Below are 57,083 nucleotides of genomic sequence, written 5' to 3' on the forward strand. Positions count from 1 at the left end.
CGACTTCGGCCATATAGCGCATAATGCGGTCATCCCGGCGTAAACGCAGAAAGAACAGCCAGTCGGATTCCTGAAACGGGGTAAGCGTAAAGCGGGGGGTCTGCAACGTCATTAAATCGCCCTTCCGGTGACAAAGCGCTTAAGCTTAGCACCGGAAGAGCACGAGGGATGCCACGAAAATTAGGGGGTCACCACATCCCCCAGCGCTTCTTCCAGATCGTACCAGCGGAAGGCAAAGCCTGCGGCTTCGAGGCGTTTGGGCAGAGCGCGCTGCCCGCCAAGTACCAGCACGGAGGATTCACCCATCATCAGGCGCACCGCAAACGCGGGGGCGCGCATGATCGCCGGGCGTTGCAATACATGACCGAGCGTATGAGCAAACTGCTCGTTGCGCACCGGGTAGGGGGAAACCATATTGAACGGTCCGCGCAGATCGTTATCCAGCAACCAGAGAATGCCGTTCAGCATATCGTCAATGTGGATCCACGCCATATATTGACGACCATTGCCGATAGGACCGCCCAGACCGAGGCGAAACAGCGGTAACAGTTTCCCAAGGATGCCGCCTTTTGGCGCTAACACCACCCCGGTACGCAGCAGGCACACGCGGGTGCGGTCGCTCTGTGCGCTACTGGCGATGTGCTCCCAGCGCGCGCACAACTTATGGGTGAATTCGTTATGCGGCGGTTCTTCTTCAGTGACCACCACTTCACCGAGATCGCCGTAGTAGCCAGCAGCTGACCCGGAAATCAGTACCTGCGGCGGGTTATCACTGGCGTGAATCAGGTCGACCAGTTGCTGGGTGATCTCCCAGCGGCTGTTGCATAGCCGCTGTTTCTGCTGTTCATTCCAGCGCTTGTCGGCAATGGGTTCACCTGCCAGATTGATCACCGCGTCGATGTCATTAAGGTGTGTCTGTTCGCTCAACCCCTTCCACAAACTGACGCGTGCATCCAGTAGCTGTTGTGCTTTGGCGGGATTGCGGGTGACCACCGTGACGCTGTGCCCCAACTCGAGCAGGCGAGGGATCAAATGACGACCAATCAGGCCCGTACCGCCGGTAATCAGTATCTTCATGTTCCCCTCCCGGGTGTATCCTTCGTCCTGTTCAGCATAAGTGACTCGGTGATATTCGCATGCGATGCTGAGCACATCCTGAATGATTTTTTTCAGTCATGAGAACAGGTTACTTCACACCGACTGCGCTTTCTGCATCGCCCGCTCGGTGGCCGGACGCGTGCGTATCCGCTCAAACCAGTTGAACACCGCCGGGAAATTCTCCAGATCGATGCGCTGGCGTTGATGCGATCTGACCCACGGCCATGCGGCGACATCGGCAATGCTGTAATCATCGCCCGCCAGCCACGGGACGCGTTCCAGTCGCTTATTCAACACCTGGTACAACCGCTGAGTTTCCACCTGGTAGCGCTCAATGGCATAGGGCACAGGCTGCGGCGCAAAGTGATTAAAGTGGTGGTTCTGTCCAAGCATGGGGCCAAACCCGCCAACCTGCCAGAACAGCCACTGTATCGCAAGGGTACGTTCGCGCAGATGGCGACTGAGCAGTTGCCCTGTTTTTTCCGCCAGATAGAGCAAAATGGCGCCCGACTCGAACACGCTAACGGGCGAGCCGCCATCAGCAGGGTGATGATCGACAATCGCCGGGATTTTATTGTTCGGGGAGATAATCAGAAAGTCGGGGCGAAACTGTTCGCCTTTGCTGATATCCACGCGGATCAGTCGGTATTCAACGCCTGCCTCTTCAAGAAACAGTGTGATTTTATGACCATTCGGCGTGGGAGCAAAATAGAGGTCTATCATCAAGACTCCTGTTATGGGAATGTGCATCACCTCCTGAGTATAGGTGTTACCTCTGGTGGGCGAGTTTTCATTAAGTGACAGCTCACACAGGACGTTATATTTTGATGGAAAATTTCACCGTTAAACGAGGACGTTATGAGCGAACCGGCAATGACCCTGTGGTCTGATGCAAATTTCTTCTCCCCGTATGTGATGTCAGCCTGGGTTGCACTGCATGAAAAAGGGTTGCCCTTCACCGTCAAAGCCATTGATATCAATACTGGTGTACAACATACGCCGGACTGGCCGGGTTACCCGTTGACTCAGCGGGTGCCATTACTGGAGATAGAGGGATTTACGCTCAGCGAATCCTCCGCGATTGCGGAATATCTGGAAGAGCGTTTTGCGCCGCCCGAATGGGAGCGTATTTACCCTCACGATCTGCAAAACCGCGCTCGCGCGCGACAAATCCAGGCCTGGATCCGCAGCGATCTGCTGCCGGTACGTGAAGAGCGTCCGACCACCATTATGTTCGCCGGGGAGAAAAAGGGGCCGTTAAGCGCAGCCGGGCAGCGGAGTGCGGCAAAACTGTATGCCATTGCCGGGGAGCTGCTGGCGCACGGTAAACCGAATCTGTTTGGTGAATGGTGTATTGCCGATGCCGACCTGTCGGCGATGCTCAACCGACTGGTGATGAACGGCGATGATGTTCCCCCGTTACTGGCGGAATATGCTGCGTTTCAGTGGCAGCGCTCGTCCATCCAGCGCTATGTTGCACTTTCCGCTAAGCGAGCGGGCTGATATACGACGCCGCTTCCGCTATCATAAAGCGGTTTTTTTCAGAGAGGTGCAGTGATGAAGCTGATGTTTGCATCGGATATTCACGGGTCGTTGCCCGCGACGGAACGCATACTGGCGTTGTTTGCACAAAGTGAGGCCCGCTGGCTGGTTATCCTCGGTGATGTGCTCAATCACGGACCGCGCAATGTGCTGCCGGAAGGCTACGCCCCTGCGCAGGTAGCGGAGCGGCTCAACGAGCAGGCCAGCCGGATTATCGCCGTGCGCGGCAACTGCGACAGTGAAGTGGATCAGATGCTGTTGCACTTCCCGATAACGGCCCCCTGGCAGCAACTGCTGTTGCCGGAGCGGCGCGTATTTCTGACCCACGGTCATCTGTTTGGCCCGGATGATGTACCGCCGCTGGAAGCGGGTGATGTGCTGGCGTACGGTCACACGCACATTCCGGTGGCGGAAAAACGCGGGGCGATCGTCCATTTCAACCCCGGTTCGGTGAGTATCCCGAAGGGGGGATTTGCCCCCAGCTACGGCATGCTGGATGAGAATGTGCTAAGCGTTATCGCACTTAATGATCAGCGGGTTATTGCACAGGTGTCGATTAATCCGTAAGTTACCTTTCAACCGAAACGCGCCAACAGAGCGCCACAAAGAGAAGATTTCCCGATGGTGGAACAGAGTCATTTTGCAGGCATGGAGTGGGTGGATATTGTCAACGAAGACAATGAGGTGATTGCGCAAGCCAGTCGGCAGCAAATGCGTGCACAGTGTCTGCGTCACCGCGCAACCTACATTGTGGTGCATGATGGGATGGGCAAAGTTCTGGTGCAGCGCCGTACCGAAATCAAAGATTTTATGCCCGGTATGCTGGATGCCACCGCCGGAGGCGTGGTGCAGGCGGGGGAAAACCTGCTGGACTCCGCGCGCCGTGAAGCGGAAGAAGAGTTAGGCATTGCCGGTGTGCCGTTTGCCGAACACGGTCAGTTCTATTTTGAAGATCAACATTGCCGGGTGTGGGGCGGGCTGTTCAGTTGCGTTTCCCACGGGCCGTTTGCCCTGCAGGAAGAAGAGGTGAGTGAAGTCTGGTGGATGACACCGGAAGAGATCACCGCCCGCTGCGATGAGTTCACCGATGACTCGCTAAAAGCCCTGGCGCTGTGGATGAGCCGCAATGCCAGCAACGACGTGGAAAACGTGCAGGAAGCGGAGTAGCTAGCAGCTATCCCGCAGGCAAAACGTCGGTGCGATGGGCGTTTTGTTCTCCCACTTTTCGTCATTCAGGCGCGCCAGCAGTGCGCGCCCGGCTTCGATACCAATTTTGCGGTGCGGCACCGAGATGGTGGTCAGCGGCGGCTGACATACCCGGCTGACATCGCTGTCGCCAAAACCGACAATCGCTAAATCATCCGGCACCTTAATCCGCCTGCGCTGACATTCGTATAACGCGCCGCAGGCCAGTTCATCCGACACGCAGACCAGCGCATCCAGCTCCGGCCAGGCCAGTAAAAATTCCGGTAATTGCGCGGCACCGGTAGAAAATACCGGCGCGGCGGCGGCGTTAATGACCCGGTTCGGCGACATATGGTGACGCAGCATTGCTTTGTACCAGCCCTGTAAATGCTGCTGGAAGATCCACTGCTCCTGATTGGCGCACAGCAGGCCGATATTCTGGTAGCCGCGCTGGATCAGCATCTGTGTTAGCTCATACATGGCCGCCACGTTATCGATGCCGATATTCATATCAATCGGGTCGGCGCGCACTGCGCCAATTTCCATCACCGGAATCGAGGCGTTTTTCAGCCAGTGGCGCACCATATCGCTGTGCTCGACGCTAAGCAGGATCGCTGCCGCAAGGTTGGAGGCCAGCAGTGTTTCCAGCAGTTTCTCTTCCTGCTCCAGCCGATGCTGCGACTCTGCCAGCATGATTTGGTAGCCTGCGGGTTGTAATACCTGCTGTAGTCCGGCGAACATTTCCGAGCAGCCGGATTCCGCGAGGCTTGGCACCACCATGGCGATGGTCCAGGACGACGCCGACGCCAGTGCACTGGCCGCCAGATTGGGCATATAACCCAGCTCCTGCACGGCGGCTTCTATCTTCTCGCGAAGCTTATCTGATACCTGTTCGGGGGTGCGTATTGCCCGCGAGACGGTCATGGTACCGACGCCGGCAAGTTGCGCGACATCGGCGAGGGTCACTTTTCCGGTACTCCGCCGTTTTCGGGTAATTGACATGCTATTTCCTGCTGATCCCAACCTATTCAGGCACTTTTTTATCGTTCGTCTGTAACGCAGTATACGCCGGAAATCCTGAGTTTTGCTGAGAAATAGCCAGCGTTTTCAGATCTGATAGCGCTATCACATTTTTCGCAACTGCGCCTTGGTAGCGCTATCTTTGCGACTATCATCACAGCTAAGGGGCGATGACTTGCATAAAGTTTGCTCATCTTTTCTCTGAGAAGGAGCGTGACGTGTTAAACCAATGGCTGAACGAGAAGACGGTTCAACTGCTCGACAGTGTGGAAAACTGGCCGCAGGCGCTGGAGATCTGCGCCAGACCGTTACTGACTGCGGGCATTATCACGCCAGACTACGTGACCGCCATTGTGGCGCAGCATCATAAACTCGGGCCGTACTATGTGCTGGCTCCAGGGCTGGCGATGCCCCATGCGCGGCCGGAAGAGGGGGCGGAGGGGTTAGGTTTATCGTTATTAAAACTGCGTCAGGGGGTGGCATTTGGCGCAGAGGATTTTGATCCGGTGGATACCATTATCATGCTGGCGGCGCCGGATAAACACAGCCATATCGAAATGATCGCCGCGCTGGCGGAGTTATTTTCCAGCGATGACGATATGGAGCAATTACATCGCGCAACCTGTCTTGAGGAGATTAAAAATATAATTCAACGCTACTGATTTTTTTCTTACCAGGATTTTACTCATTACCCGGCAACGGGTGATGCGGTCGTACTCTACCCAAAAAACAGGTAACCACAATGAAAATAATGGCAATTTGCGGATCCGGACTTGGCAGTAGTTTCATGGTCGAAATGAACATTAAAAAAGTCCTTAAAAAGCTGAATATTGAGGCCGAAGTTGAACATTCCGATTTGTCGTCCGCCACACCCGGCGCTGCCGATGTGTTCGTGATGGCGAAAGATATCGCCGCCAGCGCCAGTGTACCGGAAAATCAACTTATCGTTATCAATAACATCATTGATATCAACGAACTGGAAGCGAAAGTGAGTGCTTTCTTCGCCAACCGTTAACATCAACTGTACACAGTGCGGATGCGGTGTGTATTAAGCGAGGTGGATATGTTTATCCTTGAAACGCTGAATTTTGTTGTTGATATATTAAAAGTACCCTCGGTACTGGTCGGGTTAATTGCCTTGATCGGTCTGGTGGCGCAGAAAAAGTCATTCTCTGATGTTGTTAAAGGTACGGTAAAAACCATTCTGGGCTTTATTGTACTGGGCGGTGGTGCAACGGTATTAGTCGGTTCCCTTAATCCACTGGGTGGCATGTTTGAACATGCGTTTAATATTCAGGGCATTATTCCTAATAACGAGGCCATCGTCTCTATTGCACTGGAGAAATACGGTGCTTCAACTGCATTAATTATGGCGTTTGGTATGGTGGCGAATATTGTCGTCGCCCGCTTTACACGCCTGAAATACATTTTCCTCACCGGGCACCATACCTTTTACATGGCCTGTATGATTGGCGTCATCCTGACCGTGGCCGGGTTCGAGGGTATCGGTCTGGTGTTTACCGGTTCGCTGATCCTCGGGCTGGTGATGGCCTTTTTCCCGGCCATTGCCCAGCGCTATATGAAGCGCATCACCGGCAATGACGATATCGCTTTTGGTCACTTTGGCACATTGGGCTATGTGCTTTCTGGCTGGATCGGCAGTAAATGCGGCAAAGGCTCGCGCTCAACCGAAGAGATGAACCTGCCGAAAAACCTCAGCTTCCTGCGCGACAGCTCCATCTCAATCTCGCTGACGATGATCATTATCTACATGATCCTCGCAGTCTGCGCGGGCCGCGAGTATGTCGAAAGCCAACTGAGCGCCGGGCAGAACTTCCTGGTCTACGCCATTATCCAGGCCATCACTTTTGCCGCAGGTGTGTTCATTATCCTGCAAGGTGTGCGCTTGATCCTTGCTGAAATTGTCCCGGCATTTACTGGCTTTTCCGAAAAACTGGTGCCGAACGCCCGTCCGGCGCTGGATTGCCCGGTTGTTTACCCGTATGCGCCAAACGCCGTGCTGGTGGGTTTCCTGTTCAGTTTCCTTGGCGGGCTGGTTGGGTTGTTCCTGCTCGGGCAGATGAAGCTGGTGTTGATCCTGCCTGGTGTGGTGCCGCACTTCTTTACGGGGGCGACCGCAGGCGTGTTTGGTAACGCTACCGGAGGCCGTCGCGGGGCGATGCTCGGCGCGTTTGCCAACGGTTTATTGATCACCTTCCTGCCAGTGCTGTTGCTACCCGTTCTTGGCGCACTGGGCTTTGCCAATACCACCTTCTCTGATGCGGACTTCGGTTTTGTTGGCATTGTGCTGGGCAACCTGGCGCGTTATCTGTCGCCAATGGCGATTACCGGCGTCGTGGTGGCGCTGTTTGTCGCGCTGGTCATCTGGAACGTCATGTCGAAGGGCAAAGCGCGCGGCAATGGCGCAGAAGAAAACTCCGGAGCGAAATCATGAGCACGTTTAACGAAGTGAAGCAGTTTGCACGGGATATCCGCGTGGCAACCCTGAAATCGCTGACGCATTTAGGTTTTGGTCACTACGGCGGCAGTATGTCAGTGGTGGAGACGCTGGCGGTGCTGTATGGCGAGGTGATGCGTATTGATCCTGCCGATCCGGACTGGCCGCAGCGCGACTACTTTGTGTTGTCGAAAGGGCATGCCGGCCCGGCGCTGTACAGCACGCTGGCGCTGAAAGGCTACTTTCCGCAGGAAGAGTTACTGACGCTGAATATCAACGGGACGCGTTTGCCAAGCCATCCGGATCGCCTGAAGACGCGCGGCGTGGACGCTACGACCGGTTCGCTGGGGCAGGGGATTTCCATCGCGGGGGGGATGGCGCTGGGGCATAAACTGGCGGGCAGGCCGAACCGGGTGTTTTGTATCGTTGGCGACGGGGAACTGAACGAGGGGCAGTGCTGGGAGGCGTTTCAGTTTATTGCCCATCATAAGCTCAATAACCTGACGGTCTTTGTCGACTGGAACAAGCAGCAACTGGATGGTGAGCTGGATGAGATCATCTGCGCTTTCGATCTGGAGGGGAAATTCCGCGCCTTTGGTTTTGATGTCTGCACCGTCAAAGGGGATGACATTGCCGGGTTGCTGGAGGTGGTGAAACCGGTGCCGCCAGCCGATGCCCGTCCGCGTCTGGTCATTCTGGACAGTGTTAAAGGGCAGGGCGTGCCGTACCTCGAAAACCTTAGCAACTCACACCATTTGCGTCTGACCGATGAGATGAAACAGGCGCTGAATGAAACCATTGAACAACTGGAGGCCGCGCATGATTAAGGTTGCCCCTGTAGGCGGAAAAGACAGCATTGAAATGCGCAAGGTCTATGCCGGCTTTATCAGCGAACAGATTGAGTCAGGCAGTGATGTGATCGCGCTGGAAGCGGATTTGATGAGCTCGATGGCAATGGATGGCGTGCACAAAAAATACCCACAGCAGGTGATTAACTGCGGGATCATGGAAGCGAACGTCATTGGTACGGCGGCAGGACTGGCGTTGACCGGGCGTAAACCGTTTGTGCATACCTTTACCGCGTTCGCCAGTCGTCGCTGTTTTGATCAGCTCTTTATGTCCCTTGATTACCAGCGTAATAACGTGAAAGTGATTGCTTCTGATGCCGGGGTCACTGCCTGCCATAACGGCGGTACGCACATGTCATTTGAAGATATGGGGATTGTGCGCGGACTGGCGCATTCGGTGGTGCTGGAAGTGACCGATGCGGTGATGTTTGCGGACATTCTCCGCCAGCTTGCGGATCTTGACGGTTTTTACTGGGTGCGTACCATCCGCAAACAGGCGCCGACGGTGTATCAGCCCGGTTCGCAGTTTACCATCGGTAAAGGGAACGTACTGCGTGAAGGTCAGGACATTACGCTGATTGCCAACGGCATCATGGTGGCGGAAGCGCTGGCAGCGGCGCAGCAACTTGAACAGGAAGGTGTGAGCGCGGCGGTGATCGACATGTTTACCCTGAAACCCATCGATCGCATGTTAGTGAAGAATTACGCTGAGAAAACCGGGCGCATCGTTACCTGTGAAAACCACAGCATCCATAACGGGCTGGGATCGGCAGTGGCGGAAGTGCTGGTGGAAACCTGCCCGGTGCCGATGCGACGTGTCGGCGTGAAGGAGCGCTACGGCCAGGTGGGAACGCAGGATTTCCTGCAAAAAGAGTATGGCTTAACGGCGCACGACATTGTGTCGGCCGCGCGGGAGCTGTTGTAAATAAAAAAGGCGACCCGCGGGTCGCCTTTTTGTCGCAGAGCAGAAAGATTACTGCTGCGATGCCTGAATCGCGGTCAGTGCGATGGTGTAGACGATATCGTCAACCAGCGCGCCACGGGACAGGTCGTTAACCGGTTTGCGCATACCCTGCAGCATCGGCCCGATGGAGATCAGGTCGGCAGAACGCTGTACCGCTTTATAGGTGGTGTTACCGGTGTTCAGATCCGGGAAGATGAACACGGTAGCGCGACCGGCAACCGGAGAGTTCGGCGCTTTGGATTTTGCCACGTCAGCCATGACGGCGGCGTCGTACTGCAGCGGACCGTCGATAACCAGGTCAGGACGTTTTTCCTGCGCCAGGCGAGTCGCTTCACGCACTTTCTCTACATCGCTACCTGCGCCGGAGTTACCGGTGGAGTAGGAGAGCATGGCCACGCGTGGTTCGATGCCAAACGCGATAGCGGAATCCGCAGACTGAATGGCGATTTCCGCCAGCTGTTCAGCGGTCGGATCCGGGTTGATTGCGCAGTCACCGTAAACATAAACCTGTTCCGGCAGCAGCATAAAGAACACGGAGGAAACCAGTGAACTGCCCGGTGCGGTTTTGATCAACTGCAACGGCGGACGAATGGTGTTCGCGGTGGTGTGAACCGCACCGGAAACCAGACCGTCAACTTCATCCTGCTCCAGCATCAGCGTACCGAGCACCACGTTGTCTTCCAGCTGTTCGCGGGCAACGGCTTCGGTCATGCCCTTGCTCTTACGCAGCTCAACCAGACGGGCAACATAGCTTTCACGCACCACATCCGGATCGACGATTTCGATGCCCGTACCCAGTTCAACGCCTTGCGCGGCGGCAACGCGGTTAATTTCGTCCGGGTTACCCAGCAGGATACAGGTCGCGATACCGCGTTCCGCACAGATAGCAGCGGCTTTAACGGTACGCGGCTCGTCGCCTTCAGGCAGCACAACGCGTTTGCCTGCTTTGCGTGCCAGCTCGGTGAGCTGGTAACGGAAGGCTGGCGGAGAGAGACGACGGCTGCGCTCGGAAGTGGCGGTCAGGGAGTCGATCCACTGTGCGTTGATGTAGCTGGCCACGTATTCCTGAACGTTTTCGATACGCTCGTTGTCATCAACCGGGACTTCCAGGTTGAAGCTCTGCAGGCTCAGGGAGGTCTGCCAGGTGTTGGTGTTCACCATAAAGACCGGCAGGCCGGTGGCGAAAGCACGTTCACACAGTTTGCGGACGCTGGCGTCCATTTCGTAGCCGCCGGTCAGCAGCAGGGCGCCGATTTCCACGCCGTTCATTGCCGCCAGGCAGGCAGCAACCAGCACGTCCGGACGATCAGCGGAGGTTACCAGCAGGGAACCCGGACGGAAATGTTCCAGCATGTGCGGAATGCTGCGCGCACAGAAGGTAACGGATTTCACGCGGCGGGTTTTGATGTCGCCTTCGTTAACGATGGTGGCGTTCAGGTGGCGTGCCATGTCGATCGCACGGGTGGCGATCAGATCGAAGCTCCACGGTACCGCGCCCAGTACTGGCAGCGGGCTGGATTCCTGCAGTTTAGCCGGATCGATGCGCACCACTTTCGCTTTGGACGAGTCGTCGAAAATTTCAGACAGGTCCGGGCGGGTACGACCCTGTTCATCAACCGGGGCGTTCAGTTTGTTAACGATAACGCCGGTGATGTTGGTGTTTTTCGCGCCGCCGAAGCTGTTGCGAGTCAGTTCGATACGCTCCTTCAGCTGTTCCTGTGTGTCGGTGCCCTGAGACATGACGAACACGATTTCGGCGTTCAGCGTTTTCGCGATTTCAAAGTTCAGCGACTGAGCGAACTGGTGTTTACGGGTCGGCACCAGGCCTTCAACCAGCACCACTTCCGCATCTTTGCTGCTTTCGTGGTAGCGCGCGATGATCTCTTCCATCAGCACGTCTTTCTGGTTGCTGGAGAGCAGCGATTCAACGTGGCTCATTTTCAGTGGTTCAGCCGCTGGCAGGCCAGAGTTTGCACGCACGATAGTGGTGGTCTGGTCCGGAGCGTCGCCGCCAGCGCGCGGCTGTGCGATCGGTTTAAAGACGCTCAGACGAACGCCTTTGCGTTCCATAGCACGGATCACGCCAAGGCTGACGCTGGTCAGACCGACGCTGGTTCCGGTAGGGATCAGCATAATAATACGGGACACGGTTAATCCTCTTTCGTTACCGTCATGGTTGACGGGTTACAAAACAGCACCGCCAGCGTTGGCTGGCGGTGTGTGTAATCAGGCAGTCAGGCGGCTCGCGTCTTGCGCGATGACCAGCTCTTCGTTTGTCGGGATAACGACAGCCGGGCGGGTGCCTTCTTTGTTGATAAAGCCAGACTTACCGAAACGGGCAGCCAGGTTGCGCTCGTGGTCAACGTCGAAGCCCAGAACGCCCAGTTTGCCGAGGGACAGTTCGCGCACCATTGCTGCGTTTTCACCGATGCCGCCGGTGAAGACAACCGCGTCCAGACGACCTTCCATCAGCGCAGTGTAAGAGCCGATGTATTTCGCCAGACGGTGGCAGTACACGTCCATGGCGCGTTTCGCGTCTTCTTTATCTTTGTAGTTGTCTTCTACATAACGGCAGTCGCTGGTGACTTCAGTCAGGCCCAGCAGTCCGGACTCTTTGGTCAGCATTTTGTTGATAGCTTCAACGCTCATGCCCAGGGTGTCATGCAGGTGGAAAATGATAGCCGGGTCGATGTCGCCAGAACGGGTACCCATCACCAGACCTTCCAGCGGGGTCAGACCCATGGAGGTATCCACGCATTTGCCGTTGCGGATAGCAGAAACAGAACCACCGTTGCCCAGATGGCAGGTGATGATGTTCAGCTCTTCTACCGGTTTGTTCAGGACTTTTGCCGCTTCCTGAGTCACATAGAAGTGGCTGGTGCCGTGTGCGCCGTAACGACGAACGCCGTGCTCTTTGTACAGTTTGTACGGCAGGGCATAGAGGTAAGACTCTTCCGGCATGGTGGTGTGGAACGCGGTGTCAAACACGGCAACGTTTTTGTCTTTCAGATTCGGGAAAGATTTCAGCGCTTCAGCGATACCGATCAAATGTGCCGGGTTGTGCAGCGGTGCAAAAGAGGCTGCATCTTTGATACCCTGGATAACAGATTCATCGATAACGACGGAGCTGGTGTATTTTTCGCCACCGTGCACGATGCGGTGACCAATTGCGGTCAGCTGTGCAGACAGTTCTGGTTTTTGTGCCAGAATAGTGTTAACGATAAAGTTCAGCGCTTCGCTGTGAGCGGCACCTGCACCTAAAGCCGCTTCTTGTTTACCGCCGTCAATTTTCCATTTGATGCGTGCTTCAGGAAGATGGAAACATTCGGCTAAACCAGAAAGGTACTCGTCACCATTTGCTGCATCGATGATTGCGAATTTCAGTGAGGAGCTACCGCAGTTCAGAACCAGTACTAACTTACTCGACATGGAAGTACCTATTTATGATACGTGGCTAAAAAACGTCAGTGAGTCGCACAGCGTAGCGCAGGTTGACGCTGACATTTATGATTAACATCATGCCGCGAATACTTTCTGGCATGATGGAAGAATACATAAAATTTTAAGCTATTTTGCGCAAATTTCAGGCAGTGGCATAATGAGCTTAAATTTGACGAATTTTAGTTATTCGTCTAATGACCCTGGTAAGGCAGGCACAGGATACCTGATACCTGATGCGATTGACAAAAAATTTTAACGTTGTCATTTGTAGTTGTTGTTTTGCACAAATTTTTTAATTTTTATATGTGAAGTTGAGGTAACGCCATGTCCACTTCAGAGAATCGCCCCGCCAGTTTTTTTAGTTTGTTCCGTCGGGGCCAGCATTATGCGAAGACCTGGCCAATGGAAAAGCGCCTCGCTCCGGTATTTGTTGAGAATCGCGTCATTCGTGCGACGCGTTACGCCATCCGTTTTATGCCGCCGCTGGCGGTGTTTACCCTCTGCTGGCAACTTGCGTTGGGCGGTCAGCTTGGCCCGGCTGTCGCTACTGCGGTATTTGCGCTGAGCCTGCCGATGCAGGGACTGTGGTGGCTGGGTAAACGCTCTGTCACGCCGCTGCCGCCCTCCATACTGCACTGGTTTTATGAAGTGCGCGGAAAACTTCAGGAAGCAGGGCAGGCGCTGGCGCCTGTAGAAGGCAAACCCGATTATCAGGCGTTAGCTGACACGCTTAAGCGCGCGTTTAAACAACTGGATAAAACCTTTCTGGATGATTTGTAATTTCGTCGCCAGCCAATATATAAAAGAAGGCATTATCGGTATGTCTTCTTTTTTTATTTTTCATTTTGTTCCATGCAACACCCCCGGCAAATCAAGAAAGCCATCGTTTTCAGCATGTAAACTCAATACATCTTTTTTAATACGCCGATGTGCCACAGGAGTCGAAAGATGGAAATGACCAATGCCCAACGTCTGATCTTATCCAATCAGTATAAAATGATGACCATGATGGATCCGGCCAATGCGGAACGTTATCGTCGTTTGCAAACCATCATTGAGCGCGGATATGGCCTGCAAATGCGTGAGCTGGATCGTGAATTCGGCGAGCTGAAAGAAGAAACCTGTCGCATTGTTATCGATATTATGGAGATGTACCACGCGCTGCATGTCTCCTGGGCCAACCTCAAAGACACCGCCGCCATTGATGAGCGCCGCGTCACTTTCCTCGGTTTTGACGCCGCTACGGAAGCGCGTTACCTCGGTTATGTACGCTTTATGGTCAATATTGAAGGCCGTTATACCCATTTCGACGCCGGCACTCACGGCTTCAACGCGCAAACCCCGATGTGGGATAAATATCAACGCATGCTGAGCGTCTGGCACTCATGCCCGCGCCAGTACCATCTGAGCAGCAACGAAATTAATCAGATCATTAACGCCTGAGGAGGTGTGTGTGCAGTGCAAAGGATTTCTGTTTGATTTGGACGGCACGCTGGTGAACTCTTTGCCCGCCGTGGAGCGGGCATGGTGCAGCTGGGCTGACAGATTTGGCATCGCACACGATGATGTGCTGAATTTCATCCACGGCAAACAGGCCATTACCTCGCTGCGGCACTTTATGGCAGGCAGATCGGAAGCGGAGATCGCGGCCGAGTTTACTCGCCTGGAGGAGATTGAAGCGGCGGACACCGACGGTATTACCCCTTTGCCTGGCGCAATTGAACTGTTAAACCATCTCGATGCCGCCGGTATTCCGTGGGCCATTGTGACGTCTGGCTCTGTACCGGTTGCCCATGCGCGCCACGGCGCCACCGGGCTGCCCACGCCGAAAGTGTTCGTCACTGCCGAACAGGTGAAGCGCGGTAAACCCGAGCCGGACGCCTATCTGCTGGGGGCGAAGCTGTTAGGGTTGCCTGCGGAAGAGTGCGTCGTGGTTGAGGATGCAGCGGCAGGCGTGCTTTCCGGCCTTGCGGCAGGTTGCCACGTCATTGCGGTGAATGTGCCGCAGGATGCGCCCCGGCTCGATGAAGTGGACTTCGCACTGACACGCCTTGATGCGCTGGTGGTGGCAAAACAGCCCGATGGAACGGTGAATGTAACGCTGAAGGCCTGATCTCATGATTTAACCCCACATTTGTGGGGTTTTTTTATGGCACTATTTTCTCACTATCAACTGACAAGGATACGTTGTGAACGGTGAACTGATCTGGGTTTTGTGTCTGTTGGGTATCGCCGTTGTGCTTTTCGCAACGGGCAAAGTACGCATGGACGCGGTAGCACTGTTTGTGATTGTTGCTTTTATTCTGAGCGGCACGCTGACGCTATCGGAAGCCTTTTCCGGTTTTAGCGATCCTAACGTCATTCTGATCGCCGCACTGTTTATTATCGGCGATGGCCTGGTTCGCACCGGCGTGGCAACCAATATGGGCACCTGGCTGGTGAAAATGGCCGGCAGCAGTGAAAGTAAAATGCTGGTGCTGCTGATGCTGACCGCGGCCGGTCTTGGTGCCTTTATGAGCTCCACCGGTGTGGTGGCGATTTTTATCCCCGTTGTGCTCAGCGTGTCGATGCGCATGCAAACCTCGCCTTCGCGTTTGATGATGCCGCTCAGTTTTGCCGGGTTAATCAGCGGCATGATGACGCTGGTTGCCACACCACCAAACCTGGTTGTTAACAGTGAGTTACTGCGGGAAGGGTTGCAGGGATTCGGTTTTTTCAGCGTCACGCCGTTAGGTCTGGTGATCCTGCTGCTCGGCATCATTTATATGCTGCTGATGCGTTTTATGCTGAAAGGCGAAGAGGAAGGTGTACTGCGCGAGGGCTGGAGACACCGTACTTTCCGCGATCTGATCAAAGAGTATCACCTCACCGGCCGGGCGCGTCGCCTGGCTATCCGTCCTGGTTCGCCGATGATTGGCCAGCGTCTTGATGATTTGCGGCTACGTGAGCGCTATGGTGCAAACATTATTGGTGTTGAACGCTGGCGGCGTTTTCGGCGGGTGATCGTCAATGTGAATGGGGTTTCTGAATTCCGCGCCCGCGATGTGCTGTTGATCGATATGTCTGCCGCAGAGGTCGATCTGCGCGAGTTCTGTGCTGAGCAACTTTTAGAGCCGATGATCCTGCGCGGTGAATATTTCTCCGATCAGGCGCTGGATGTTGGCATGGCGGAAGTGACGCTTATTCCGGATTCGGAATTAACCGGTAAAACGGTGCGCGAAATCGGCTTTCGTACTCGCTATGGCCTGAATGTTGTGGGCCTGAAGCGCGATGGCGAAGCCCGGGAAGGGGCCGTTACGGATGAACCCTTGCAGTTGGGCGATGTCATTCTGGTGGTGGGCAACTGGAAACTCATTAGCCAACTGGGTTCGCACGGTCGCGATTTTGTGGTGCTGAATCTGCCTGTCGAAGAGAGCGCAGCGTCTCCGGCGCATAGCCAGGCGCCGCATGCGATCTTCTGCCTGATGCTGATGGTGGCGCTGATGCTGACAGACGAAATTCCCAATCCGGTTGCGGCGATTGTTGCCTGTTTGCTGATGGGTAAATTCCGCTGTATTGATGCTGAAAGCGCGTATAAAGCGATCCACTGGCCAAGCATTATTTTGATTGTCGGGATGATGCCGTTTGCACTGGCGCTGCAAAAAACCGGCGGTGTGGATTTGGTGGTAAAAGGGCTGATGGATGTGGGAGGCGGTTACGGGCCGCACCTGATGCTGATCTGTCTGTTTATGATGTGTGCGTTGATCGGCCTGTTTATTTCTAACACCGCGACGGCGGTACTGATGGCGCCTATTGCGCTGGCGGCGGCAAAATCAATGGGGGTTTCACCCTATCCGTTTGCCATGATGGTGGCGATGGCCGCGTCGGCTGCGTTTATGACGCCGGTCTCCTCACCGGTGAATACGCTGGTGTTGGGGCCTGGCAACTATCAGTTCAGCGATTTTGTTAAAATCGGCGTGCCGTTCACCCTGTTGGTAATGGTGGTTTGCGCGCTGCTGATCCCGGTGCTGTTTCCATTTTGAACAGTCAGCCGGGATCGCCCGGCTGACGGCTTATTACAGTGGCGAGTCCTCGCTGATTTCATCCAGCGAGAGATGAAAACTTGGCACGAACACCTGCATGAAGTAATCCATTTCCGGGCTACGGCGGGCGTCCAGCGTCTTCTCCAGACGCGTTTTTGCCAGCCCGAATTCATTATTGCCAGCGGAAAGTTCCTCCAGACATTTCAGATACGCACACAGGGCATCTGCCTGTTTCACCAGCGCTTTTTCTTCTTCGCTGTAGTGACGTTCATCGATCAGCGGGGTAAATACATCCCGCAGCTCTTCCGGAATCATTTCAACCAGTTTTTGCTGGGCAATTTTCTCAATGGCTTTGTATTCCTGCGCAATCTGCGAGTTGAAATACTTCACGGGCGTGGGGAGATCCCCGGTCAGTACTTCCGAGGCATCGTGATACATCGCCAACAGTGCAATACGCTCGGCATTCACCTGTCCGTTGAATTTGCGGTTTTTGATCACCGCCAGCGCATGGGCGACCATCGCCACCTGCAGGCTATGCTCTGACACATTTTCCGTGCGCACGTTGCGCATCAGCGGCCAGCGATTGATGAGTTTAAGGCGGGAAAGATGCGCGAAGAAATGACTCTGACTCATAGTTAACCTTGTCTGTGACTGCGACCTGAGTCATTGTGCGCAGAGAGTGGGGGAAGATGCAAATCCGCCCCCCACAGTCCTTACTGATGGTAACCGGAAAGGAAACGACCAAAACGGGTAATGGCCATTTCCAGATCGTCTTCACGCGGCAGGGTTACAATACGCACATGATCCGGCCACGGCCAGTTAAATGCCGACCCTTGTACCAGCAGCACTTTTTCTTGCAGCAGGAAGTCGAGCACCATTTTCTGATCGTCATGAATATTAAAACGTTTTGCGTCGATTTTCGGGAACATATACAACGCACCGTTTGGCTTCACGCAGGAAACGCCAGGAATGTCGTTGATCAACTCCCAGGCGCGGTTGCGCTGTTCGTACAGACGACCGCCCGGCACAATAAACTCGCTAATACTCTGGTAACCGCCAAGCGCTGTCTGAATGGCGTGCTGTGCCGGTACGTTGGCGCACAGGCGCATTGAGGCCAGCATCTCCAGCCCTTCAATATAGCCTTTGGCGTGCTTTTTCGGCCCGCTCAATACCATCCAGCCCTGGCGGAATCCGGCCACGCGGTAAGTTTTGGACAGACCATTAAACGTGATGGTAAACAGGTCCGGCGCCATCGCCGCGATTGAGTGGTGTTCAGCGTCGTCGTAGAGGATTTTGTCGTAGATTTCGTCAGCAAAAATGATCAGGTTATGCTGACGCGCAATCTCAACAATCTCCATCAGCAGCGCTTTTGAGTAAACCGCGCCGGTAGGGTTATTCGGGTTGATGATCACAATGCCGCGGGTGCGAGGGGTGATTTTCGCGCGAATGTCATCGAGGTCAGGGAACCAGTCCGACGACTCATCACATAAGTAGTGCACGGCTTTCCCGCTGGAGAGTGATACTGCAGCGGTCCACAGGGGGTAGTCCGGAGCGGGAACCAGCATTTCGTCGCCGCTGTTCAGCAGCGCCTGCATCGACTGCACAATCAGTTCAGAAACACCATTGCCTATATAAATGTCTTCGACAGTGACTTCGCGCATCCCGCGCGCCTGATAGTGCTGCATGATTGCTTTGCGGGCCGAGTACAGCCCTTTGGAATCGCAGTAACCTTGCGCGCCAGGCAGATTACGAATCACATCGACCAGTATTTCATCCGGCGCCTCGAAGCCAAAGGGGGCAGGGTTACCGATGTTAAGTTTAAGAACCTTATTGCCTTCTTCTTCCAGTCGCTTTGCTTCTTTCAGAACCGGACCACGGATGTCGTAACAGACGTTATCTAATTTGCTGGATTTTTCGATGGAGGACATGAACCTTTGACCTTTTAGCTAGAGTTTGTCACTGCCTGCCGTGGAAGTGAGCACGGAACAATGTACTCCCACGTCCGTCGGTTTTGAAGGGTCAGCAGGAGAAGATTTTGTCTTAACTCTTTTTGAGTTAACGACTTTTTAACTGTTGTGTTGGCTATTTGTCTGTTGATTAGACTGTTTTTTCACTTACGACTGGTTGTTGGTATTGATATCATGTCTTTGTCTATTATTTTGTGTTGTTAAAATCCATTTGTTCAGTATGTGTTTGGCATGATGATGCTCTGGCCAGGGCGTTTTCTACGAAAAATCTGAATGATGGCGTGGGGGAATCATCATTTCTGGTAGGGGGAAAGAGGGGGAGGTGTGAGCGCAATGTTAAGCATTATTAATAGTTGGACTGATCCTCAAATAATAGCTATTTAATATTGAGAATGGGAACTATGACTATCATTAATATTAATATAACTAAGTTGGGTATCATGTCATTTTTTTGGCTTAAGATTATCCGCAATAATGCTTATAAATATAAGGGTTTTAGGTTAAACTTAGAGGTGCTGGAAATGGTTCATAAGCAAAAGGCCTTGCCTTTTCTGTGGGATATTTCTTAATTTTAGTTATTTGTTATTAATGGTTTTTACTCCCAATCAGTCATATGAACTGGTTGTATATGACGCCTGTGCTATGTATGGCCGCGAATGTTGCGTAAAAATGTTTTTCCTTAAAAGGATTAACACGTTTTGGCATGGTTTATATATCTAAAAGGAATGGGAGTATGCAAAATAAAGTCATTGAGTTCAGCCTGCCTCAGACAGCGAACTATAAACACAGAACTTAAAGTCAGGGTGATACTGGTCTTGACTTTGCAGGATGCACTTTTTAAATGGAATTACTTAATCTTACGAGCACAGCATAAACCCGGGTAACTCCGCGCGAGCAACCCGTAAGTGAAAAATTATGATAAATGCAAATCGTCCGATACTGAATCTCGACCTCGATCTGCTGAGAACATTCGTTGCGGTCGCTGATCTTAACACCTTTGCTGCGGCGGCTGCCGCAGTCTGTCGCACCCAGTCTGCTGTAAGTCAGCAAATGCAGCGACTGGAGCAGTTAGTGGGAAAAGAACTTTTCGCCCGTCATGGTCGTAATAAACTCTTGACCGAGCATGGTATTCAGTTACTGGGCTATGCAAGAAAGATTTTACGTTTCAATGATGAAGCCTGTACATCGTTGATGTTCAGCAATCTTCAGGGGGTACTTACTATTGGCGCTTCTGATGAATCCGCCGATACTATTCTGCCGTTTCTGCTTAATCGTATAAGCTCGGTATATCCGAAACTGGCGCTTGATGTTCGCGTCAAACGCAATCCTCTCTCCGGCGATCGTCTGCAGGATCACGACGTTGATCTTGTGGTGACAACCCATCGCTCCGGGCAATTTGATGCAATGACGCTACGCACCTCGCCAACCCACTGGTACTGTTCTGCAGAATATGTGCTGCAAAAAGGCGAAGCGGTGCCGCTGGTATTGCTGGATGAGCCCAGCGCGTTTCGCGATATGGTGATCAACGCACTGAATGATGCCGACATCCCCTGGCGGATGGCCTACGTTGCCTCCACGCTTTCTGCCGTTAAAGCGGCGGTAAAAGCGGGGCTGGGCGTGACCGCGCGGCCGGTGGAAATGATGAGCCCGGAATTGCGCGTGTTGGGGCGGGCTGATGGTTTGCCGATGCTGCCCGATACGGAATACCTTCTTTGCTATAACCCGCATAGTCAGAATGAACTGGCGCAGGTTATTTTCCAGGCGATGGAGCATTATCAGAATCCCTGGCATTACGGAAGCAGTACCACCGAAGGGGGAGGTGACTCCCTCATTATTGAAGGGGACTTTGGATAACATTCGCTCCAAAATCTCGTAACAAAATGTAAGTGCAAAAATGAACCACTGACAGGAAAATTAATGCCATTGGTTCATTTTTTGAACAAATAATGATCAAGTGAATTATTGATCAAATAAATGATTATTTTTTTCAATACGTTAATCCCCTTCACAGCAAAATATCCCTTTATCAACTATAGTTTTTCATACCTTCTGTTCATGTTAAAAATCACACCGGATTGTTGCCGTTTTTAGTGATGAATTAACAAAAGCGTGTCACAGATCAAGAAAATACTCCCGCAGAGGGGGAGGAATCCGGACAAAATCCTGTCAAAATGGGAGGGTAATATTGATGAAAACTCACAACGGACACGATTCAACACCGGTTTTTTTTTCGGTAAAGCTCGAGGCTGAACACGAAAACGGCATTAAATGTTAATGGATTGCTGCCGATGTAAACTAATGTGAGTAAACTTTTGTTAAAGTTGACAAAAGGTTATAGAAAGGAGTAAAAACCCACATCGTTTAGCTGTACTTGCTATTTACACAGTAAATGTGTGGTTTTTTATTCCTCCCCGTGAATCGATGTGGCGTCATCTGCCAGCAAGAGCAGAGGTTTTAACGCTACCTTTTGAGTTAAGCAATGCGTATGTCAACATCCACTGAAATCATCGCTCATCATTGGGCATTCGCTATCTTTCTTATTGTCGCCATCGGCCTGTGCTGTTTCATGCTGATTGGCGGTCGGTTTTTAGGCGGTCGCGCGCGCGCGAGGCACAAAAACGTTCCTTTCGAATCGGGTATCGATTCTGTCGGTTCCGCTCGTTTACGCCTGTCCGCCAAGTTCTACCTGGTGGCCATGTTCTTCGTCATCTTCGACGTTGAAGCGCTCTATTTATTCGCATGGTCAACCTCCATTCGCGAGAGTGGTTGGGTCGGTTTTGTCGAAGCCGCAATTTTCATTTTAGTGCTGCTGGCTGGTCTTGTTTATCTGGTGCGTATTGGCGCGCTGGACTGGACGCCCGTGCGTTCGCGCCGCGAGCAAATGAATCCAGAGACCAACAGCTACACTGACAGTCAACGCTAACCGCGAGGCAATAAGATGGATTATACGCTCACCCGCATAGATCCTAACGGTGAGAACGACCGTTACCCCCTGCAAAAACAGGAGATCGTAACCGACCCCCTGGAACAAGAGATCAACCGTAGCGTGTATATGGGCAAGCTCGAAAATGCCCTGCACGATATGGTGAACTGGGGCCGTAAAAACTCAATTTGGCCTTATAACTTTGGCCTGTCATGTTGCTATGTAGAGATGGTGACGTCGTTTACTGCGGTGCATGACGTTGCGCGTTTTGGTGCAGAAGTGCTGCGCGCCTCTCCTCGTCAGGCCGACCTGATGGTGGTGGCGGGTACCTGCTTTACCAAGATGGCGCCGGTTATTCAGCGTCTTTACGACCAGATGCTTGAACCGAAGTGGGTTATCTCCATGGGAGCCTGCGCGAACTCCGGTGGCATGTATGACATCTATTCTGTTGTGCAGGGCGTCGACAAATTTATCCCGGTGGATGTGTACATCCCAGGCTGCCCGCCGCGTCCAGAAGCCTATATGCAGGCGCTGATGCTGTTGCAGGAATCGATCGGCAAAGAACGTCGTCCGCTCTCATGGGTGGTAGGCGATCAGGGCGTTTACCGCGCCAATATGCAGTCTGAACGCGACCGTAAGCGTGGCGAACGCATCGCCGTGACCAATCTGCGTACGCCGGACGAGATTTAATTTGCGCCTGTGGGTAGTGGAAAAAACTTCGCATTTCAATAATCCAATAACGCGAAGCCATACCTGACAGTCACCACGGACCCTTTGCAATGGTGAACAATATGACCGATTTAACTGCGCAAGAAGCCGCATGGCAGACCCGGGATCATCTGGATGATCCGGTCATTGGCGAGTTGCGCAACCGTTTTGGGCCGGATGCCTTTACCGTTCAGGCGACCCGCACCGGGGTACCCGTAGTCTGGGTTAAGCGTGAGCAATTACTGGAAGTTTTCGATTTTTTAAAGAAACTGCCGAAGCCTTACGTCATGCTGTTCGACCTGCACGGCATGGACGAACGTCTGCGCACTCACCGCGCCGGTTTGCCCGCCGCGGATTTTTCCGTTTTCTATCACCTGATTTCTATCGATCGCAACCGCGACATCATGCTGAAAGTGGCGCTGTCGGAAAACGATCTGAATCTGCCGACTATTACCAAAATCTTCCCGAACGCCAACTGGTATGAGCGTGAAACCTGGGAGATGTTTGGCGTAACCTTTAACGGTCACCCGCACTTGACGCGCATTATGATGCCGCAGACCTGGACGGGTCATCCATTGCGTAAAGATTACCCGGCGCGCGCCACCGAATTCGATCCGTTTGAGCTGACCAAAGCCAAGCAGGATCTGGAGATGGAGTCGCTGACCTTTAAACCGGAAGACTGGGGCATGAAGCGCGGTACCGACAATGAGGACTTTATGTTCCTCAACCTCGGGCCGAACCACCCCTCCGCGCACGGTGCGTTCCGCATTATTCTGCAACTGGATGGCGAAGAGATCGTCGATTGCGTACCGGACATCGGTTACCACCATCGCGGTGCGGAAAAAATGGGTGAGCGCCAGTCCTGGCACAGCTACATTCCTTATACCGACCGTATCGAGTACCTCGGCGGCTGCGTCAACGAAATGCCTTATGTGCTGGCGGTGGAAAAACTGGCGGGCATCACGGTGCCGGATCGCGTTAACGTCATCCGCGTGATGCTCTCTGAGTTGTTCCGCATCAACAGCCACCTGCTGTATATCTCAACCTTTATTCAGGACGTAGGCGCGATGACGCCGGTGTTCTTCGCCTTTACCGATCGTCAAAAAATCTACGATCTGGTGGAAGCAATTACCGGTTTCCGTATGCACCCGGCCTGGTTCCGCATCGGCGGCGTCGCGCACGATCTGCCGCGTGGTTGGGATCGACTGCTGCGCGAGTTCCTCGACTGGATGCCAAAACGTCTGGCTTCCTACGAGAAAGCGGCGCTGCGTAACACCATTCTGAAAGGCCGCTCCCAGGGCGTTGCCGCTTACGGCGCAAAAGAGGCGCTGGAGTGGGGCACCACCGGCGCTGGCCTGCGTGCAACCGGTATCAACTTCGACGTGCGTAAAGCACGCCCGTACTCCGGTTACGAGAACTTTGACTTTGAAGTGCCGGTGGGCGGTGGCGTCAGCGACTGTTACACCCGCGTGATGCTGAAAGTTGAAGAGCTGCGCCAGAGCCTGCGCATCCTTGAGCAGTGCCTGAACAACATGCCGGAAGGCCCGTTCAAAGCGGATCACCCGCTGACCACGCCGCCGCCGAAAGAGCGCACGCTGCAACATATCGAAACCCTGATTACTCACTTCCTGCAGGTTTCGTGGGGCCCGGTGATGCCGGCAAACGAATCCTTCCAGATGATCGAGGCAACCAAGGGTATTAACAGTTACTACCTGACCAGCGATGGCAGCACCATGAGCTACCGCACTCGCGTTCGTACACCGAGCTTTGCGCACCTGCAGCAAATCCCGTCGGCGATCCGCGGCAGCCTGGTCTCTGACCTTATCGTTTATCTGGGTAGTATCGATTTTGTTATGTCAGATGTGGACCGCTAATTATGCACGAGAATCAACAACCACAAACCGAGGCTTTTGAGCTGAGTGCGGCAGAGCGTGAGGCAATTGAGCACGAAAAGCACCACTACGAAGACCCGCGTGCGGCGTCCATTGAAGCGCTGAAAATCGTTCAGAAGCAGCGTGGCTGGGTGCCGGATGGCGCGATTTATGCCATTGCTGATGTTCTGGGGATCCCGGCGAGCGACGTTGAAGGCGTGGCGACATTCTATAGCCAGATCTTCCGCCAGCCGGTAGGCCGCCACGTTATTCGCTATTGCGACAGCGTGGTGTGTCATATCACCGGGTACCAGGGCATTCAGTCGGCGATTGAAAGTCACCTGAAAATCAAGCCAGGCCAGACCACGTTCGATGGTCGTTTTACGCTGCTGCCGACCTGCTGTCTGGGCAACTGCGACAAAGGCCCGAACATGATGATTGATGAAGACACCCACAGTCATCTTACACCGGAAGGGATCCCTGATTTACTGGAGCGGTATAAATGAAAACAGTTATCCGTACTCCCGAAACCCATCCGCTGACCTGGCGTCTGCGTGATGACAAACAGCCGGTGTGGCTGGACGAGTATCAGAGCAAAAATGGCTATGCCGGTGCGCGTAAAGCGTTGACGGGCATGGCGCCGGACGAGATCGTCAATGCGGTAAAAGACTCCGGTCTGAAAGGCCGCGGCGGCGCGGGCTTCTCCACGGGGCTGAAGTGGAGTCTGATGCCGAAAGATGAATCCATGAATATCCGCTACCTGCTGTGTAACGCGGATGAAATGGAGCCGGGCACCTATAAAGACCGCCTGCTGATGGAGCAACTGCCGCACCTGCTGGTGGAAGGCATGCTGATCTCGGCATTCGCGCTGAAAGCGTACCGTGGCTATATCTTCCTGCGCGGCGAATACATTGAAGCGGCGGTTCACCTGCGTCGCGCCATTGCCGAAGCGACGGAAGCCGGACTGCTGGGTAAAAATATCCTCGGCACCGGTTTTGATTTTGAGCTGTTCGTGCATACCGGCGCCGGGCGTTATATCTGTGGTGAAGAGACCGCGCTGATTAACTCGCTGGAAGGCCGCCGTGCTAACCCGCGTTCCAAACCGCCCTTCCCGGCAAGCTCCGGCGCGTGGGGGAAACCGACCTGTGTTAACAACGTCGAAACCCTGTGCAACGTCCCGGCAATCCTGGCGAACGGCGTTGAGTGGTATCAGAACATTTCGACCAGCAAAGATGCTGGCACCAAGCTGATGGGCTTCTCCGGCCGCGTGAAAAACCCCGGTCTGTGGGAACTGCCGTTCGGCACCACGGCACGCGAAATTCTTGAAGATTACGCGGGCGGCATGCGCGATGGCCTGAAGTTTAAAGCCTGGCAGCCGGGCGGCGCGGGTACTGACTTTCTGACCGAAGCACACCTCGACCTGCCGATGGAGTTCGAAAGCATCGGTAAAGCGGGAAGCCGTCTGGGCACATCGCTGGCGATGGCCGTTGACCACGAAATCAATATGGTTTCGCTGGTGCGTAACCTGGAAGAGTTCTTCGCCCGCGAATCGTGCGGTTGGTGTACGCCATGCCGCGACGGCCTGCCGTGGAGCGTAAAAATCCTGCGAGCGCTGGAGCGCGGTGAAGGCCAGCCCGGAGATATCGAGACACTTGAGCAACTGTGTCGACAACTCGGGCCGGGTAAAACCTTCTGCGCGCATGCGCCAGGTGCGGTAGAACCGTTACAGAGCGCGATTAAATATTTCCGCGAAGAGTTTGAAGCGGGCATCAAACAGCAATTCAGCAATACCCATGCGATTGGCGGTATCCAGCCAAACTTGCTGAAAGCGCGCTGGTAATGGTTCTCCCCTCATCCTGAACCGGTGAGGGGACGCGAACAGAATTTTGATTAACTCTCAGTCGCTGACTGAGACAACTGGAAGCATGCTAATGGCTACTATTCATGTAGACGGCAAAGAATACGAGGTAAATGGGGCGGACAACCTGCTTGAGGCATGTCTCTCCCTGGGCCTTGATATTCCTTATTTTTGCTGGCATCCGGCGCTGGGGAGCGTGGGTGCGTGCCGCCAGTGTGCGGTGAAGCAATATCAAAACGCGGAAGACACGCGTGGCCGCCTGGTGATGTCCTGTATGACACCGGCATCCGACGGTACTTTCATTTCGATCGACGATGATGAAGCGAAGCAATTCCGCGAAAGCGTCGTGGAGTGGTTGATGACCAACCACCCGCACGACTGTCCGGTTTGCGAAGAGGGGGGCAACTGCCACCTGCAGGATATGACCGTGATGACCGGTCACAGCTTCCGTCGCTATCGTTTTACCAAACGTACTCACCGCAATCAGGATCTGGGGCCGTTCATCTCTCATGAAATGAACCGCTGCATCGCCTGCTATCGCTGCGTGCGTTACTACAAAGACTACGCAGACGGCACGGATCTTGGCGTGTATGGCGCGCACGATAACGTCTACTTTGGGCGCCCGGAAGACGGCGTGCTGGAAAGCGAATTCTCCGGCAACCTGGTGGAAATCTGCCCGACAGGCGTATTCACGGATAAAACTCACTCCGAGCGTTACAACCGTAAGTGGGACATGCAGTTCGCACCGAGCATCTGCCAGCAGTGCTCACTGGGTTGCAACACCAGCCCGGGCGAACGTTACGGTGAACTGCGTCGCATCGAAAACCGTTACAACGGTACGGTTAACCATTACTTCCTGTGCGACCGCGGCCGTTTCGGCTACGGCTACGTCAACCTGAAAGACCGTCCGCGTCAGCCGGTTCAACGTCGTGGCGACGATCTGATCACCCTGAACGCCGAGCAGGCGATGCAGGGCGCAGCGGATATTTTACGTCAGTCGAAGAAAGTGATTGGTATTGGTTCCCCGCGCGCCAGCGTGGAGAGCAACTTTGCGCTGCGTGAACTGGTCGGTGCGGAAAACTTCTATACCGGCATTGCGAAAGGCGAGCAACAACGCCTGGAGCTGGCGCTGAAAGTGCTGCGCGAAGGCGGTATCCGTACGCCGGCGCTGCGCGAAATCGAATCCTATGACGCGGTGCTGATCCTGGGCGAAGACATCACCCAGACGGGCGCGCGCGTCTCTCTGGCTGTCCGTCAGGCGGTGAAAGGCAAAGCCCGTGAAATGGCGGCGGCGCAAAAAGTCGCTGACTGGCAGATTGCCGCGATCATGAACATTGGTCAGCGCGCCAAACATCCGCTGTTCGTCACCAACGTCGACAGCACCCGCCTGGACGATATCGCCGCGTGGACCTACTGCGCTCCGGTGGAAGATCAGGCGCGGTTAGGCTTCGCTATCGCGCACGCACTGGATGATTCTGCTCCGGCGGTTGACGGCCTGAGCAACGACCTGAAGAGCAAAGTGGATGTTATCGTTCAGGCGCTGGCCGGGGCGAAAAAACCGCTGATTATTTCCGGTACGAACGCCGGGAGTGCCGACGTGATCCACGCGGCGGCAAACGTCGCCAAAGCGCTGAAAGGCCGTGGTTCCGATGTCGGCGTGACGATGATTGCCCGCTCGGTGAACAGTATGGGTCTTGGCCTGATCGGTGGCGGTAGCCTCGATGAAGCCCTGGCTGAGCTGGAAAGCGGCAGCGCAGACGCGGTAGTGGTGCTGGAAAACGACCTGCACCGTCACGCCAGCGCAGCCCGCGTTGACGCCGCACTGGCGAAAGCACCACTGGTACTGGTGATTGACCACCAGCGCACGGCGATCATGGACAAGGCGCACCTGGTGCTCTCCGCCGCAAGTTTTGCGGAAAGCGACGGTACGGTCATCAACAACGAAGGCCGCGCGCAGCGCTTCTTCCAGGTATATGACCCGAGCTATTACGACAGCAAAACCCTGATGCTGGAAAGCTGGCGCTGGCTGCACTCCCTGCACAGCACCGTGCAAAACCGCGAAGTGGACTGGACGCAGCTTGACCATGTGATCGACGCAGCGGTAGAAGCCTTGCCGCAACTGGCCGGTATTAAAGACGCCGCGCCGGATGCCAGCTTCCGTATTCGTGGGCAGAAACTGGCGCGTGAACCGCATCGCTACAGCGGACGCACCGCGATGCGCGCTAATATCAGCGTGCATGAACCGCGTCAGCCGCAGGACAAAGACACCATGTTCGCCTTCTCCATGGAAGGGAACAACCAGCCGTCCGCACCGCGTTCGCAAATCCCATTTGCGTGGGCGCCGGGCTGGAACTCACCGCAGGCCTGGAACAAATTCCAGGATGAAGTGGGTGGTCACTTGCGTCATGGCGATCCGGGCGTACGCCTGATTGAAGCCTCTGAAACAGGGCTGGATTACTTCACTTCCGTACCGGGCGCGTTTGAAGCGCAGGACGGTAAATGGCGTATCGCCCCGTACTACCATCTGTTCGGCAGTGACGAAATGTCGCAGCGTTCGCCGGTGTTCCAGAGCCGTATGCCGCAGCCGTACATCAAGCTTAACCCGCTCGATGCGGCGAAGCTTGGCGTTAACGCGGGTGCGCATATCTCCTTCACCTACGAAGGGCAGACTATCAGCCTGCCGTTGCAGGTTTCCGAAGGTCTGGCGGCAGGGCAGGTCGGTTTGCCGATGGGCATGCCTGGCATTGCGCCGGTGCTGGCCGGAGCACGTCTTGAAAATCTGCAGGAGGCGCAAGCATGAGCTGGTTAACACCGGATGTTATCGACATTCTGTTAAGCATCCTGAAGGCGGTGGTGATCCTGCTGGTGGTGGTCACCTGCGGCGCATTTATGAGCTTTGGCGAACGTCGTCTGCTGGGTCTGTTCCAGAACCGTTACGGACCGAACCGCGTCGGCTGGGGTGGCTCACTCCAACTGGTGGCGGACATGATCAAGATGTTCTTTAAAGAGGACTGGATCCCGCAATTCTCGGATCGCGTGATCTTCACCCTTGCGCCAATGATTGCGTTTACCTCGCTGCTGTTAGCGTTTGCCATTGTGCCGGTCAGCCCCACCTGGGTGGTGGCCGACCTGAACATCGGCATCCTCTTCTTCCTGATGATGGCAGGCCTGGCCGTCTACGCGGTGCTGTTTGCTGGCTGGTCGAGCAACAACAAATACTCTTTGCTGGGGGCGATGCGTGCATCTGCGCAAACGCTGAGCTACGAAGTGTTCCTCGGGCTTTCCCTGATGGGCGTGGTTGCGCAGGCCGGTTCATTCAATATGACCGACATCGTCAACAGCCAGGCAGGGTTGTGGAACGTTATCCCGCAGTTCTTCGGTTTTGTGACGTTTGCTATCGCGGGCGTGGCGGTGTGTCACCGCCATCCGTTTGACCAGCCGGAAGCGGAGCAGGAACTGGCGGATGGTTACCACATCGAATATTCCGGCATGAAGTTCGGTCTGTTCTTCGTCGGTGAATACATCGGTATCGTCACCATTTCCGCCTTGATGGTTACGCTGTTCTTCGGTGGCTGGCACGGGCCGTTCTTACCGCCATTCATCTGGTTCGCGCTGAAAACCGCGTTCTTTATGATGATGTTTATTTTGATCCGCGCTGCGTTACCGCGTCCGCGTTATGACCAGGTGATGTCGTTCGGCTGGAAAGTCTGCCTGCCGCTGACGCTGATTAACTTGCTGGGAACGGCGGCTGTCATTCTCTGGCAAGCGCAATAAGGGGTGAAAAGACCATGACATTAAAAGAATTAATCGTGGGCTTCGGCACCCAGGTCCGTAGTATCTGGATGATTGGCCTGCACGCGTTTGCGAAACGCGAAACCCGGATGTATCCGGAAGAGCCGGTTTACCTGCCGCCGCGCTACCGTGGCCGTATTGTGCTGACGCGCGATCCGGACGGTTCCGAGCGCTGCGTTGCCTGTAACCTGTGCGCGGTAGCCTGTCCGGTAGGCTGTATTTCGTTGCAAAAAGCGGAGATGCAGGATGGGCGCTGGTATCCGGAGTTTTTCCGTATCAACTTCTCGCGCTGCATCTTCTGCGGCCTGTGTGAAGAAGCGTGCCCGACAACGGCTATTCAGCTCACGCCGGATTTCGAAATGGGCGAGTTTAAGCGTCAGGATTTGGTGTACGAAAAAGAGGATCTGCTGATCTCCGGTCCGGGCAAATACCCGGAATATAACTTCTACCGGATGGCAGGTATGGCAATCGACGGCAAAGATAAAGGTGAAGCGGAAAACGAAGCCAAGCCTATCGACGTCAAGAGCCTGTTACCGTAAGGAGAGGGCAATGGAGTTCGCTTTTTATATCTGTGGCCTGGTCGCCATCCTGACGACGGTTCGCGTGATTACGCATACCAACCCGGTGCATGCGTTGCTGTACCTGATTGTGTCCCTGTTGGCGATTGCCGGGGTCTTCTTCTCACTCGGCGCGTACTTCGCCGGTGCGCTGGAGATCATCGTTTACGCCGGGGCCATCATGGTGCTGTTTGTGTTCGTGGTGATGATGCTTAACCTGGGCAATACCGTTGTCGAGCAGGAGCGCAACTGGCTCTCTCCGCAAATCTGGGTAGGTCCGGCACTGCTCTCCGCCATTCTGCTGGTGGTGATGATTTATGCCATTCTCGGCGTGAACGATCAGGGCATCGACGGTACGCCGATCAATGCGAAAGAGGTCGGCATCACGCTGTTTGGTCCTTACGTACTGGCGGTCGAGCTGGCGTCGATGCTGCTGCTGGCCGGTCTGGTTGTCGCCTTCCACGTAGGGCGTGAAGATCGTATGGGCGAAGTGCTGAGCAATCGCGCTGACGACCGCGCAAAAAGAAAAACGGAGGAGCGCGCATGATCCCCTTGCAACATGGACTGATCCTCGCTGCGATTTTGTTTGTTTTGGGGTTAACCGGTCTGGTTATCCGCCGCAATCTGCTGTTTATGCTGATTGGGCTGGAAATCATGATTAACGCCGCCGCGCTGGCCTTTGTGGTCGCGGGCAGCTACTGGGGCCAGACCGACGGTCAGGTAATGTATATCCTCGCGATCAGCCTCGCGGCTGCGGAAGCGAGCATTGGCCTGGCGTTGCTGCTGCAACTCCATCGTCGCCGCCAGAATCTGAATATCGATTCAGTAAGTGAGATGCGTGGATGAACATGCTCGCCTTAACCATTATTTTTCCTTTAATTGGCTTTGTATTACTGGCCTTTTCCCGCGGGCGCTGGTCGGAAAACCTCTCCGCTACCGTGGGGGTAGGGTCGATTGGCCTTGCGGCGCTGGTCACGGCGATTGCCGGCGTTGATTTCTTCAACAACGGTCAGCAGCCTTTCGCTAAACCACTGTGGACCTGGATGGCGGTTGGCGATTTCAATATCGGTTTCAACCTGGTGCTGGACGGGCTGTCGTTAACCATGCTGTCGGTGGTGACCGGCGTTGGCTTCCTGATCCACATGTTTGCCTCCTGGTATATGCGCGGTGAAGAGGGCTACTCTCGTTTCTTCGCCTACACCAACCTGTTCATTGCGAGCATGGTGGTGCTGGTGCTGGGCGATAACCTGTTGCTGATGTACCTCGGCTGGGAAGGCGTGGGGCTGTGCTCTTACCTGCTGATCGGTTTCTATTACACCGATCCGAAGAATGGCGCTGCGGCAATGAAAGCGTTTGTCGTGACCCGTGTTGGTGATGTGTTCCTCGCGTTTGCGCTGTTCATTCTCTACAACGAACTGGGCACGCTGAACTTCCGCGAAATGGTGGAACTCGCGCCGCAGCACTTTGCGAATGGCAACACCATGCTGACGTGGGCAACGCTGATGTTGCTGGGCGGTGCGGTAGGTAAATCTGCACAGTTGCCGTTGCAAACCTGGCTTGCGGATGCGATGGCTGGTCCGACCCCGGTTTCAGCGCTGATCCACGCCGCCACCATGGTGACCGCGGGCGTCTACCTGATTGCCCGTACCCATGGTTTGTTCCTGCTGACGCCGGATGTGCTGCATCTGGTGGGTATTGTCGGTGCGGTGACGTTGCTGATGGCCGGTTTCGCCGCGCTGGTGCAAACGGATATCAAACGCGTACTCGCCTACTCGACGATGAGCCAGATTGGTTACATGTTCCTGGCGCTGGGCGTGCAGGCATGGGATGCGGCGATTTTCCACCTGATGACGCACGCGTTCTTTAAAGCGCTGCTGTTCCTGTCGTCCGGTTCGGTGATCCTCGCCTGCCATCACGAACAGAACATCTTCAAAATGGGCGGTCTGCGTAAGTCGATTCCGCTGGTGTATGTTTGCTTCCTGGTGGGGGGCGCAGCGTTGTCTGCGCTGCCGATGCTGACCGCCGGTTTCTTCAGTAAAGATGAGATCCTGGCAGGCGCAGTGGCTAACGGTCATATCAATCTGATGATCGCGGGCCTGGTCGGTGCGTTTATGACATCGCTGTATACCTTCCGCCTGATTTTCATCGTTTTCCACGGGAAAGAACAAATTCACGCGCACGCAGGGAAGGGGATAACCCATCATCTGCCGCTGATCGTGCTGCTGGTGCTCTCCACCTTTATTGGCGCAATGATTGTGCCGCCGCTGAAAGGCGTACTGCCGGATACCACCGAGCTTGCGCACAGCAGCGTGGTGATGCTGGAAGTGGCGTCTGGCGCGGTAGCGATCATCGGCATCCTGCTGGCTGCCTGGCTGTGGCTGGGTAAACGCACGCTGGTGACCTCGGTTGCCAACAGTGCGGCAGGGCGCTTCTTCGGTACCTGGTGGTTCAATGCCTGGGGCTTCGACTGGCTGTACGATCGCGTATTCGTCAAACCGTACCTCGGTGTTGCATGGCTGCTGAAGAGCGACCCGCTGAATGCACTGATGAACATCCCGGCGATTCTGTCCCGCTTTGCAGGCAAAGGTCTGCTGTTCAGCGAGAACGGATACCTGCGCTGGTATGTTGCCTCAATGAGCATTGGCGCTGTTGTGGTACTGGCATTGTTGATGGTATTGCGTTGAGTTTGTGCGATTTGTGAGGCGGGATCTCCGCCTCCGATGAAAACATATTTTAGGTAAGTATTCCTGCTAATCAGGCTGGCGAGCACGATAGCCTGAACAGGAATTAATATAAGGGACATACACCGCCATGTTATTACCCTGGCTAATACTCATCCCCTTTATCGGCGGCTTCCTCTGCTGGCAGACCGAACGCTTTGGCGTGAAGGTGCCGCGCTGGATCGCGCTGATTACCATGGGACTGACGCTGGCGCTCTCTCTGCACCTTTGGTTGCAGGGCGGCTACTCTCTGACGCAGGCCACCCAGTTCCCGCAATGGCAGGAATCGTTCAAACTGGCCTGGATCCCGCGCTTTGGCATCAGTATCCATCTCGGTCTGGATGGCCTGTCGTTGCTGATGGTGACCCTGACGGGTTTCCTCGGTGTGCTGGCGGTACTTTGCTCCTGGCGTGAAATCGAAAAATACCAGGGCTTCTTCCATCTCAACCTGATGTGGATCCTGGGCGGCGTTATCGGCGTGTTCCTTGCCATCGACATGTTCCTTTTCTTCTTCTTCTGGGAAATGATGCTGGTGCCGATGTACTTCCTGATTGCACTGTGGGGCCACAAAGCCTCCGACGGGAAGACGCGTATTACCGCCGCGACCAAATTCTTCATCTATACCCAGGCCAGTGGTCTGGTGATGTTGATTGCCATCCTGGCGCTGGTGCTGGTGCACTACAACGCAACGGGCGTGTGGACCTTCGACTACCAGGATCTGCTGAAAACGCCGATGTCTGACAATGTCGAATACCTGTTAATGCTCGGCTTCTTCATTGCCTTTGCGGTGAAAATGCCGGTGGTTCCGCTGCATGGCTGGTTGCCGGACGCGCACTCGCAAGCGCCGACAGCTGGTTCCGTGGACCTCGCAGGGATCCTGCTGAAAACGGCGGCCTACGGTCTGCTGCGCTTCTCGCTGCCGCTGTTCCCGAACGCATCGGCAGAGTTTGCGCCAATCGCCATGTGGCTGGGTGTTATCGGTATTTTCTACGGCGCGTGGATGGCGTTCACCCAGACCGATATCAAACGTCTGATTGCCTACACGTCGGTGTCGCACATGGGCTTCGTGCTGATTGCGATTTACACCGGTAGCCAGCTGGCATACCAGGGCGCGGTTATCCAGATGATTGCGCATGGCCTCTCTGCGGCGGGTCTGTTTATTCTCTGCGGCCAGTTGTATGAACGCCTGCATACCCGCGATATGCGTATGATGGGCGGCCTGTGGGGCAAGATTAAGTGGCTGCCAGCGCTGTCGATGTTCTTTGCCGTGGCAACGCTTGGGATGCCGGGAACGGGGAACTTCGTCGGTGAGTTTATGATCCTCTTCGGCAGCTATCAGGTTGTGCCAGTGATCACCGTGATTTCCACCTTCGGTCTGGTCTTTGCGTCAGTCTACTCGCTGGCGATGCTGCATCGCGCCTACTTCGGTAAAGCGAAGAGCGAACTGGCCAGCGCTGAGTTGCCGGGGTTGTCACTGCGCGAACTGTTTATGATCCTGATTCTGGTCGTGCTTCTGGTACTGCTCGGCTTCTATCCGCAGCCGATTCTGGATACCTCGCATTCCGCGATGGGCAATATCCAGCAGTGGTTTGTTAATTCCGTTACTACTACAAGGCCGTAAATCGCCATGACAATAACTCCACAACACCTGATTGCGCTGCTGCCGCTGCTGATCGTCGGATTGACGGTGGTGGTTGTGATGCTCTCCATTGCGTGGCGACGCAACCATTTCCTTAATGCCACGCTGTCGGTCATTGGTCTCAACGTCGCGCTGCTTTCCCTGTGGTTTGTCGGTCAGGCGGGGGCGATGGATGTTACCCCGCTGATGCGCGTTGACGGCTATGCCATGCTGTATACCGGGCTGGTGCTGCTGGCGAGCCTCGCCACCTGTACTTTCGCCTATCCGTGGCTGGAAGGTTACACCGACAACAAAGAAGAGTTCTATCTGCTGGTGCTGATTGCCGCACTGGGCGGCATTTTGCTGGCGAACGCCAACCATATGGCGTCGCTGTTCCTCGGTATTGAACTGATTTCGCTGCCGTTGTTTGGCCTGGTAGGCTACGCCTTCCGTCAGAAACGCTCGCTGGAAGCCAGTATCAAATACACCATTCTTTCCGCAGCGGCCTCTTCATTCCTGCTGTTTGGTATTGCACTGGTGTATGCGCAAACCGGCAACCTGGCGTTTGTCGCCATCGGTAAAGCACTGGGTCAGAACATGCTGCATGAACCACTGTTGCTGACCGGTTTGGGGCTGATGATTGTTGGCCTTGGCTTTAAACTGTCGCTGGTGCCGTTCCACCTGTGGACGCCTGATGTTTACCAGGGCGCACCTGCTCCGGTTTCCACTTTCCTGGCCACTGCCAGTAAGATCGCCATTTTTGGCGTGGTGATGCGTCTGTTCCTCTACGCGCCGGTTGGCAACAGTGAAGCCGTTCGTGTGGTACTGGGCATTATCGCCTTTGCCTCCATCATCTTCGGTAACCTGATGGCGCTGAGCCAGACCAATATCAAACGTCTGCTCGGTTACTCTTCCATCTCCCACCTGGGCTATTTGCTGGTGGCGTTGATTGCACTGCAAAGCGGTCAGATGTCGATGGAAACCGTCGGTGTTTACCTGGCGGGGTATCTGTTCAGCAGCCTTGGCGCGTTCGGTGTGGTGAGCCTGATGTCCAGCCCTTATCGCGGCCCGGATGCGGAATCGCTCTATTCCTATCGTGGCCTGTTCTGGCATCGTCCGATCCTCTCTGCGGTTATGACCGTGATGATGTTGTCGCTGGCCGGTATTCCGATGACCTTAGGTTTTATCGGTAAGTTCTACATTCTGGCGATGGGCGTTCAGGCGCATCTGTGGTGGCTGACGGGGGCCGTCGTTCTGGGTTCTGCCATTGGTTTGTACTACTACCTGCGTGTGGCGGTGAGCCTCTATCTGAGTGCGCCGCAACAGCTGAACCGCGATGCGCCGTCTGACTGGGCATACAGCGCGGGCGGTATTGTGGTGCTGATCTCTGCTCTGTTGGTGCTGTTGCTGGGGATCTATCCGCAGCCGCTGATCAGTATCGTACAACTGGCGATGCCAATGATGTAATGCCGGAAGATGAAAAGAAAAACCGCCGATATCGGCGGTTTTTTTATGGGGGTCAATAACGATGTCTCGGGAATATTACTTCGCCAGCAACGGCGTTGAGGCAATCTGATGGTGGCTAATCAACGGGCCACGAATATTGTTCGCCGCGCGGTCGAGGACTTCCTGAATCACAGCGGAAAGTTCGTTAATTTCGAACTTCGCGACGTAGCCATCCGCTTGCACTTTGCGAACGTGATCTTCGTTGGCGCTACCGGAGAGCGATGAGTGGATCACCACCGGAATGTTCTTCAGACGCGGGTCGGTTTTAATCAGACGCGTTAAGGTGAAGCCATCCATCTCCGGCATTTCGAGGTCGGTTAATACCATCGAAATCTTGTCGCTTACCGGCACGCCTTCCGATTCAGCTTGCTGCGCCATGATCTGGATTTTCTCCCAGGCATCTTTACCGGTGATATGCATAGCGCTCGGAATTTGCATCGCGTTGAGGCCTTTTTCCAGCATGGCGCGCGCCACTTTGGAGTCTTCTGCCACGATAGCCACAGAACCCGGTTTAAGATTGAATTTTTTATCCGGCACGTGATCGCCGTGTACGTCATGATCCGCAGGCACGATGTCATACAGGATCTGCTCAACATCCAGCACCATCGCAAGGTTGTTGGTATCCTTATCTTCATCCAGGCAGGCAATACTGGTGATATAGCGACCGTTGATCGCTTTCTCTGCGGTGTGAACCTGTTTCCAGTCCAGGCGAATGATGTTCTCTACGGATTCAACCGCAAATGCCTGCACGCTACGGGCATATTCGGTGATCAGCAGAATATTGAGACCTGTTGCCGGCTTACATCCGGCCACAGCGGCGAGGTCGATCACCGGGATCACCTGATCGCGGATATTGACCATGCCAAGCAATGGCGGCTTCATTCCCGCAGGACGGGTAAAGGTGGGCATCGGAACGATTTCGCGCAATTTAAAAACGTTAATGCCAAACAGCTCGGATTTAGCGGCATCTAACGATGTGCCAAGGCGAAACAGCAACAGTTCAAACCGGTTCGACAGAGTAAGATTCGCCCTGTCATCGATGTCTTTCTGGAAGTTATCCATCATGCCCTCAATAAGTGATGCCTGCGTGTAAACTGTTATCGGCACCTTAAGGGAAAAATAGAGTGCTCCATATCACATCATAGACGAACAACCAGAAAATCTTCTGCAAGTGCCGTTTGCGCAAATATTGTTCGGCATTCTGCCAGTAATGCCAGACTGCCGCGCTCATCATAGCGTGAACTGAGATGGGTAATCACCAGACGACCCGCGCCGGCATCTAAAGCAAGCTGCGCAGCCTGGCGCGTTGAGCTGTGACCCCGGCTATTGGCTTTCTCCTCCATGGCGCTCTCAAGCGTAGCTTCATGCACGATAAGATCCACCCCTTGCGCCAGCGCCAGTGACGCCTCGCAGGGCGACGTATCCCCGAATATCGCCAGTTTTTTGCCTGTGGTTGCCGGCGCCAGATAATCTGCGCCATTAATAATGCGCCCGTCCTCCAGCGTGACCGTTTCGCCTGCCTTCAGTCTCTGGAATAGCGGGCCGGGCATAATGCCTTGTGCTGCAAGCGCCTGCGCATTCAATGCGCCGGGCTTATCGTGCTCTTCAACGCGGTAGCCATAACACTCCACCGGGTGTGCAAGTGGGTAAGCCGTCACGCGGCGAAGCCCGTCATCCACCACCAGACCCGGCGTGACCTCTTCGATGGTTAACGGGTAGTCTGTCCACGAACCACTCAGGCGCAGCACAGTTTCTACAAACTCGCGGATCCCTTTTGGCCCATAGATCTGTAACGGTTGGACATTGCCCGCCATCGAACGGCTGCACAGCAGCCCCGGCAGGCCGAACAGGTGGTCGCCATGCAGGTGGCTGATAAAAATCTTATCCAGTTTGCCCGGGTGAAAAGCGGTGCGCAGCATCTGGTGTTGCGTGCCTTCACCGCAGTCGAACATCCACAGCCCCGCGCGCGTGGGATGCTGCAAGTTCAGCAGCAGCGAGGTGACATTACGCCCCCGCGTGGGGACGCCCGCCGAGGTGCCTAAAAAAATCAATTCCACAATACACCGTGTCCTTTGCCGGAATGTAAAAAAATTTAGTATAACGAGGTGATGATAAATAAGGAGCAGAATATGATCCGCTGGCAGGACCTTCACCATTCGGCATTAACCGTTACCGAACTTTATGCGCTGCTGAAACTGCGCTGCGAAGTGTTTGTTGTTGAGCAGACGTGTCCTTACCTGGATATCGACGGGGACGATCTGGTGGGAGAGAACCGCCATATCCTCGGCTGGAAAGATGACCAACTGGTGGCGTATGCGAGGATTCTGAAAAGTGACGATGATCTGTCACCGGTGGTTATCGGGCGGGTGATTGTCAGTGCGCAGGTTCGCGGAGAAAAACTGGGCTACCAGTTAATGGAAAGGGCGATACTTTCCTGCACGCAAAACTGGCCGCAGCACGCGTTATACTTGGGCGCACAGGCGCATCTGCAATCTTTCTATGGCCATTTCGGCTTTCAGCCGGTGACCGACGTGTATGACGAAGATGGCATTTTGCACATCGGCATGGCGCGGGAGATGGGTCAGGCGTAACCGGCGGCTATTGTCTATAGTTAGCGGGCAAACAGGTGCATAACATGGAGAAAAGAGATGTCATATCATTCTTATGATTCACGTATTGATGACGACCTGACCCTGCTGAGCGAAACGCTGGAAGAAGTACTCCGCTCCTCGGGTGACCCTGCTGACCAGAAGTATATCGAGCTTAAAGCCCGTGCCGAACAGGCGCTGAATGAGGTGAAAAACCGCGTCAGCAGCGCGTCGGACACCTACTACTACCGCGCCAAAAAAGCGGTCTATCGCGCCGACGACTACGTGCACGAAAAACCGTGGCAGGGCGTTGGCGTAGGTGCAGCTGTCGGCCTGGTGCTGGGTCTGCTGTTAGCCCGCCGCTAACACCTCACGTCCCCTCCCTGGAAAGAGGTACTGCTATTACCCTAAGTACCTTGTATACTATGTGGTTTTTAACAGGGAGGGGTTCGCGTGTATTCCATTTCCTCTGCGCTGGAGCATCTGCACGACCGCCTGGCTGACGATTTTCCCCATTCGCCCGGTTTTTGCTTTTTTGATGCCCCTTTCCCGTTAAATGACGCGTTTGACCCCCTTGCCTGGCTTGCCAGCCAGCCCGTCTATCCACAGTTTTACTGGCAGCAGCGTAGCGGCGAAGATGAAGCCGCCGCGCTCGGCGCGCTGCGCCACTTCGCGTCATTACCCCTCGCACAGCAGTTTTTACAGCAATGCCCTGACGATGTTCGCGTATGGGGGCTGAACGCGTTTAATCTGCAGCAGGGGGCTCTGTTTTTGCCGCGCCTGGAATGGCGGCGCGAAGGTGGGCAGGCGATATTACGCCTCTATCTGTTCAGCGAGCACTCCCTGCATGATGATGCTGCGCAGGCGGCGGATTTTCTGCAAACGCTGGCGGCATTTAAACCGTTGGCGAGTGTGCAGCAGGTATGCGTAGAACAGCGGCACGTTCCGGATCGCGAAGGCTGGGAGACGCTGATGGCGCAGGCGCTTCGTGCGCTCGACAATGCAGAGCTGGATAAAGTTGTCCTTGCCAGAGCAACGGACTACGCTTTCTCCAACGCCGTGCATGCCGCCTCGCTGATGGCCGCCAGTCGCCGTCTCAATTACCACTGCTTTCACTTTTTGTTTGCCTTCGATGCGCAACAGGCTTTTTTAGGCTCCTCGCCTGAGCGGTTGTGGCGGCGGCGCGGGACGGCGCTGCGCACCGAAGCATTGGCGGGTACCGTCGCCAGTCATGAAGATGACCAGCAGGCGCAGCGCCTTGCCGACTGGCTGATGAGTGATGATAAAAATCAGCGGGAAAATATGCTGGTAGTGGAAGATATCTGCCAGCGCCTGCAACGGGAAACCGGCGCGCTGGAGGTTCTGCCGCCGCAGATTATCCGGCTGCGTAAGGTGCAGCATTTACGCCGCTGTATCTGGACCGATCTGCAAACGCCGGATGATGCGCTGTGCTTACAACTGCTGCAACCCACTGCGGCTGTCGCCGGGCTGCCGCGTCGCGAAGCCTGGGCGTTTATTCAAACGCATGAGCCGTTCGAACGCGAATGGTATGCCGGTTCCGCAGGCTATTTATCCCGTGCGCAGAGTGAGTTTTGCGTGGCGCTGCGTTCGGCGAAAATCAACGGTAACACGGTTCGTCTTTATGCCGGAGCCGGCATTGTGCCGGGTTCGGATGCGGAGCAAGAGTGGCAGGAAATCGAAAATAAAGCGGCAGGGTTGCGCTCGTTATTATGACTTACGCACACATAACCGACGCATATCAAAAACCCGCAGTTTTCGATTATTTATACTAAGTCGCAATATTGATACCGGACAAACTCATGTCTATAAGCTCCTTTAACCGACGCTGGGCGACGGTGATCCTCGAAGCCCTCACTCGCCACGGCGTCAGGCATGTGTGCATCGCCCCAGGATCCCGTTCCACACCCTTAACGCTGGCCGCTGCGGAAAACCGCGCCTTTATCCATCACACCCATTTTGATGAGCGTGGATTGGGTCACCTGGCGTTAGGGCTGGCGAAAGCCAGTAAGCAGCCGGTGGCCGTGATTGTTACCTCCGGCACGGCGGTGGCGAATCTCTATCCTGCGTTGATTGAAGCCGGGCTGACCGGGGAAAAACTGGTTTTGCTCACGGCTGACCGTCCCCCGGAGCTGATTGATTGCGGCGCAAATCAGGCTATCCGCCAGCCGGGCATGTTTGCCTCGCATCCCACGGAATCGCTGGCATTGCCGCGCCCGTCTCAGGATATTCCGGCGCGCTGGTTGGTCTCTGCTATTGATAACCTGCTGGGGCCATTGCACGGTGGTGCCGTGCATATCAACTGCCCCTTTGCTGAGCCGTTGTATGGCGACATGGATGAGCGCGATCTGCCGTGGCTGCAGGCTCTCGGGGAGTGGTGGCAGGATGATAAACCTTGGCTGCAAGCCCCTGCGCGGTTGCAGTGCGAAAAGCAGCGCGACTGGTTTTTCTGGCGGCAAAAGCGCGGTGTGATCATCGCCGGGCGTATGAGCGCCGCTGAAGGTCAGCAACTTGCACAATGGGCGAAAACACTTGGCTGGCCGCTGATTGGCGATGCACTGTCGCAGACCGGGCAGCCGTTGCCGTGCGCAGATTTATGGCTCGGTAACGCCCGGGCTGTCTCCGAGTTGAACCAGGCGCAGATTGTCCTGCAATTTGGCAGCAGCCTGACCGGTAAGCGCCTTCTGCAATGGCAGGCGACGTGCGAGCCGCAAGAGTACTGGCTGATTGACTCGCTGCCGGGACGGCTTGATCCTGCCCATCATCGCGGCCGCCGGCTGGTCACAGACGTGGCCGGATGGCTGGAACAGCACCCGGCGGAGCCGCGCGCGCCCTGGTACAGCACCGTTGCGCAGCTTTCCGTGCAAGCGTGGGAACGGGTGGGCGCGCATCGCGACACCTTCGGCGAAGCCCAGTTTGCGCATCGTATTACGCGGTATTTACCGGAACAGGGGCAGGTTTTCCTCGGTAACAGCCTGGTGGTGCGACTGGTGGATGCGCTGGGGCAGCTTCCGGCCGGTTATCCGGTCTACAGCAACCGTGGCGCGAGCGGCATTGATGGTTTGCTCTCCACGGCGGCCGGTGTGCAGCGTGCCAGCGCCCGACCGACGCTGGCTATCGTTGGTGATCTCTCCGCGTTGTACGATCTTAACGCGCTGGCGTTGCTGCGGCAGGTTTCCGCCCCCTTTGTGCTGGTGGTGGTGAACAATAATGGCGGGCAGATTTTTTCGTTGCTGCCTACGCCTCCCGCGGAGCGCGAGCAGTTTTATCTGATGCCACAACATGTTGATTTTGCCCATGCGGCTGCCATGTTCGGTCTTAATTATCATCGCCCGGAAACCTGGGATGCGCTGGATCAGGCCTTTGCTGGCGCGTGGAGCAAGGCAGGGGCGACACTGATTGAGCTGGTGGTGAAAGAGACCGACGGTGCGCAGACCTTGCAAAACTTGCTGGCGCAGGTGAGCCACCTGTGATTTTACACGGGCAGACGGTGATCGGTCGGCAGCAGCAGCCATGGCTGGTGTTTCTGCACGGTTTTTCCGGCGACAACCGCGAATGGCAGACCGTTGGCGCGACGCTTGCGGATTTTCCCCGTCTGTATCTTGATTTACCCGGTCATGGCGGCTCGGCGGAGATGGCCGTGACCTCATTTGCGCAGATGGACACCTGCTTGCGGGCTACGCTCGCGCATTACAATATACGCAACTACTGGCTGGTGGGTTATTCGCTGGGCGCGCGCGTGGCGATGTATCACGCGTGCCAGCAGCCGGGCGGGCTGCGTGGTTTGGTGGTGGAAGGTGGTCATCCTGGTCTGACCGATGATGCCGCCCGCACAGAACGCCAGCTTTCCGACATGCGTTGGGCCGCGCGTTTTCGCCAGCAGCCGCTGGATGCGGTATTTGACGCCTGGTACCGGCAGCCGGTTTTTGCGTCGCTGGATGCGTCGCAGCGCGCGGCGTTAGTCGCGTTACGTAGTCAGAACAACGGTGCAACGCTTGCCGCCATGCTGGAGGCGACATCACTGGCTTGCCAGCCCGATTTGCGCGCTGCGCTGCATGCGTTACCTTTTTCAGTTCATTATTTATACGGTGAATTCGACAGTAAATTTTGCGCGCTGGCGACGCAAGTCACCCGCCACTGTCACGCCATTCCTGCCGCCGGGCACAACGCACACCGGGAGAATCCCGCGGGTGTTGCCGCTGTCCTGGCGCGAATTCTGCGTCTTGAGATAAAGGACACACTATGATCTACCCAGAAGAAAGCATGCTCTACGCGCCGGTTGAATGGCGTGACTGTTCCGAAGGCTACACGGATATTCGTTACCACAAGTCTGCTGACGGCATCGCCAAAATCACCATTAATCGCCCGCAGGTGCGTAACGCATTCCGTCCGGTGACGGTGAAAGAGATGATCCAGGCGCTGTCCGATGCCCGTTACGACGACAACATCGGGGTGATCATTCTGACCGGGGAAGGGGAAAAAGCCTTCTGTGCGGGCGGCGATCAAAAAGTGCGCGGTGATTACGGCGGCTATCAGGATGACTCCGGTGTGCACCATCTCAACGTGCTCGACTTCCAGCGCCAGATCCGCACCTGTCCGAAACCGGTTGTCGCCATGGTTGCGGGTTACTCCATTGGCGGTGGTCACGTACTGCATATGATGTGCGATCTGACCATTGCCGCGGAAAACGCGATCTTTGGCCAGACTGGCCCGAAAGTGGGGTCTTTCGATGGTGGCTGGGGCGCTTCCTATATGGCGCGCATCGTCGGGCAGAAAAAAGCCCGCGAAATCTGGTTCCTGTGCCGTCAGTACGATGCGCAGCAGGCGCTGGATATGGGGCTCGTTAACACCGTTGTGCCGGTCGCTGAACTGGAAAAAGAGACCGTACGCTGGTGTCGTGAAATGCTGCAAAACAGCCCGATGGCGCTGCGCTGCCTGAAAGCGGCACTGAATGCGGACTGCGACGGCCAGGCCGGGTTGCAGGAGCTGGCGGGTAACGCCACCATGCTGTTCTATATGACCGAAGAAGGGCAGGAAGGTCGCAACGCGTTTAACCAGAAACGCCAGCCTGACTTCAGCAAATTCAAACGGAATCCATAATGCGCCAGGCGCAGGTTTACCGCTGGCAACTCCCCCTCGACGCGGGCGTGGTGTTGCGGGATCGGCGGCTAAAAACCCGCGACGGCCTGTTTGTCCATTTGCAGGACGCAGGATGTGAAGGCTGGGGGGAGATCTCCCCTCTGCCTGGCTTTAGTCAGGAAACGCTGGACGAGGCGCAGCAGGCCGTTGTCGCCTGGGCTCGCGCCTGGTCTGAGGGGCAGTTATTGCCGCTGCCGGAACAACCTTCGGCGGCCTTTGGCCTCAGTTGCGCGCTGGCGGAACTGCAAAACGCACTGCCGCATGCCGCGGATTACCGCGCGGCGATGCTGTGCGCAGGCGATCCGGACGAACTGTTTGCGACGCTCGCTGCGTTGCCCGGCGAGAAAGTGGCGAAAGTGAAGGTCGGGTTATATGAGGCCGTACGCGACGGTATGGTCGTTAACCTGTTGCTGGAGTCGATTGCAGATTTGCATCTGCGGCTGGATGCCAACCGCGCCTGGACGCCAGTGAAAGCGCAGCAGTTCGCGAAATATGTTAATCCGGACTACCGCTCGCGTATCGCATTCCTTGAAGAGCCGTGTAAAACCCGTGAGGAGTCACTGGCCTTTGCCCGCGAGACAGGGATCACCATTGCCTGGGATGAAAGCCTGCGCGATGAGGATTTTCGTTTTGAGGCGCAGGAAGGCGTTGGGGCGGTGGTGATCAAGCCGACGCTCACCGGCAGTTTGCAGAAAGTACAACAGCAGGTCGCCGCGGCGAAAGCGCTCGGGTTGACGGTGGTGATCAGCTCTTCGATCGAGTCGAGCCTTGGACTGACGCAACTGGCGCGTATTGCCGCCTGGCTCACGCCGGGAACCCTTCCGGGTCTGGATACGCTGCATTTGATGAAAGCGCAACTGCTGCGCCGCTGGCCGGACAGTGATTTGCCCTGCCTGCAGATGGATGTACTGGAACCGTTATTATGATGTTTATTGATTGGCCCTGGCGGCACTGGCGCAGCGTGCGCGGTGAGCAGGCGGCAATCCGGCTTGACCAGCAAACCCTGAGCTGGCGCGAGTTGTGCGCCCGTGTGGATGCGCTGGCCAGCGGTTTTGCCCGTCAGGGTGTGAAGGAGGGCGACGGCGTGATGCTGCGCGCCCGCAATCACCCGCACACCTTACTGGCCTGGCTGGCGTTATTGCAGTGCGGCGCGCGGGTGTTGCCGGTCAACCCTCAGCTTCCCGCTCCCTTGCTGACCGCGTTGCTACCGCAATTAACACTGCGGTTTATGCTGGACGTTGATGGGCAGGAAGCGGTGAGCGAGCTGACGGCGCTGGTTCAGCATACGGCGGAGGGAGAGTACGCCGTGGCGTGGCAGCCGCAGCGGCTGGCGTCGATGACGCTGACGTCCGGCTCGACGGGTTTACCGAAAGCGGCGGTGCACACCTGCGCTGCGCATCTGGCCAGCGCTGAAGGCGTACTTTCGCTGCTCCCCTTTGCACCAGAAGATGACTGGCTGCTCTCATTGCCGCTGTTTCACGTGTCCGGGCAGGGCATTTTGTGGCGCTGGCTGCTGGCCGGGGCGCGTATTACCGTGCGCGACAAGCTGCCGCTGGAGCAGGCGCTGGTCGGCTGCACGCATGCGTCGCTGGTCCCGACACAGCTGTGGCGTTTACTGAATGACAACGCGCCAGTGGCGCTGAAAGCCGTTTTGCTCGGTGGTGCAGCCATTCCGGTTGCGCTGACGCAGCAGGCGCGCGAGCGGGGGATCCGTAGCTGGTGCGGTTATGGCCTGACTGAATTTGCCTCTACCGTCTGCGCCAAAGAGGCCGACGGCGCACCGGATGTAGGCGTAGCCTTGCCGGGGCGGCAAGTGAAAATTGTCGATGACGAAGTGTGGCTGCGGTCGGAGAGTATGGCGGCAGGCTACTGGCGCAACGGGGAGCTGTTGCCGCTCGCCAGGCACGATGGCTGGTTTGCAACCCGCGATCGCGGCATGCTGAAAGAAGGTCGCCTGACCATTCTCGGTCGGCTCGATAATCTCTTTTTCAGCGGTGGTGAAGGCATTCAACCTGAAGAGGTGGAGCGGGTGATCGCCACCCACTCTGGGGTGCGACAGGTGCTGGTGGTGCCGGTGGATGATGCCGAGTTCGGTCAGCGCCCGGTTGCGGTCGTGGAGTGTGACGATGGCACCGATATCAGCCAGTTTGCTGGCTGGGTGGCGGATAAGCTGGCCCGCTTCCAGCAACCCGTTCACTGGCTGGTTTTGCCGGAAGCGCTTAAAAATGGCGGGATTAAGATCTCCCGACGGGCATTACAGCAGTGGGTCAATGCCTGGCTGAAGGGCTAACGAGGCGGGCGGATAGCAGAGCAGGCTCGCTGTTTGCGGCCTGCTATTTAGCGGGGGTTAAAGTAACCCTTTCATCTTCAGCGTCATGCGGGTTGCCTCATTCAGGTCATACTGATGCAGGTCCGCAGGCGCAACCCAGGCGTACGCCTGAAACTCTTCATTAATATCAATGTCACGGTTAGCGCTCACGCAATCAAAGATCAGGTAAATCATATAGATTTGTTCTGTGCTGCCATCGGCATAGGTTTTTACCCGCACATCGTCACGAAACGTCCACGGCGTTATCTGGCTCAGTTGCAGTTTATCGCCCAGTTCTTCGCGGATCTCGCGGCGTAGCGCCTCTTCTATACGTTCGCCCGGCTCAACACCGCCGCCGGATAAGGCCCATTGACCAGGAAAAACGCCGCGGTCATTGGCCATTTTGCATAACAGGTAAGCACCGTTGTTCTGAATCAGGGGGCAGACAATTGTCCGTTGTCGCATTGCTGTTCCTTGAGAGTCATTGATTGCGTGTTGATTGTTATAGCATCCGATGGCGAAGAAAAATTGACGCTGGCTATAGTTCAGGCTTTTTTTATTCATTCTTCTGGCATAAAAATAGGCGTACAATCAGGAGCTTTTGGGCATTGGCCCGTTATGTGCGGAAAAAATCAGAAATGAAAAACGTTGCTTTATTGGGTTTAGCCAGCCTGTTGCTGGTATCTGCCGGTGCGCAGGCTGTTAGCCTGAGCGGTCAGATTGGTAAGGATTACACCAACCTGGGCTTTGGTTTTGGTACTGAAACAAGTGGTATTGCCGTCAGCGGTAACTGGGCGCACAGCGAGGACGATGGCGATATCGCCGGTCTGGGACTGGGTTACAACATTCCGCTGGGTCCGTTCCTCGGCACTGTGGGCGGCAAAGGCGTTTACCTGAACCCGAACGCAGGTAGCGAAGGTTACGCTATCGCGGTGGGCGGTGGTCTGCAGTGGCAAATCGCCAGCAGCTTCAGCATCTTTGGCGAGTATTACTACTCACCAGATTCGCTCTCCAGCGGTGTTAAAGAGTACCAGGAAGCCAACGCAGGCGCGCGCTACACCATTATGCGTCCGCTGACCGTGGAAGCGGGTTATCGTTACATCGACATGACCGGCAAAGAAGGGCGTCGTGATAACGCCGTTGCCGATGGTCCTTATGTGGGTGTGAGCGCGAGCTTCTAATCTCCCGGCGCGGCGTTCGTCCGCGCCCGTTTCTTTCCTCTTTCGCTCTACGCATGCGCTATAGTGTTTCAACCTCTATTACAGGAGTTAATGATGTTAAACGTAGAGATGCTGTCTACCGGCGATGAAGTGCTACACGGGCAGATTGTGGACACCAATGCCGCGTGGCTGGCGGATTTTTTCTTTAATCAGGGATTGCCGTTAACGCGCCGTAACACGGTAGGCGATAACCTCGAAGATTTGGTCGCCATTCTGCGCGAACGTAGTGAGCATGCGGATGTGCTGATCGTCAATGGCGGGCTGGGGCCAACCAGTGATGATCTGAGCGCGCTGGCGGCCGCGACCGCAAAGGGCGAATCATTAGTGCTGCATGACGCGTGGCTGACGCACATGGAGCGCTTTTTTAACGAGCGCGGCCGCGTTATGGCGCCGAGCAACCGTAAACAGGCAGAAATTCCGGCCAGCGCGGAGCTGGTGGATAACCCTGTGGGTACTGCCTGCGGCTTTGCCATCCAACTGAACCGTTGCCTGATGTTCTTTACCCCGGGCGTGCCCTCTGAATTTAAAGTTATGGTTGAACGCGAAATCCTGCCGCGCCTGCGCGCACGGTTTACACTGCCGGAGCCGCCGGTATGCCTGCGTTTAACCACCTTCGGTCGTTCGGAAAGCGATCTGGCACAAAGCCTGGCGCACCTCGAACTGCCACCGGGCGTTGTAATGGGGTATCGCTCATCCATGCCGATCATCGAGCTGAAACTGACCGGCCCGGCGGAGCACCGTGCGGCAATGGAAGCGGTGTGGCCGGACGTTAAACGCGTGGCGGGCGAGAGCCTTATTTTTGAAGGGACAGTCGGTTTACCAGCCGTGCTGGCTGCGCGCCTGCGCGAACGCCAGTTGAGCCTGACCCTGAGTGAACAGTTCACCGGCGGGCTGGTGGCGTTGCAGCTTTCCCGTGCGGGTGCGCCGCTGCTGGTCAGCGAAGTGCTGCCCTCGCAGGCGGAAGAGCTGGCGCAAAGCGCACGCTGGACCACGGAGTTGCGTAACCGCCACCTTGCCGGACTGGCGTTGACGGTGACCGGGCTTGAAGACGATCACCTGAATTTTGCGCTGGCGACGCCGGACGGCACGCGCGCGCTGCGCGTGAAGTTCAACACCAACCGCCACGGGCTGGAGGTTCGCCAGGAAGTGTGCGCCATGATGGCGCTGAACATCCTGCGCCGCTGGCTTGAGGGCAAAGACATCGCCAGCGATCACGGCTGGATCAATGTCGTCGAGTCGCTTTCCGTCGAATAACACGATGCCGGGCACAGGCCCGGCTTCATCTTGTCCAGCCTGTTGTACTCCCCTCGAAATATTCTGTGCTGTTGATCTCACTTTATCCCCCTGAAAAGTCCAGCCCGCTGGAACACGTCCGTGTTTTGACGGCGTTCACAAATTATCCCTCTGACAATCGCAACACTGATTCCAGTATTCAGGATTGGAGTCCAGCATGTTGGAATCAAGCAAAGTCCCGGCGCTAACCCGCGCTATCGATATTCTCAATATGATTGCGGCCGTCGGCCCTTGCAGCGCCGCAACCCTTATCGACCAGTTAGCGATCCCCAAGAGCACCGCCTATTTGCTGCTGGCTGAGTTACGTCAGCAGGGTTTTATCCGCATCGACAATGAGGGCAACTACTGCCTGTGGCTGAAACTGGTGGCGCTGGCGAATGCGGCGCTTAGCCGCATCGATCTGCGTGATATCGCGCGTCCTGTGCTGACGCGCCTGATGGCGGAAACCGGGCTGCTGTGCCATCTCGGCGTGATCGAAGGGGAAAGCGCCTGGTACATACTGAAGGTTGAATCGTCCTCTACCATCAGCGTGCGTTCGCACGAGGGCAAAAGTTTGTCGCTGTACCGTTCCGGGATCGGTAAATGCTTACTGGCCTGGCAACCAGAGAAAATACGCAACACCGTGATTGCCGGGCTGACCTTCGAACAATCCACACCCACCACCATCATGCATGCGCAGCAACTACATGAGGAACTGGCCCGAATTCGCGCCAGAGGCTGGAGTTTTGACAATGGTGAAGATTACGCCGATGTCCGCTGTGTCGCCGCCCCGGTGTTTAACGCTGCAAATGAGCTGACGGCAGCCATCTCGGTGGTGGGAACACGCCTGCAAATCAATGAAGACAATCGCGATTACCTGGCCGGTAAGGCGATTGCCTGCGCCAAAGACATTTCCCGCTTACTGGGATGGAAAAGCCCCTTTGAGCAACAAGCTTCATAACTGCAATCACACAAAATAAGGAGAACATCATGACCCTACCAAAAATCAAACAGGTTCGCGCCTGGTTTACCGGCGGCGCAACGGCGGAAAAAGGCGCTGGCGGCGGTGACTACCACGATCAGGGGGCGAATCACTGGATTGACGATCATATCGCCACCCCGATGAGCAAATACGCGCAGTATGCGCAGTCACGCCAGTCGTTTGGTATCAATGTACTGGGCACGTTGATTGTGGAAGTGGAGGCGGAAAACGGCCAGACCGGGTTCGCGGTGTCCACTGCCGGGGAGATGGGCTGTTTTATTGTCGAAAAACACCTTAGCCGTTTTATTGAAGGCAAATGCGTCAGCGATATCAAACTGATCCACGACCAGATGCTGGGCGCTACGATGTATTACGCCGGTTCCGGCGGTCTGGTCATGAATACCCTCTCTTGTGTCGATCTGGCGCTGTGGGATCTGTTCGGCAAAGTGGTCGGGCTGCCGGTGTTCAAACTGCTGGGCGGCGCGGTGCGCGATGAGATTCAGTTCTACGCCACCGGCGCACGACCGGATCTGGCGAAAGAGATGGGCTTTATTGGTGGGAAAATGCCCACTCACTGGGGGCCGCATGATGGTGATGCTGGCATCCGTAAAGATGCCGCCATGGTGGCGGAGTACCGTGAAAAATGCGGCGACGATTTCTGGCTGATGCTGGATTGCTGGATGAGCCAGGACGTGAACTACGCCACCAAACTGGCGCACGCCTGCGCGCCGTACAATCTGAAATGGATTGAAGAGTGCCTGCCGCCGCAGCAGTTTGAAGGATACCGGGAGCTCAAACGCCAGGCTCCCGCCGGGATGATGGTGACCAGCGGCGAGCACCACGGTACGCTGCAATCTTTCCGCACGCTGTCAGAAACCGGTATCGACATTATGCAGCCGGATGTGGGCTGGTGCGGAGGACTCACCACGCTGGTGGAAATAGCCGCTATCGCCAAAGCGCGTGGGCAACTGGTCGTGCCGCACGGTTCGTCAGTCTATTCACACCATGCGGTGATCACCTTTACCAATACGCCATTCAGCGAATTCCTGATGACCAGCCCGGACTGCGCCACGCTGCGTCCGCAGTTTGATCCGATTCTGCTTGATGAACCCGTACCCACAGGCGGACGAATTCATAAGTCCGTGCTGGATAAACCGGGTTTTGGCGTGGAGCTGAACCGCGATTGTCACCTTACACGTCCTTATAGCCATTAACACACTGCGCCGTGTCGCCTTGCGGCGCGCCATCCGTTGAGGATATTGCTATGAGTAACACCTTGCTTGAGAGCGTGGTGAAGAAAAACCGCGCCCGTTTGATCCCCTTTATGCTGGCGCTGTATGTGCTGGCCTTTCTTGATCGTTCAAACATTGGTTTTGCCAAACAGGCTTACCAACTGGATACCGGCTTAAGCAATGAGGCTTATGCCCTCGGCGCCGGGATATTTTTTGTGGTGTATGCCGTTCTGGGCGTACCGGCAAACTTGCTGATGCGCAAATTTGGCGCCCGTAGCTGGATTGGCTGCACCACGCTGTTGTGGGGATTTTTGTCTGCCGCAATGGCATGGGCCGACACGGAAATGAAATTCCTTGTGATCCGTACGTTGCTGGGGGCGGCAGAAGCCGGATTCTTTCCGGGCATGATTTACCTCACGTCGCAGTGGTTCCCACAGCGTAACCGCGCCAGCATTATGGGGCTGTTTTATATGGGTGCGCCGCTGGCGCTTTCGCTTGGCTCACCGCTTTCCGGCGCGTTGCTGGAGATGCACGGTTTTCTGGGCCATGCGGGCTGGTTCTGGATGTTTGTCATTGAAGGGTTGCTGGCGGTAGGCGCGGGCGTGTTCACCTTTTTCTGGCTGGATGATACCCCTGCGCAGGCGCGTTTCTTAAACAGCGAAGAGAAACAGATGTTACTGACGCAACTGGCCAGCGAAGAGGAGAAAAAAGCGACCTCCCGTCTTGGTGATGCCGCCCGCAATGGGCGTGTCTGGCAGCTTGCGCTGATCTACCTGACGATCCAGGTGGCTGTTTACGGCCTGATCTTTTTCCTGCCAACCCAGGTGGCTGCGCTGCTGGGGACGAAAGTCGGGTTTGTCGCCTCAGTGGTGACGGCCATTCCCTGGGTGGTGGCGCTGGTCGGCACCTGGCTGATCCCCCGTTATTCCGATCGTACCGGAGAACGCCGCAATATTGCCGCCCTGACGTTACTGGCGGCAGGCATTGGCATTGGCGTATCCGGCCTTGTTTCTCCGGTCCCGGCTATTATGGCGTTATGCGTGGCGGCGGTCGGGTTTATCGCCGTACAGCCGGTGTTCTGGACGATGCCGACGCAGTTGTTGTCCGGCACGGCGCTGGCGGCGGGTATTGGTTTTGTCAATCTGTTCGGGGCGGTGGGCGGCTTTCTCGCGCCGCTGATCCGCGTTAAAGCGGAAACGGTGTTCGCCAGTCCTGCTGCCGGGCTGCTGACGCTGGCCTGCGTCGCCATTATCGGCGCGCTGATGATCTTCTCGCTGCGGGTGAATCGCAGCGTATCACCCGCTCACCGCGCACAACATCAGTAATGCGCTAAGGATGACCATGAACACTATTTTATCGAACCCGTTTAAAGAGGGGTTACGCCGCGGCGAGACACAAATTGGCCTGTGGCTCAGCTCAACAACCTCCTATATGGCGGAGATCGCTGCGACATCGGGGTATGACTGGTTACTGATCGACGGCGAACATGCGCCGAACACGATTCAGGATCTCTACCATCAATTACAGGCGATAGCGCCGTATGCCAGCGAGCCGGTGATCCGTCCTGTGGAAGGCAGCCGTAGCCTGATCAAACAAGTACTGGATATTGGCGCAAGAACCTTGCTGATTCCGATGGTGGACAGCGCTGAGCAGGCGCGGGAGATTGTTTCCGCGACCCGCTATCCGCCGGAAGGTGTACGAGGCGTGGGCGCGAGCGTTGCGCGCGCTGCGCGTTGGGGAAGGGTGGAGAACTATATGGCGCAGGCGAATGAGGGGTTATGCCTGTTGATTCAGGTAGAGAGTAAAGCTGCGCTCGACAATCTCGATCAGATCCTCGATGTCGATGGCATTGATGGGGTGTTTATTGGCCCGGCGGATCTCTCCGCGTCTTTGGGCTACCCGGACAATGCCGGGCATCCGGAAGTCCAGCGGATCATTGAGCAGAGCATCCGGCGTATTCGCGCGGCGGGTAAGGCCGCTGGGTTTCTTGCGGTCGATCCGCAAATGGCGCAGAAGTGCCTGACATGGGGAGCGAATTTTGTAGCCGTTGGGGTAGATACCCTGCTTTATAGCGCGGCGCTCGATAATCGGCTATCCATGTTTAAACCGGGTACGCAACCCGCCGTTGCAAAAGAGAGCTATTAGAAACAGGCCGCCAGCGTAGTACTGGCGGCGCGCATCGTCAGATTAAGGCCTGCGCCAGCAGGGTAATGGGGTGTTCACAGCGTTTGCTGGTGGACATCTCAATCTGCCATTTGCAGGTTTCACAATCCGTCACCACCAGGTCTGCGCCGCTGGCTTCGATTTGTGCAAACAGCGGCGCGCCAATGGCCTGCGACGTAGGGTAGTTTTCGCTTTTAAAACCGTACGTTCCGGCAATACCGCAGCAGCGGGAATCCAGCACTGTCAGCTCCAGCCCCGGAATGCGGCGCAACAGCTCCAATGTGTAGTGCGTCCAGCCCATTTTTTCCATATGGCACGGCGTGTGATAGACCACTTTCAGCGGCGTGGTTTTCAGGCTCAGGGAGCGACCTTCATCCAGCATGCGCCAGATCCAGCGGGTCGCTAAATCGATATGCGCCCGCAGATGGCTGTTGTCGACATCCAGCAGATGCGGATACTCGTCACGCAGAGTGAACGCACAGGTGGAAGAGGTGGCAATCACCGGCAAACCTTGCGTGCCGATTGCCTGCTCCAGCGACGTCACGTTAAATTGCGCCTGTTTTTTGGCCTTGTCGAAAAAGCCGTTCGCGATCAGCGGGACGCCGCAGCATTTTTCCCGCTCCAGCAGTTGTACGCCGATGCCCATATTGTTCAGCACCCGCAGCAAATCTTTGCCCAGTTGCGGGTGGTTGTAGTTGACGTAGCAACCGTGGAAAAACGCCACCTGTTCCGGAAAGGCGCGCTGCTTGTCGGCAACGCTGCGATACCAGCGGCGGAAAGTGCCGTGTGAGTACTTCGGCAGCGTCCGGTGGTGATCAATTTTCAGCGCCTTATCCAGCAACTGGCGCACCGGTTTGAGCGATGTTGCCGTGTTGACCAACGGCGCCATGGGCGTGGAAAGTGTACCCATCAGGTCGGTGTGGCTCAGGATCGCGTTACGGATTGAGAGCTGTTTCGGCGCATGCTGTGCACGGGCGCGCTGAATAATATCGCCAATTTTTACGCCGGACGGGCAGGCTGTCTCACAGCGTTTGCAGTTGGTGCAATACTTCAGCGCCTCGTCATACAGCGCGGCATCTTTCAGGCGCAACCGTTCGCCATCCGGGCCTGCCTGTTTCGGCCCAGGATAGGCGGGATTCACCCGGCTGACCGGGCAGACGGTGGTGCAGACTGTGCACTTGATACAGCTTTCAAACTGGGTGGTGCTCATTGTTCGCCTCCCTGTGCGGCTATCTGCTGTGCGGCATGCAGTGCAGTGACGGCGCAAACGCCGCCGCCGCACCCCTGGGCGATGGCGTCAAATCCGCCTAACACCGAACCGACAACATACAGATTGTGGATGGCTTTCCCCTGACGCAGGGCGTGGAGCTGTGCGTCGGTTTGTACGCCAAATTGCTGCCATGGCTGAGTCTCGAAAATATCGTCCCGATACCAGTCACTGTGTTTGTCGCATTGCAGAACATCCAGGTCAAACACCGCTTCCCGCACGCGGTCACGATCGGCGATCAGGCCATTACTGAAAAAGCTGCCGCTGGCGAGCACCACATGGCGGGCGCGTAACGGGATATCTTCATGTTTGCGGGTCCACAACTGTGTAACGCGGTCATCGTGGATATCGGCGTGGAGCACTTCATCGCCGGGCATCCAGCTTCCACCGCTGTGGATAAACCGTTGTTGCAGCAAAAATTGCATGCGCATGCCCGGTACTGACGGCGGCAGCGTCGGCAGTAAGCGCAGCGGGCACGCCAGTTGTTGGTTAAGCTGCGTAAATACGCTGCTGTCCGTCAGGCCAATACAGGCGGGCAGGTATAATATGTCGTACTGTTGACTCAGCGGGCGCAGTGCCTCATACAGGGCGGCATAGTGTTCCGGCGCATCCAGGTGGCGGGCAATGTTCACCGCACGAAATTCACTGGGGTTATCGCGCAGTTTGTCGAGCACCGGCAACTCTATCTCTTCGGCATGGGCGTCGATGCCGCGTTTACGCAAGGAGGCGGCGGCAAGCTGCGGTTGAAAGTCGGGAAAACCGCTGATGCCGATCACCCCGGTGCGCTGGCTGACGTCGGGTTTTAGCGGCACTTCCTCCGGACTCAGCCAGGCCCGGCGAAACGTACCTAATGGGGTAACCCGCAGGTGCGGCGTATCGACGTCACCCTGCAATGCCAGCCCGCAGTCGGCCAGCAGCGTCTGGGTTTGCTGCGCATAGTGGCGCACGCGTTCTGCACCCAGCAGGGCGTAAGGATGGGCGGGATGGTGTTGCGCCAGCAGGGCGATGGCGCTGTTCAGGTCGCGAACAGGCTGACCGTCCGGCAAGTGGGAGAGAAGATCCAGCGAGCCGGAGGAGAAACCCAGCGCGCTCTGGCCGCGGCTGACAATGGCGCAGCGCTGCCCGTTTTCACTCAGGCGAATACCGCATAACAGACCGGCAAGCCCGCCGCCGATAATAACCGTATCAAATCTCATCATCCGTCTCCTTTTCCAGCCCGCACAATCCCTGATAAACCCAACGTGTAAATTCGCTTTCCCGCAGTGCATCGCCCCAGGCCACCGGTTTCACACCTTTCCAGCGCTCATTGAGAAAATCTGCCAGTTGCGCCAGGGACTCGCTCTCGGTGGTGACATGCAGACGGTTCAGCAACCCGGCGGCGCGACAGGCGCACAGCTCGCCCTGGCAGGTGCCCATTCCCACACGGGTACGGCGGCGCAAATCGAGCAGCGAATGGACATTCAGATTTTCTACCGCGTACTGCACCTCTCCAGCAGTCACGGCTTCGCATTCGCAGACCAGGCTGCGGTTATGCCTGTCGCTGCCCAGCCAGGCGGGTGTGCGGTCGCCATGGCGATACACCGCCGAACCGCGTAACGGTGTGGGCAGTGAGATAATTTTTCGCAGCGCCTGCTCGGTGGGCTCTTTTGAGCCAGGCAACGGTGCGCTGGCGGTGGTGCAGACGGCGCTGTGATTGAGCTTGCGGCATACCGCATCGGTCGCCCATTCCGCCATCAGGCGGTAGGTCATCAGTTTGCCGCCGGTAATGGTGATAAACCCTTCCAGCCCGTCACGCTGTGCGTGATCGAGCAGCACAATGCCCCGGCTGACGTTACGCCCGCTGGGGTCATCATCACTGGCCACCAGCGGACGCACACCGGCATAGGCGCGTAAAATGCGGGTTTGCGCCATCACCGGCGCGAGTTTTTCCCCTTCGCGCAGCAGAATATCCACCTCTTGCGGCGTGACGCGGGTATTGTCTATATCGTTGTAGTCAATATGCGTTGAGGTAGTGCCTATCAGCGAGATGGTGTCGCCCGGCACCAGAATATCGGCATCGGCGGGTTTCCGGCAGCGATTGATAACGTGCTGATTAATGCGGTGGTCGAGGATTAACAGCGCGCCTTTGGCCGGAAACATGCGAATGCGCAGATCGGCATATTCCGCAATGCGTTGCCCCCAGATCCCGGCGGCGTTGACCACAACTGGCGCATGCAACTCCTGGGTTTCGCCGCTGGCGGCATGGCGGATGCGTACGCCGCTGACGGTTTCACCGTTGCGGATAAGCCCGCATACTTCATGCCCGGTCAGGATCTTCGCGCCGTGTTCGCGCGCATCCAGCATATTGCTCGCGGTCAGGCGGAACGGATCGACCGTACCGTCAGGCACGCGCACCGCACCGGTCAGCGTGGGATTGACGCTGGGCTCCATACGCCGGGCTTCCTGCGGAGAGATAGCCTGCGCCGGAATACCGGCCTGCAGGCAGGCGTCGATAAACTGACGCTGATACACCAAATCATCTTCCGGCAGGGTAATAAACAGGCCATCGGTGGGTTCAATGCAGTGGCGGGCAATGCGTTTCAGGATCTGGTTTTCGGCGATACACTCCCGCGCCGATTCATTGTCGGTCACCGCATAGCGTGCGCCGCTGTGCAGCAAACCATGGTTACGCCCGGTCGCGCCGGTGGCGATATCGTGGCGTTCAAGCAGCACCGCGCGCAGGCCGCGCAGGGCGCAATCGCGGGCGATGCCGGCGCCCGTCGCGCCGCCGCCAATAATGATCACATCGTAGTCACT

Annotated in this window: 54 protein-coding genes (2 of these 54 running past the window's edge); 40 read left to right on the forward strand and 14 right to left on the reverse strand. The window is 56.0% G+C overall.

Annotated elements, in window-relative coordinates; all coding sequences use genetic code 11:
- The 3 genes from ACQ3G7_RS01560 to yfcG form a co-directional block, all read right to left on the reverse strand.
- On the reverse strand, positions 1-112 hold the start of the coding sequence (locus ACQ3G7_RS01560; protein WP_430888600.1) for a GNAT family N-acetyltransferase. The gene continues 398 nt to the left of window position 1, outside the view; 112 of the gene's 510 nt are visible here — the first part of the coding sequence; the start codon lies at positions 110-112; its stop codon lies off the left edge, out of view.
- A 68-nt stretch (positions 113-180) separates the two neighbouring features.
- Positions 181-1,077: a TIGR01777 family oxidoreductase gene (locus ACQ3G7_RS01565; protein WP_430888601.1), complete on the reverse strand. Its 897-nt coding sequence runs from the start codon at positions 1,075-1,077 to the stop codon at positions 181-183.
- Between the two features lie 114 nt (positions 1,078-1,191).
- Positions 1,192-1,821 (reverse strand): GSH-dependent disulfide bond oxidoreductase, encoded by a 630-nt coding sequence (yfcG, locus tag ACQ3G7_RS01570; RefSeq protein WP_263100011.1) that lies wholly within the window; start codon positions 1,819-1,821, stop codon positions 1,192-1,194.
- Positions 1,822-1,956: 135 nt separating this feature from the next.
- Here yfcG and yfcF point away from each other — a divergent pair, with 135 nt between their 5' ends.
- From yfcF to yfcD, 3 genes are read left to right on the forward strand one after another with little or no spacing between them, the layout of a single operon-like run.
- The gene (yfcF, locus tag ACQ3G7_RS01575) at positions 1,957-2,601 is read left to right on the forward strand and encodes a glutathione transferase (RefSeq protein WP_430888602.1); all 645 of its coding nucleotides are present in this window, start codon (positions 1,957-1,959) and stop codon (positions 2,599-2,601) included.
- A 54-nt stretch (positions 2,602-2,655) separates the two neighbouring features.
- Positions 2,656-3,207 carry a phosphodiesterase gene (gene yfcE / locus ACQ3G7_RS01580; RefSeq protein ID WP_430888603.1) on the forward strand — a complete coding sequence of 184 codons (552 nt, stop codon included), beginning with the start codon at positions 2,656-2,658 and terminating at the stop codon, positions 3,205-3,207.
- A 54-nt stretch (positions 3,208-3,261) separates the two neighbouring features.
- A complete protein-coding gene (gene yfcD, locus ACQ3G7_RS01585) occupies positions 3,262-3,807 on the forward strand; it encodes an NUDIX hydrolase YfcD (protein ID WP_263100014.1) in 546 nt (181 codons plus the stop codon).
- On the opposite strand, the gene ACQ3G7_RS01590 is transcribed toward yfcD, so the two are convergent.
- Positions 3,808-4,827, reverse strand: coding sequence for a LacI family DNA-binding transcriptional regulator (locus ACQ3G7_RS01590; RefSeq protein ID WP_061493908.1), 1,020 nt, complete (start codon positions 4,825-4,827; stop codon positions 3,808-3,810).
- Positions 4,828-5,063: 236 nt separating this feature from the next.
- Here ACQ3G7_RS01590 and ACQ3G7_RS01595 point away from each other — a divergent pair, with 236 nt between their 5' ends.
- The 5 genes from ACQ3G7_RS01595 (at position 5,064) to ACQ3G7_RS01615 (ending at position 9,076) form a co-directional block, all read left to right on the forward strand.
- The gene (locus tag ACQ3G7_RS01595; protein ID WP_430888604.1) at positions 5,064-5,507 is read left to right on the forward strand and encodes a PTS sugar transporter subunit IIA; all 444 of its coding nucleotides are present in this window, start codon (positions 5,064-5,066) and stop codon (positions 5,505-5,507) included.
- Positions 5,508-5,587: 80 nt separating this feature from the next.
- Positions 5,588-5,860 (forward strand): PTS sugar transporter subunit IIB, encoded by a 273-nt coding sequence (locus tag ACQ3G7_RS01600; RefSeq protein WP_263100016.1) that lies wholly within the window; start codon positions 5,588-5,590, stop codon positions 5,858-5,860.
- 48 nt (positions 5,861-5,908) lie between these two features.
- Entirely contained in the window at positions 5,909-7,300 is a 1,392-nt protein-coding gene (locus tag ACQ3G7_RS01605) for a PTS ascorbate transporter subunit IIC (RefSeq protein ID WP_430888605.1), read from the forward strand.
- The gene (locus ACQ3G7_RS01610) at positions 7,297-8,130 is read left to right on the forward strand and encodes a transketolase (protein ID WP_430888606.1); all 834 of its coding nucleotides are present in this window, start codon (positions 7,297-7,299) and stop codon (positions 8,128-8,130) included. Before ACQ3G7_RS01605 ends, ACQ3G7_RS01610 begins: the two co-directional genes overlap by 4 nt.
- A complete protein-coding gene (locus ACQ3G7_RS01615; protein ID WP_430888607.1) occupies positions 8,123-9,076 on the forward strand; it encodes a transketolase family protein in 954 nt (317 codons plus the stop codon). Before ACQ3G7_RS01610 ends, ACQ3G7_RS01615 begins: the two co-directional genes overlap by 8 nt.
- 48 nt (positions 9,077-9,124) lie before the next feature.
- Here ACQ3G7_RS01615 and pta read toward each other — a convergent pair whose 3' ends face one another.
- Both pta and ackA read right to left on the reverse strand, forming a co-directional pair.
- A complete protein-coding gene (pta, locus tag ACQ3G7_RS01620; RefSeq protein WP_430888608.1) occupies positions 9,125-11,263 on the reverse strand; it encodes a phosphate acetyltransferase in 2,139 nt (712 codons plus the stop codon).
- 78 nt (positions 11,264-11,341) lie between these two features.
- Positions 11,342-12,544 (reverse strand): acetate kinase, encoded by a 1,203-nt coding sequence (gene ackA / locus ACQ3G7_RS01625; RefSeq protein ID WP_263100021.1) that lies wholly within the window; start codon positions 12,542-12,544, stop codon positions 11,342-11,344.
- 336 nt (positions 12,545-12,880) lie between these two features.
- Between ackA and yfbV the strand changes: the two genes are divergently transcribed.
- From yfbV to ACQ3G7_RS01645, 4 genes are all read left to right on the forward strand, one after another.
- Complete coding sequence (gene yfbV, locus ACQ3G7_RS01630; RefSeq protein WP_061493916.1) at positions 12,881-13,336, forward strand: terminus macrodomain insulation protein YfbV; 456 nt, start codon at positions 12,881-12,883, stop codon at positions 13,334-13,336.
- Between the two features lie 168 nt (positions 13,337-13,504).
- Positions 13,505-13,999, forward strand: a complete 495-nt coding sequence (locus ACQ3G7_RS01635; protein WP_263100022.1) for a YfbU family protein — start codon at positions 13,505-13,507, stop codon at positions 13,997-13,999.
- Positions 13,980-14,669, forward strand: coding sequence for a sugar phosphatase (locus ACQ3G7_RS01640; RefSeq protein WP_430888886.1), 690 nt, complete (start codon positions 13,980-13,982; stop codon positions 14,667-14,669). Before ACQ3G7_RS01635 ends, ACQ3G7_RS01640 begins: the two co-directional genes overlap by 20 nt.
- A gap of 76 nt (positions 14,670-14,745) precedes the next feature.
- Complete coding sequence (locus ACQ3G7_RS01645) at positions 14,746-16,578, forward strand: SLC13 family permease (protein ID WP_430888609.1); 1,833 nt, start codon at positions 14,746-14,748, stop codon at positions 16,576-16,578.
- Positions 16,579-16,611: 33 nt separating this feature from the next.
- Here the strand turns inward: ACQ3G7_RS01645 and yfbR are convergent, their stop codons facing one another.
- Together yfbR and alaA are read right to left on the reverse strand one after the other, a co-directional pair.
- Positions 16,612-17,211 carry a 5'-deoxynucleotidase gene (yfbR, locus tag ACQ3G7_RS01650; RefSeq protein ID WP_061493920.1) on the reverse strand — a complete coding sequence of 200 codons (600 nt, stop codon included), beginning with the start codon at positions 17,209-17,211 and terminating at the stop codon, positions 16,612-16,614.
- Positions 17,212-17,291: 80 nt separating this feature from the next.
- Positions 17,292-18,506, reverse strand: coding sequence for an alanine transaminase AlaA (gene alaA / locus ACQ3G7_RS01655; RefSeq protein ID WP_430888610.1), 1,215 nt, complete (start codon positions 18,504-18,506; stop codon positions 17,292-17,294).
- A gap of 954 nt (positions 18,507-19,460) precedes the next feature.
- Here alaA and lrhA point away from each other — a divergent pair.
- From lrhA to nuoN, 14 genes are all read left to right on the forward strand, one after another.
- Complete coding sequence (gene lrhA, locus ACQ3G7_RS01660) at positions 19,461-20,399, forward strand: transcriptional regulator LrhA (RefSeq protein ID WP_430888611.1); 939 nt, start codon at positions 19,461-19,463, stop codon at positions 20,397-20,399.
- Between the two features lie 625 nt (positions 20,400-21,024).
- Complete coding sequence (gene nuoA / locus ACQ3G7_RS01665; RefSeq protein ID WP_263100026.1) at positions 21,025-21,468, forward strand: NADH-quinone oxidoreductase subunit NuoA; 444 nt, start codon at positions 21,025-21,027, stop codon at positions 21,466-21,468.
- Positions 21,469-21,483: 15 nt separating this feature from the next.
- On the forward strand, positions 21,484-22,158 hold the full coding sequence (gene nuoB, locus ACQ3G7_RS01670; RefSeq protein ID WP_007371088.1) for an NADH-quinone oxidoreductase subunit NuoB: 675 nt from the start codon (positions 21,484-21,486) through the stop codon (positions 22,156-22,158).
- An 89-nt stretch (positions 22,159-22,247) separates the two neighbouring features.
- Positions 22,248-24,050, forward strand: a complete 1,803-nt coding sequence (nuoC, locus tag ACQ3G7_RS01675) for an NADH-quinone oxidoreductase subunit C/D (protein ID WP_430888612.1) — start codon at positions 22,248-22,250, stop codon at positions 24,048-24,050.
- A gap of 2 nt (positions 24,051-24,052) precedes the next feature.
- Complete coding sequence (nuoE, locus tag ACQ3G7_RS01680; RefSeq protein ID WP_039058775.1) at positions 24,053-24,553, forward strand: NADH-quinone oxidoreductase subunit NuoE; 501 nt, start codon at positions 24,053-24,055, stop codon at positions 24,551-24,553.
- The gene (nuoF, locus tag ACQ3G7_RS01685) at positions 24,550-25,887 is read left to right on the forward strand and encodes an NADH-quinone oxidoreductase subunit NuoF (RefSeq protein WP_263100028.1); all 1,338 of its coding nucleotides are present in this window, start codon (positions 24,550-24,552) and stop codon (positions 25,885-25,887) included. The genes nuoE and nuoF overlap by 4 nt, the downstream gene beginning before the upstream one ends.
- 91 nt (positions 25,888-25,978) lie before the next feature.
- Complete coding sequence (gene nuoG / locus ACQ3G7_RS01690) at positions 25,979-28,705, forward strand: NADH-quinone oxidoreductase subunit NuoG (protein ID WP_430888613.1); 2,727 nt, start codon at positions 25,979-25,981, stop codon at positions 28,703-28,705.
- Positions 28,702-29,679, forward strand: coding sequence for an NADH-quinone oxidoreductase subunit NuoH (nuoH, locus tag ACQ3G7_RS01695; RefSeq protein ID WP_263100030.1), 978 nt, complete (start codon positions 28,702-28,704; stop codon positions 29,677-29,679). The genes nuoG and nuoH overlap by 4 nt, the downstream gene beginning before the upstream one ends.
- A gap of 14 nt (positions 29,680-29,693) precedes the next feature.
- Positions 29,694-30,236, forward strand: coding sequence for an NADH-quinone oxidoreductase subunit NuoI (gene nuoI / locus ACQ3G7_RS01700; protein WP_061493927.1), 543 nt, complete (start codon positions 29,694-29,696; stop codon positions 30,234-30,236).
- A gap of 10 nt (positions 30,237-30,246) precedes the next feature.
- Positions 30,247-30,801, forward strand: coding sequence for an NADH-quinone oxidoreductase subunit J (gene nuoJ, locus ACQ3G7_RS01705; protein WP_430888614.1), 555 nt, complete (start codon positions 30,247-30,249; stop codon positions 30,799-30,801).
- Positions 30,798-31,100, forward strand: coding sequence for an NADH-quinone oxidoreductase subunit NuoK (nuoK, locus tag ACQ3G7_RS01710; RefSeq protein ID WP_002463445.1), 303 nt, complete (start codon positions 30,798-30,800; stop codon positions 31,098-31,100). The genes nuoJ and nuoK overlap by 4 nt, the downstream gene beginning before the upstream one ends.
- Complete coding sequence (gene nuoL, locus ACQ3G7_RS01715; RefSeq protein ID WP_263100032.1) at positions 31,097-32,938, forward strand: NADH-quinone oxidoreductase subunit L; 1,842 nt, start codon at positions 31,097-31,099, stop codon at positions 32,936-32,938. The genes nuoK and nuoL overlap by 4 nt, the downstream gene beginning before the upstream one ends.
- Before the next feature lie 127 nt (positions 32,939-33,065).
- Positions 33,066-34,595, forward strand: coding sequence for an NADH-quinone oxidoreductase subunit M (nuoM, locus tag ACQ3G7_RS01720; protein WP_430888615.1), 1,530 nt, complete (start codon positions 33,066-33,068; stop codon positions 34,593-34,595).
- Between the two features lie 6 nt (positions 34,596-34,601).
- Positions 34,602-36,059, forward strand: coding sequence for an NADH-quinone oxidoreductase subunit NuoN (nuoN, locus tag ACQ3G7_RS01725; protein ID WP_263100034.1), 1,458 nt, complete (start codon positions 34,602-34,604; stop codon positions 36,057-36,059).
- Between the two features lie 75 nt (positions 36,060-36,134).
- Here the strand turns inward: nuoN and ACQ3G7_RS01730 are convergent, their stop codons facing one another.
- Both ACQ3G7_RS01730 and rbn read right to left on the reverse strand, forming a co-directional pair.
- Positions 36,135-37,160: a chemotaxis protein gene (locus ACQ3G7_RS01730; protein ID WP_430888887.1), complete on the reverse strand. Its 1,026-nt coding sequence runs from the start codon at positions 37,158-37,160 to the stop codon at positions 36,135-36,137.
- Between the two features lie 77 nt (positions 37,161-37,237).
- Positions 37,238-38,155, reverse strand: a complete 918-nt coding sequence (gene rbn / locus ACQ3G7_RS01735; RefSeq protein WP_430888616.1) for a ribonuclease BN — start codon at positions 38,153-38,155, stop codon at positions 37,238-37,240.
- A 72-nt stretch (positions 38,156-38,227) separates the two neighbouring features.
- Here rbn and ACQ3G7_RS01740 point away from each other — a divergent pair, with 72 nt between their 5' ends.
- The 8 genes from ACQ3G7_RS01740 (at position 38,228) to menE (ending at position 46,133) form a co-directional block, all read left to right on the forward strand.
- A complete protein-coding gene (locus ACQ3G7_RS01740) occupies positions 38,228-38,689 on the forward strand; it encodes a GNAT family N-acetyltransferase (RefSeq protein ID WP_430888617.1) in 462 nt (153 codons plus the stop codon).
- Positions 38,690-38,746: 57 nt separating this feature from the next.
- Positions 38,747-39,052: a stress response protein ElaB gene (gene elaB / locus ACQ3G7_RS01745; protein ID WP_061493935.1), complete on the forward strand. Its 306-nt coding sequence runs from the start codon at positions 38,747-38,749 to the stop codon at positions 39,050-39,052.
- Positions 39,053-39,139: 87 nt separating this feature from the next.
- On the forward strand, positions 39,140-40,420 hold the full coding sequence (gene menF / locus ACQ3G7_RS01750) for an isochorismate synthase MenF (protein WP_430888618.1): 1,281 nt from the start codon (positions 39,140-39,142) through the stop codon (positions 40,418-40,420).
- A gap of 86 nt (positions 40,421-40,506) precedes the next feature.
- A complete protein-coding gene (gene menD / locus ACQ3G7_RS01755) occupies positions 40,507-42,177 on the forward strand; it encodes a 2-succinyl-5-enolpyruvyl-6-hydroxy-3-cyclohexene-1-carboxylic-acid synthase (RefSeq protein WP_430888619.1) in 1,671 nt (556 codons plus the stop codon).
- Complete coding sequence (gene menH / locus ACQ3G7_RS01760) at positions 42,174-42,950, forward strand: 2-succinyl-6-hydroxy-2,4-cyclohexadiene-1-carboxylate synthase (RefSeq protein ID WP_430888620.1); 777 nt, start codon at positions 42,174-42,176, stop codon at positions 42,948-42,950. Before menD ends, menH begins: the two co-directional genes overlap by 4 nt.
- A complete protein-coding gene (menB, locus tag ACQ3G7_RS01765) occupies positions 42,947-43,804 on the forward strand; it encodes a 1,4-dihydroxy-2-naphthoyl-CoA synthase (RefSeq protein WP_263100040.1) in 858 nt (285 codons plus the stop codon). Before menH ends, menB begins: the two co-directional genes overlap by 4 nt.
- Positions 43,804-44,769, forward strand: coding sequence for an o-succinylbenzoate synthase (gene menC / locus ACQ3G7_RS01770; protein ID WP_430888621.1), 966 nt, complete (start codon positions 43,804-43,806; stop codon positions 44,767-44,769). Before menB ends, menC begins: the two co-directional genes overlap by 1 nt.
- Positions 44,766-46,133 carry an o-succinylbenzoate--CoA ligase gene (gene menE, locus ACQ3G7_RS01775; RefSeq protein WP_430888622.1) on the forward strand — a complete coding sequence of 456 codons (1,368 nt, stop codon included), beginning with the start codon at positions 44,766-44,768 and terminating at the stop codon, positions 46,131-46,133. Before menC ends, menE begins: the two co-directional genes overlap by 4 nt.
- Before the next feature lie 57 nt (positions 46,134-46,190).
- Here menE and nudI read toward each other — a convergent pair whose 3' ends face one another.
- Positions 46,191-46,616 carry a nucleoside triphosphatase NudI gene (gene nudI / locus ACQ3G7_RS01780; protein ID WP_430888623.1) on the reverse strand — a complete coding sequence of 142 codons (426 nt, stop codon included), beginning with the start codon at positions 46,614-46,616 and terminating at the stop codon, positions 46,191-46,193.
- 173 nt (positions 46,617-46,789) lie between these two features.
- Between nudI and ACQ3G7_RS01785 the strand changes: the two genes are divergently transcribed.
- The 6 genes from ACQ3G7_RS01785 to yfaU all read left to right on the forward strand — a co-directional run bounded on the left by ACQ3G7_RS01785 (position 46,790) and on the right by yfaU (position 53,002).
- Complete coding sequence (locus ACQ3G7_RS01785) at positions 46,790-47,332, forward strand: YfaZ family outer membrane protein (protein ID WP_061499843.1); 543 nt, start codon at positions 46,790-46,792, stop codon at positions 47,330-47,332.
- Between the two features lie 93 nt (positions 47,333-47,425).
- Positions 47,426-48,625: a nicotinamide mononucleotide deamidase-related protein YfaY gene (locus ACQ3G7_RS01790; protein WP_430888888.1), complete on the forward strand. Its 1,200-nt coding sequence runs from the start codon at positions 47,426-47,428 to the stop codon at positions 48,623-48,625.
- Between the two features lie 196 nt (positions 48,626-48,821).
- Complete coding sequence (locus ACQ3G7_RS01795; protein ID WP_430888624.1) at positions 48,822-49,604, forward strand: IclR family transcriptional regulator; 783 nt, start codon at positions 48,822-48,824, stop codon at positions 49,602-49,604.
- Between the two features lie 29 nt (positions 49,605-49,633).
- Positions 49,634-50,839 (forward strand): L-rhamnonate dehydratase, encoded by a 1,206-nt coding sequence (gene rhmD, locus ACQ3G7_RS01800; protein ID WP_430888625.1) that lies wholly within the window; start codon positions 49,634-49,636, stop codon positions 50,837-50,839.
- Between the two features lie 50 nt (positions 50,840-50,889).
- The gene (locus ACQ3G7_RS01805) at positions 50,890-52,182 is read left to right on the forward strand and encodes an MFS transporter (protein WP_430888626.1); all 1,293 of its coding nucleotides are present in this window, start codon (positions 50,890-50,892) and stop codon (positions 52,180-52,182) included.
- Between the two features lie 16 nt (positions 52,183-52,198).
- The gene (yfaU, locus tag ACQ3G7_RS01810) at positions 52,199-53,002 is read left to right on the forward strand and encodes a 2-keto-3-deoxy-L-rhamnonate aldolase (protein WP_430888627.1); all 804 of its coding nucleotides are present in this window, start codon (positions 52,199-52,201) and stop codon (positions 53,000-53,002) included.
- 37 nt (positions 53,003-53,039) lie between these two features.
- Here yfaU and glpC read toward each other — a convergent pair whose 3' ends face one another.
- The 3 genes in view from glpC to glpA are tightly spaced (each overlapping or abutting the next) and all read right to left on the reverse strand, a layout consistent with a single transcriptional unit that may run on beyond the window.
- Complete coding sequence (glpC, locus tag ACQ3G7_RS01815; protein WP_263100044.1) at positions 53,040-54,230, reverse strand: anaerobic glycerol-3-phosphate dehydrogenase subunit GlpC; 1,191 nt, start codon at positions 54,228-54,230, stop codon at positions 53,040-53,042.
- A complete protein-coding gene (gene glpB / locus ACQ3G7_RS01820; protein WP_430888889.1) occupies positions 54,227-55,483 on the reverse strand; it encodes a glycerol-3-phosphate dehydrogenase subunit GlpB in 1,257 nt (418 codons plus the stop codon). The genes glpC and glpB overlap by 4 nt, the downstream gene beginning before the upstream one ends.
- Positions 55,473-57,083, reverse strand: the 3' portion of a protein-coding gene (gene glpA, locus ACQ3G7_RS01825) for an anaerobic glycerol-3-phosphate dehydrogenase subunit A (RefSeq protein WP_430888628.1). The gene runs 12 nt beyond the window's last position; only the last 1,611 of its 1,623 coding nucleotides appear in the window; its start codon lies off the right edge, out of view; it ends in the stop codon at positions 55,473-55,475. Before glpA ends, glpB begins: the two co-directional genes overlap by 11 nt.

It is taken from the genome of Kosakonia sp. N21 (genome assembly GCF_050587465.1).
Classification (GTDB): Bacteria; Pseudomonadota; Gammaproteobacteria; order Enterobacterales; family Enterobacteriaceae.

What these genes read in the sequence shown, in the direction of transcription:
- ACQ3G7_RS01565 (WP_430888601.1), bottom strand. Translation starts at nt 1,077, where the DNA reads ATGAAGATACTGATTACCGGCGGTACGGGCCTGATTGGTCGTCATTTG.
- ackA (WP_263100021.1), bottom strand. Translation starts at nt 12,544, where the DNA reads ATGTCGAGTAAGTTAGTACTGGTTCTGAACTGCGGTAGCTCCTCACTG.
- yfcG (WP_263100011.1), bottom strand. Translation starts at nt 1,821, where the DNA reads ATGATAGACCTCTATTTTGCTCCCACGCCGAATGGTCATAAAATCACA.
- nudI (WP_430888623.1), bottom strand. Translation starts at nt 46,616, where the DNA reads ATGCGACAACGGACAATTGTCTGCCCCCTGATTCAGAACAACGGTGCT.
- nuoB (WP_007371088.1), top strand. Translation starts at nt 21,484, where the DNA reads ATGGATTATACGCTCACCCGCATAGATCCTAACGGTGAGAACGACCGT.
- nuoL (WP_263100032.1), top strand. Translation starts at nt 31,097, where the DNA reads ATGAACATGCTCGCCTTAACCATTATTTTTCCTTTAATTGGCTTTGTA.
- menE (WP_430888622.1), top strand. Translation starts at nt 44,766, where the DNA reads ATGATGTTTATTGATTGGCCCTGGCGGCACTGGCGCAGCGTGCGCGGT.
- nuoE (WP_039058775.1), top strand. Translation starts at nt 24,053, where the DNA reads ATGCACGAGAATCAACAACCACAAACCGAGGCTTTTGAGCTGAGTGCG.
- menB (WP_263100040.1), top strand. Translation starts at nt 42,947, where the DNA reads ATGATCTACCCAGAAGAAAGCATGCTCTACGCGCCGGTTGAATGGCGT.
- nuoN (WP_263100034.1), top strand. Translation starts at nt 34,602, where the DNA reads ATGACAATAACTCCACAACACCTGATTGCGCTGCTGCCGCTGCTGATC.
- ACQ3G7_RS01615 (WP_430888607.1), top strand. Translation starts at nt 8,123, where the DNA reads ATGATTAAGGTTGCCCCTGTAGGCGGAAAAGACAGCATTGAAATGCGC.
- ACQ3G7_RS01790 (WP_430888888.1), top strand. Translation starts at nt 47,426, where the DNA reads ATGTTAAACGTAGAGATGCTGTCTACCGGCGATGAAGTGCTACACGGG.
- nuoG (WP_430888613.1), top strand. Translation starts at nt 25,979, where the DNA reads ATGGCTACTATTCATGTAGACGGCAAAGAATACGAGGTAAATGGGGCG.
- yfaU (WP_430888627.1), top strand. Translation starts at nt 52,199, where the DNA reads ATGAACACTATTTTATCGAACCCGTTTAAAGAGGGGTTACGCCGCGGC.
- nuoF (WP_263100028.1), top strand. Translation starts at nt 24,550, where the DNA reads ATGAAAACAGTTATCCGTACTCCCGAAACCCATCCGCTGACCTGGCGT.
- rhmD (WP_430888625.1), top strand. Translation starts at nt 49,634, where the DNA reads ATGACCCTACCAAAAATCAAACAGGTTCGCGCCTGGTTTACCGGCGGC.
- nuoC (WP_430888612.1), top strand. Translation starts at nt 22,248, where the DNA reads ATGGTGAACAATATGACCGATTTAACTGCGCAAGAAGCCGCATGGCAG.
- menC (WP_430888621.1), top strand. Translation starts at nt 43,804, where the DNA reads ATGCGCCAGGCGCAGGTTTACCGCTGGCAACTCCCCCTCGACGCGGGC.
- lrhA (WP_430888611.1), top strand. Translation starts at nt 19,461, where the DNA reads ATGATAAATGCAAATCGTCCGATACTGAATCTCGACCTCGATCTGCTG.
- glpC (WP_263100044.1), bottom strand. Translation starts at nt 54,230, where the DNA reads ATGAGCACCACCCAGTTTGAAAGCTGTATCAAGTGCACAGTCTGCACC.
- yfcF (WP_430888602.1), top strand. Translation starts at nt 1,957, where the DNA reads ATGAGCGAACCGGCAATGACCCTGTGGTCTGATGCAAATTTCTTCTCC.
- nuoJ (WP_430888614.1), top strand. Translation starts at nt 30,247, where the DNA reads ATGGAGTTCGCTTTTTATATCTGTGGCCTGGTCGCCATCCTGACGACG.
- yfbV (WP_061493916.1), top strand. Translation starts at nt 12,881, where the DNA reads ATGTCCACTTCAGAGAATCGCCCCGCCAGTTTTTTTAGTTTGTTCCGT.
- ACQ3G7_RS01730 (WP_430888887.1), bottom strand. Translation starts at nt 37,160, where the DNA reads ATGGATAACTTCCAGAAAGACATCGATGACAGGGCGAATCTTACTCTG.
- nuoK (WP_002463445.1), top strand. Translation starts at nt 30,798, where the DNA reads ATGATCCCCTTGCAACATGGACTGATCCTCGCTGCGATTTTGTTTGTT.
- ACQ3G7_RS01740 (WP_430888617.1), top strand. Translation starts at nt 38,228, where the DNA reads ATGATCCGCTGGCAGGACCTTCACCATTCGGCATTAACCGTTACCGAA.
- yfcD (WP_263100014.1), top strand. Translation starts at nt 3,262, where the DNA reads ATGGTGGAACAGAGTCATTTTGCAGGCATGGAGTGGGTGGATATTGTC.
- ACQ3G7_RS01635 (WP_263100022.1), top strand. Translation starts at nt 13,505, where the DNA reads ATGGAAATGACCAATGCCCAACGTCTGATCTTATCCAATCAGTATAAA.
- nuoA (WP_263100026.1), top strand. Translation starts at nt 21,025, where the DNA reads ATGCGTATGTCAACATCCACTGAAATCATCGCTCATCATTGGGCATTC.
- glpB (WP_430888889.1), bottom strand. Translation starts at nt 55,483, where the DNA reads ATGAGATTTGATACGGTTATTATCGGCGGCGGGCTTGCCGGTCTGTTA.
- yfbR (WP_061493920.1), bottom strand. Translation starts at nt 17,211, where the DNA reads ATGAGTCAGAGTCATTTCTTCGCGCATCTTTCCCGCCTTAAACTCATC.
- menD (WP_430888619.1), top strand. Translation starts at nt 40,507, where the DNA reads ATGTCTATAAGCTCCTTTAACCGACGCTGGGCGACGGTGATCCTCGAA.
- nuoI (WP_061493927.1), top strand. Translation starts at nt 29,694, where the DNA reads ATGACATTAAAAGAATTAATCGTGGGCTTCGGCACCCAGGTCCGTAGT.
- ACQ3G7_RS01605 (WP_430888605.1), top strand. Translation starts at nt 5,909, where the DNA reads ATGTTTATCCTTGAAACGCTGAATTTTGTTGTTGATATATTAAAAGTA.
- ACQ3G7_RS01590 (WP_061493908.1), bottom strand. Translation starts at nt 4,827, where the DNA reads ATGTCAATTACCCGAAAACGGCGGAGTACCGGAAAAGTGACCCTCGCC.
- ACQ3G7_RS01795 (WP_430888624.1), top strand. Translation starts at nt 48,822, where the DNA reads ATGTTGGAATCAAGCAAAGTCCCGGCGCTAACCCGCGCTATCGATATT.
- ACQ3G7_RS01785 (WP_061499843.1), top strand. Translation starts at nt 46,790, where the DNA reads ATGAAAAACGTTGCTTTATTGGGTTTAGCCAGCCTGTTGCTGGTATCT.
- ACQ3G7_RS01805 (WP_430888626.1), top strand. Translation starts at nt 50,890, where the DNA reads ATGAGTAACACCTTGCTTGAGAGCGTGGTGAAGAAAAACCGCGCCCGT.
- ACQ3G7_RS01610 (WP_430888606.1), top strand. Translation starts at nt 7,297, where the DNA reads ATGAGCACGTTTAACGAAGTGAAGCAGTTTGCACGGGATATCCGCGTG.
- elaB (WP_061493935.1), top strand. Translation starts at nt 38,747, where the DNA reads ATGTCATATCATTCTTATGATTCACGTATTGATGACGACCTGACCCTG.
- nuoH (WP_263100030.1), top strand. Translation starts at nt 28,702, where the DNA reads ATGAGCTGGTTAACACCGGATGTTATCGACATTCTGTTAAGCATCCTG.
- alaA (WP_430888610.1), bottom strand. Translation starts at nt 18,506, where the DNA reads ATGTCCTCCATCGAAAAATCCAGCAAATTAGATAACGTCTGTTACGAC.
- nuoM (WP_430888615.1), top strand. Translation starts at nt 33,066, where the DNA reads ATGTTATTACCCTGGCTAATACTCATCCCCTTTATCGGCGGCTTCCTC.
- ACQ3G7_RS01600 (WP_263100016.1), top strand. Translation starts at nt 5,588, where the DNA reads ATGAAAATAATGGCAATTTGCGGATCCGGACTTGGCAGTAGTTTCATG.
- yfcE (WP_430888603.1), top strand. Translation starts at nt 2,656, where the DNA reads ATGAAGCTGATGTTTGCATCGGATATTCACGGGTCGTTGCCCGCGACG.